We start from the raw sequence: 57,671 nt of genomic DNA, 5'->3' as shown, positions 1-57,671 counted from the left end.
GCTGCGGCGACAAATCTCTCACCGGCCCACATGGTGCGCCAGTACAGCCGGCTCTGCGGCGAATCGCCAATGCAGACACTACGCCGGCTACGCCTGCAACGCGCTTTCGATCTGATCGGCAAAGGCCCCTACGGCCGTTTCACCGCCATTGGTTTTGCCGCGGGCTACGGCTCCAGTGCAGCCTTTACCCATGCCTTCCGCAAGCAATTCGGCATCGCGCCAAGCGACGTGCCTTCTCTCATCCGGCCCGCCTCTCCCCCGCAGCCGATAGGGCTGATCTATCTGCCCGAGCGCACAGTGTGGAAATTCGACTATGAAGGGTCCTATGCCCAGAACGGTTGGCACAAGGCCCATCTCGTCTGGCAGTGCACGCTCGCAGGGCGGGATGACCTGTTCTCCTGCCGCATCAACGACCGCGACCATCCCTTCTCCGAGCACGGCGCCAACCGCGTGAAGCTCACTCACTTCGTACCGGCCAACGCGCTCCCCACGCCCCTGGACGCTGACCGGCTCACGCTGCCAGCGGGTCACTATGTGATGACCGAGACCGTCTTCAACGAGCGCGTCGGCTTTGTCGAGGCACTGGCAGACAGGATCCGCGACGAACTGGATTGCCGGCTCATTGACCGTCCAAGCCTTGAACACGAACCTCACGAACGCTGCTGGCGAGTGCCGCAGGAACGCCGGGTCGTGATGTATCTGCCGGTGGAGCCGATCAATTCACGCGGCCGGCAACACTGCCAGCGGGCAGAGGCTGGCGCAAAACGCAAATCCTGATCAAAACCTCGCCCTCCATATGCGCAAAAGTCAGGGCGCAGGCAGCCACCGATCTGGTGCTGCCACGGAGAGGAGAGAGATTCATGCGCAAGTCGTTCGTCGGGACGCCACAGGCCGAACTGGAACTGTTTTCCCTGTCCTGGCCGATATTCGTCGAAATGGCCTTGTTTATGGCCATCGGCACCCTTGGCCTGTGGATGGCCGGGCAGATATCCGCCGCCGCCGTGGCCGTGTTCGGCATGGCCAACCAGTTGCGCATCGTGTTTGACCGGATCTTCCGCGTGGTGAGCATGGGCAGCAGCGTGGTGGTCACGCAGAGCCGAGGCGCGAAGGATGTCCCTGGCGCGCAAGCGCTGGCCCGTGCCGGCTTCTCGACGGCACTGTGGCTTGGTTTGCTCGCTGCCCTGCTGGTAGGCGCCATGCCGGCCTGGCTGCTGCACGTACTGCAGCTGCCCGCCGAGTTGATGGAAATGGCGGTGCCCTTCATGCGCATCATCGCACTCGCGATGGGTATCGAAGCGGTCAACATCACCATGTTCGCAGTGCTGCGCGCCTTCACTTTCACCAAGGTATCGATGCGCCTGGTGCTGGCGATGAACCTGCTACATGTGCTGGTCAGCGCACCGCTGGTCTTCGGCATTGGCCCTCTGCCGGCACTGGGCGTGATGGGCCTGGCCTGGGGTCAGCTGGCCTCGCGTGCGCTGGTCTTTCTGTTGCTGGTATGGGTGTGGGCCCGTCATCTGGGGATCCGTTTGTGCCTGCGTGATGCCGTCCACGTGCCGCGCGAACCGCTACGTGCCATCTTGCGCATCGGCCTGCCGAGCGCCGGCGAAAAGATCGGCTTCCGCGTGTGCTTCATGGCGACCGTGGCGATGGCCGGCAACCTCGGCACGGCGGCGCTGGCCGTGCACGCCTACGCCATGCAGATCAACGGCATCGTCAACATGGTCGTAAATGCAGTAGCCAGCGGCGTGGAGATCATCATCGGCCACAAGGTCGGCGCGGGTGATCTACGCAGCGCGAATGCGCTGATGCAGCGCACGTTGCGCATCAGCCTCGTGGCAAGCGGATTGGGCAGCCTGCTGGCCTGGCTGTTGATGCCCCAGGCCATTGCACTGTTTTCCGACAACCCCGCAGTCCCGGTGCTGCTTGCCAGCATTCTCGCGATAGAGCTGCTGGCCGGGCAGGGGCGGGCACTCAATGTACTGGTGACAGGGGGATTGCGCGCCGCAGGCGACGTGATGTTCATCGCCAAGACAAGCATCTATATCAATGTGCTGGCCGGCACCGTACTGGCCTGGCTGCTGGGTATTCACTTCGGCTTCGGCCTGCCGGGCATCTGGCTAGGCTACATGGCGGACGAATGCCTGCGCGGTCTGGTGGCGCTGCTGCGTTGGCAATGGCGCTTGTGGGCACCATCGGCGCGCAGCACGCCGGCGTGCACGCCATCGTCAGAAGCTGCTTGCGCAGACGCCCTAGCGCGCGACGAAATACAGAACCGTTTTTCTTTAGCGGCCCAAACCGTGTAACGACGCGTAATGGAAAATTATTTCTTGAAAATGGAAAAATTTTTCCATATCTTGAAAGCACCCTGTTTCCACATGCCGCCCCATGTTTTCCAGCCCTGCCAGCGCACGCCGGGCCTCCGGCGATGAAACCCGCCTGCGCCTGATCGCCGCCGCCACCGATGCCTTCCTCGAAGCGGGCTTCCACGCCGCGCGCGTGCAGAAGATCGCACAACGTGCCGGCGTGCGGCTATCGGCGATCAATTACCACTTCGAGAGCAAGGAAGGTCTCTATCTCGCAGTATTGCAGCAGCATGCCGAAAAGGCCCTGGCCGCCTCCCCATTGCTGCCGCCGGGCGATGACCAGCCGCTGCGTGCGCGTTTCGATTTCGCGGTTGCAGCGCTGGTCAGCCGCATGCTGGACGAGGGAAACCATTCCCGCATCGGCCAGTTGCTGCTGCGCGAACTGGTGAATCCCACGCCGGCGCTGACGCGGCTGGTCGAAAACTTCAGCCTGCCTCAGGCGCAGACCTTCCTGCAGTTGCTGACCGAAGCGGCAGGCCCCGCAGTGCCACGCGAGGCGTTGGCCCGTTGCCTGATCTCGATCTTCGGCCAGTGCATGGTCTACGTGGCCGGGCGCCCGGTGATCACGCGCGTGGCGCCGGAAGTCCTGGCCGCTGAGGATGTGCTGCCACGCATCACGCAGCATGTCGCCGAATTCAGTTGGGCCGGCCTGCAGGCCGTACGCCGGCAATGGGAGGGCACCGATGCGCCGGCCTGAAATCCTTCCCGTCCTGGCCTGCCTGTTGCTGGCGGGCTGCGGACCGCGCGACGACGCCGGCCTGCCCGGCTACATCGAGGCGGACTACACGCGCGTCGCCGCGCCGCTGGCCGGCCGGCTGGTGGCGCTGCAGGTCCGCAAAGGCGAGGAAGTCGCGCAGGATGCACCACTCTTCGTGCTCGACCAAGCGCAGGAAGACGCTGTCGTGGCCGAGGCGGACGCCCGCCTGCGGCGCCAAGATGCCACCGCGGCGGATCTCGCCAAAGGCAAGCGGCGCGAGGAGATCGCGGTGCTGCAGGCGCAGGAACGCCAAGCTGCGGCCCAGCTCGCACTGAGCGAAGCGGATCTGCGGCGGCAGCGGCAACTGGCCGCGCAAGGCTTCATCAGCGGCGCCGGCCTGGATAGCCTGCAGACCCGCGTACAGGCGGATTCCGGCAAGCTCGCGGAGGTACGTGCCAGCCTGCAGGTGGCGCGTCTCGCTTCACGCCGTGATGCGCAGGACGCCGCACAGGCCGACATCGCCGCAGCGCGCGCGGCACTCCGCGCAGACGCAATGGCTGCGCGATCAGAAGGCGGTGCGCGCGCCAGTGGCCGCACGCGTGGATGACACGCTCTACCGCATCGGCGAATGGGTGCCGGCGGGCAGCCCGGTGGTGAGCCTGCTGGCGCCGGAGGCGCTGAAGGTGCGCTTCTTCGTGGCGCAGGCGGCGCTGCCGCACTATGCGCCCGGCACACGCCTGCGGGTGGGCTGCGATGGCTGCGGCGAGCCCTTCGCGGCCACGGTGGATTTCGTGGCCAACAGCCCGGAATTCACCCCGCCGGTGATCTACAGCCAGAAAAACCGCGCCCGTCTGGTCTTCCTCGTCGAGGCGCGCCCCGATCAAGCGCAGGTCCTGCGCCCTGGCCAGCCGGTGGATGTCCGCCCGGAGACCACACGATGAACGACGGCGCACTCGCCATCGACTTGCGTGGGCTGACCAAGCGCTTCGGCGCCAGGACGGTGGTTGACGCGCTCTCGATGCAGGTGCGGCGCGGCGAAGTGTTCGGCTTCCTCGGCCCCAACGGCAGCGGCAAGACCACCAGCATCCGCATGATGTGCGGCCTGCTTACCGCCGATGGCGGCGAGGGCCACACGCTGGGCTGGGACATCCGCCGCGAAGCTGCGCAGATCAAGCGCGAGGTCGGCTACATGACGCAGCGTTTCGGCCTCTACGAGGATCTCTCGATCCGCGAGAACCTCGCCTTCGTGGCCAGCATCTACGGCATGGACCGCACACGCCAGCGCGTGGATACCGCCCTCGAACGGCTGGGGCTGCAAAGCCGCCAGCACCAGCTTGCGGGCAGCCTTTCCGGCGGCTGGAAGCAGCGCCTCACGCTGGCCGCCTGCATGCTGCACGAACCACGGCTGTTGCTGCTCGACGAACCCACGGCCGGCGTCGATCCCAAGGCACGCCGCGATTTCTGGGAAGAGATCCACAGGCTGGCCTCCCAGGGCATCACGGTGCTGGTATCCACCCATTACATGGACGAAGCCGAACGCTGCCACCGCCTCGGCTACATCGCCTATGGCCGCCTGATGGCCTGCGGTACGCCGCAGGAGCTTGTCGAACGCAGTGCGCTGCACACCTGGCAGGTCGGTGGCGAGGGCATCACCGCACTGGCAGAGGCCTTGCAGGGCGCACCGGGCGTGGAGATGGTGACGCACTTTGGCAACAGCCTGCACGTGAGCGGCAGCGACGCGGCTGCGCTGGAAGCCGCCACCGCGGCCCATCGCGCCGATCCACGTCAGCACTGGCAGCTCACCCGCCCGGCACTGGAAGATCTGTTCATCCACCTGATGGGGCAGGCGCATGACAACTTCACCGGCAACCGCGCCTCATGAACGCGCTCAACCGCTACTTCAGCCTGCATCGGCTGCTGGCGATCATCGTCAAGGAATTCATCCAGATGCGGCGCGACAAGCTCACCTTCGCCATGATGGTGGGCATCCCGCTGCTGCAGCTCACGCTCTTTGGCTATGCCATCAACAGCGACCCCAAGCACCTTCCTGCCGTGGTGGTGGCGCACGAACAGAGCGAATTCACCCGCAGCATCGTCGCCGCGCTGCGCAACACCGACTACCTCGACATCCGTTCGGCCACGGTTTCCGAGCGCGACGCCAGCGAGATGCTGGCGCGCGGCGAGGTGCAGTTCGTGCTCACCATTCCGCCGGACTTCTCGCGCCGCCTGATCCGTGGCGAACGCGCGCAACTGCTGCTGGAAGCCGACGCCACCGACCCTTCCGCCACCGGCAACGCCATCGCTGCCCTGCAACAGATCAGCGGCAGCCTGCTGCGGCACGACCTGCGCGGCCCGCTGGCGGCGCGGCAGACCGCCGAGGCACCGTTCGAGCTGGTGATCCACCGCCGCTACAACCCCGATGCGCTTGCCAGCTACAACGTGATTCCGGGCCTTGTCGGCGTGATCCTCACCATGACCATGATCATGTCGACCGCGCTGGGGCTCACGCGCGAAGTCGAGCGCGGCACCATGGAGAACCTGCTGGCCACGCCGGTACGGCCGCTGGAGGTGATGATCGGCAAGATCATGCCCTACGTCATCGTCGGGCTGGTTTCCATGGCCTTCGTGCTGACGGCCGCGCGCTGGCTGTTCCATGTGCCCTTCATCGGCAGCCTGCCGCTGCTGTGCGCGGTGATCCTGCTCTTCATCGCGGCGAACCTGGTCGTCGGCATCACCGTTTCCAGCCTCGCACGCAACCAAATGCAGGCGCTGCAGATGACCTTCTTCTTCTTCCTGCCCTCCATCCTGCTCTCGGGCTTCATGTTTCCCTTCCGCGGCATGCCGGTGTGGGCACAGTGGATCGGCGAGGCGCTGCCGCTCACGCATTTCATGCGCATCACGCGCGGCGTGATGCTCAAGGGCAACGGGCTGGCCGAGATCTGGCCGGATCTGTGGCCGCTGCTGTTGTTCATGCTGGTAATGATGGCGCTGGGGCTGGGGCGCTTCCGGCGCACGCTGGATTGAGGGCCGGATGAAAAAAAGCCTCCCGCGGCCCATCGATGGACCGGGGAGGCTGGGGGAGGAGACGGATCGGGATTATTCAGCGTGCGCCGAACTTGTCGACGGCTTCCCACAGGCCGTTGAGATACACGGCACCGAGCGCGCGGTCGTAAAGGCCGTAGCCGGGCTTGCCGGTCTCGCCCCAGATCATGCGACCGTGGTCCGGACGCACGTAGCCGGTGAAACCGACGTCGTGGTAGGCCTTGACGATGGCTGCCATGTCCAGCGAGCCGCAGTCGGAGCGGTGGGCCGTTTCCTCAAAGTCGCCCTGCGGGGTGATCTTCACGTTGCGCAGGTGGGCGAAGTGGATACGGCCCTCACCACCGAATTCGCGCACCAGCGCTTCGACGTTGTTCTCGGGGCCGGCGCCCAGCGAGCCGGAGCACAGCGTGAGGCCGTTGGCCGGCGTGTCGACGATCTTCAGCAGGCGCGCGAGGTCGTCGCGATTCTTCACGATGCGCGGCAGGCCGAAGATCGGGCGAGGCGGATCGTCCGGGTGGATCGCCATCTTGATGCCCACTTCCTCGGCGACCGGAATGATGGCCTTGAGGAAATAGTCGAGGTGGCTCCACAGTTTCTCGGCATCCACGCTGGCGTATTCCGCGAGCAGCGCCTTGAGTTTCTCGGGCTTGTAGCTCGAATCCCAGCCCGGCAGCGAGATGCCCTTGGAGATGTCGATCTCTTCGACTTCCTTGACGGAGAAGGCCAACGTGGTCGAGCCGTCTGCCAGCTTCTTGGCCAGCGTGGTGCGGGTCCAGTCGAATACCGGCATGAAGTTGTAGCAGATCACCTTCAGGCCACAGGCCGCGAGATTGCGGATGGTCTGCTGATAGTTGGCGATCAGGCGGTCACGCGTCGGCTTGCCAAGCTTGATGTCTTCATGTACGGGCACGGATTCGATGACGTCGAAGGCCAGGCCGTGGGCTTCGATCTTCGCCTTCAGCGCCTGGATCTTCTCCACAGGCCAGACCTCGCCCACCGGCACGTCGTAGACGGCGGAAACGATGCCGCCTTCCAGGCCGGGAATCTGGCGGATGTATTCGAGGGTGACGGGGTCGCTGTCGCCATACCAGCGGAAAGACATTTTCATGGGATTGCTCCTCTCGGTGTATTCAGTGCCTGGCTTCCAGGCAATCGGTTTGTGATTCCTGCGGCACGGAAACCATGGCTTCCGTCAGCGCTTCGGGGTTGAGACGGGCCGCGCAGCAGCTCCAGACCTGTTCCGCGCCATGATGCGCGATGAAGGCCCGTGCCCGCTGCTCGGAGGAAAACACCGCCAGCGGCTGCGTGCTCCAGACGATCCACACCAGCATCATGGCCGCCTCCTAGACTCCAGAATAGGCGGAGAAACCGCCATCGACCGGCACCACGACACCGGTGACGAAGCCCGAAGCCTCGGTGCTGGCCAGCCACAGCAAGGTACCCGTGAGTTCGCTGGCCTCACCGAAGCGGTTCATCGGCGTGTTGCGCAAGATCTTGCCGGCACGCGCGGTGGGTTCGCCAGTCGGGGAAAACAGCAGGGCATGGTTCTGATGGGTGACGAAGAAGCCCGGTGCGATGGCATTCACGCGGATGCCGGCCGGCGCCAGATGCACCGCCAGCCATTGCGTGAAGTTGCTCACCGCGGCCTTGGCCGCGCTGTAGGCGGGAATCTTGGTAAGCGGGCGGAAGGCGTTCATCGACGAGATGTTGAGGATGCCGCAGCCTTCGCGCCCCACCATCTGCCTGGCGAATACCTGCGAGGGCAGCAGGGTGCCAAGGAAGTTGAGGTCGAAGACGAAACGCATGCCTTCCGGGTCCAGCGTAAAGAAGGTGGTCACATCCGGATCGGTTTCCTGCAGATCGGCGGGCGAGAAAGTCTCGCGGCTGGTGGTGCCTTTCGGATGATTGCCGCCGGCGCCATTGATCAGCAGATCGCAGGGGCCAAGCTGCTTCTCGACTTCAGCAGCAGCCCCCTCCAGCGAAGCGCGGTCGAGCACGTTGGCGGCCAGCCCGATGGCCTCGAAGCCTGCCGTACGGATCTGCGCGGCCACCGCCTCGGCGGCCTCCTGCTTCAGATCGAGAATGGCGACGCGCGCACCGCAATGCGCCAGCGCCCGTGCTATCTCGGCACAGAGCACACCGCCGCCGCCCGTGACGACGGCGACCTTGCCGCCCAGATCGACCTTGTAAGTCTGCAACATGACTGTCTCCTCGGTTATGAATCCGCTTCGCACCTGCCGACAATCACCGGGATGCGGTATGGAAGTCAGCATCGGCCAGGACGGCCATACCGTCCAATGCCAAATTTGTCTTGCTGCATACCTGATGGGTATGGACATGACCATGAAGCACTACCTCAGATCCGGGCCGTTCAGACCACCTTCAGCGTCGGGTAATCGAAGCGCCTGCCCTCGAGGACGAGCTGGCGGGCAAGCCGGGCCAGTTTTTCATTGCCGACGATCTCCGCGAAGCCGCCGCCAGCGCAAAGCGCGGCGAGTCGTTCATCGAGAAGCCGGCTGAGCGGAAAAGGGTCACCCGGCAGCACCGCGATGCGCTTGCGGCGCAATGCGCCACGCTCGCGCCGCAGCCAGTCGCCATAGGCTGCCGTGGCGGCCCTGAGCGGCCGGGTATCCACCCCGCGCAGCGGGTAAAGCTCCTGCATGTGGCAGAACAGCACGAAAAGGCTGTCTGCACGGCTGAGCAGCTCGCGATGGATGTCGAAGGGCGGCATGGCGGGCATGCCCCGCGCCTCCGCCTGACGTGCGGCCCGCAGCGCCAGCGCGCCGGACCAGGCTGCGCGCGGCATGCCGGATGCGCGGTTTTCTCCGAAGACATGGTCGTAGCGCCCACCGAGCGCGGGCCAGTGCTCGCCCACCAGATGACGGAACAACGCCTTCTGCCGTCCGGGCCGCAGGGTCAGCCCGCCCGGCCAGACGAATTCCGCCCCCGCCCGCTCTGCTGCATCGAGCAGGGCATCGAAGTCAGCCTCGCCATCGCTGATGCCCGGGCACAAGGGCATCGCCATGATGCCGGCGCGAAAGCCCGCCGCGCGGGCACGGCGGACCACCTCCAGCCGCTCGGCCGGCGCCGGAGCGCCCGGCTCGATGACTGCCGCGACAGCCGGATCCAGCGTGGTGAGCGTAACCATCACCAGCACCTTGGGAAAACGCGCCAGCAGGTCGAAATCCCGCAGCACCAGCGTGCCCTTGGTCAGCACGCTGATGGGATTGCCTGCCGGCAGCAGGGCTTCGAGCGTCTGCCGGGTCAGGCCCAGCGTCTGCTCCAGCGGCTGATAGACGTCGGTGACGCCCGATCCCAGGCCGATCGCGCCGAATTCGGCCGAGAGGGCGCCGGCGGCCACATCGCGGGCCACCAGTCCGGGCAGATTCATGCGGACAGCGATGTCCCGCTCGAAATCGCCCGCCACGAAGTACTTCTCCGCCCTGCCATCGCAATAGCGGCAACCGTGCCCACAGCCCCGGTACGGCGCCAGCGCGCGGCGCAACGCGATGAGAAAGGAATCGGCGAGTGCCGCACGGGAAACGCCGGTCTTCGCCTCGATGCGGTTGACGATGGGAATGACCATGGCACCGAGTATAGCCACGTCATCGCAACGCCCGGCGCACGCGCTTCCCCAGCGGCACCGGGGAAGCGCGGCGCATCATGCCGCGCCTGACCGCGCCCGCTTACGGCCTGCCGGGATGCAGCAGCGAGCGCTTGCGCGCGTAGCCGAAATAGATCGCCAGACCGATCAGCGTCCAGGCACCGAAGGCGATCCAGGTCACCTTCTGCAGGAAGGCCATCAGGAACAGGCAGAACGCCACGGAAAGCATCGGCACCACCGGTGCGCCAGGGCAACGGAAAGCACGCGGCAGGTCCGGCCGGGTCTTGCGCAGCACCAGCACGGCGATCGAAATCAGCGAAAAGGCGGCCAGCGTGCCGATGTTGATCAGCTCGGCGAGCACGTTCAACGGCACCAGCGCGGCGATGGCGGAGAACACGATGCCGACCAGCCAGGTGGTGTTGAAGGGCGTGGAGAAGCGCGGGTGGATCTTCGCCAGCCGAGCGGGCAGCAGACCGTCGCGCGACATGGCGAACAGGATGCGCGTCTGACCGTAGGCCATGACCAGAATCACGGTGGTCATGCCGATGATCGCGCCCATGTCGATGAAACCGGCCACCCAGTTCTGGCCCGCGTATTGCAGAGCCAGCGAGACCGGATGATCGACACCGGCGAAATTGGCGAAAGGCACGATGCCGGTCATGATCCCGGCCACCAGCACGTAGAGCAGGGTGCACACCAGCAGCGAGCCGATGATGCCGACGGGCAGATCGCGGCGCGGGTTGCGCACTTCTTCGGCGGCGGAGGTGACGGCGTCGAAACCGATGTAGGCAGAACATCACGGCGGCGGCATTGAACACGCCGGAGAAGCCGAAAGGCATGAAGGGCTGCCAGTTTTCCGGCTTCACATGCCAGACGCCCACGGCGATGAACAGGCAGATCACGGCGAGCTTCACGGCCACCATCACGTTGTTGAGCCTTGCCGATTCACGCACCCCGCGCGACAGCACGAAGGTGACGGCCAGCATGATCAGGGCGGCCGGCAGGTTGATCACCGTGCTCACGCCGGGGATGGAGCCGGGTGCCGCGCTCAGCGCCACCGGCAGCTTGATGCCGAAACCGGCCAGCAGCGACTGACAATAGCCTGACCAGCCCACCGAAACGGCCGAAGTCGCCAGGCCGTATTCGAGGATCAGATCCCAGCCGATGATCCAGGCCACCAGCTCGCCCAGCGTGCTGTAGGCATAGGTATAGATCGAGCCGGAGACCGGCACGGTAGACGCGAATTCGGCATAGCACAGGGCAGCGAAACCGCAGGCCAGGCCGGCCAGGACGAAGGACAGCGTCAGCGCGGGGCCGGCGGTCAGGGCGCCGGTGCCGGTCAGGACGAAGATGCCGGTGCCGATGATGGCGCCGATGCCCAGCAAGACCAGATCCAGCGGCCCGAGCACTTTCTTCAGGCCTTCTCCGCTGGTCTGGCCAGCGATCATTGCGTCAATATCCTTGGTGCGAAACAGGCTCATCTCCAGTCCCCTCGTTATGTCCGCCGATGGCGGTTTGTATGCAAAAAGGGGCGCATTATCCGTCAGTTCGGCACTGGCGGTAAGGCGGTGGCGAAGGGCTCCGGCGAGCGGGTGAAAGGACGCGGTCGGGCCGAGCTCAGGCGGCTTGCGGGCGGAATGCCACACGCACCAGGCGCGGCCCGCGTTGCGGGGATTCCACCTCGCCGAAAGGCTGCATGCCGAGGCGCTCCAGCGCTTTGAGCGAGGCCTGGTTGTGCGGCGAGGCGAGCGCCAGCACGCGGGATTTTCCGAACGCCGAGAAAGCGTGGTCGATCTGGGCTCGGCCGATCTCCTGCGCATAGCCCCGGCCTTGTGCGGCGGTGGCGAGCACGAAGCCGAGTTCGACATCGTCTTCACCGAGCGCATCGCAGGGCAGCAGACCGGCCACGCCGAGCAGGCTCCCGGTGTCGCGTGCCACGATCACGCCGATGCCATGCGCTTCGTCAGGCCTGGCGCCGTACGCGTCGAGAAAGGCCCGCGTCTCGGCCTCCGTGAAAGGGTGTCCGGCAAAGGCATGCCGCATCACCGCCGGATCGGCGAACAGGTGCTGCAGCCAGGGATGATCCTGCACGCCGTGGCGCCGCAGGATCAGACGGGGGGTTTCGAGGATCATCGTCGGCTTCATCGGGTCCGTGCCTGAAAGTTGCCCTTTACGCAGGAAGGATCAGCTTTGCAAGCATCGCACAACCGGCAGCAGGACGGCTGCAGAGGATGCTCAGCGCCGGTTCAAAGACTGTCGCGAGAGGCCGTCGGCGGGATGAAAAGCAGCGCATGCGCCCCGCTCACAGCCTTGCAGCAGACCATCAACAGGCGCTCAGATCGCCCGCCCATGCCACCATAGCGAAAGTGCTGCCGCAATGGAGATCAGCGCGGCGGCAAGGGCGGCAATCAGGCCGCTGATCTCGGTCTGCTTCTTCTCGAAGGCAATGCGCGAGTTCAGGGCTTCGTAGACCTTGGTGAGGTCCGGCGCCGTGCTGGCATGGAAGTATTCTCCCAGCGTCATCTCTGCCATCTTGCGCAGAGTGTTTTCATCGAGCTGGACACGCATCGACCAGCCCTCGAAACCGATGGTTTCGCCTTCGCGGGTTCCGATGCCGACGGTATAGACGCGAACGCCGCGCTCGGCAGCCATCTTCGCCGCATCGAGCGAATCAGGCCCGGTGGTGCGCTGGCCATCGGTGAGCAGGATGATCGCGCTGGAGGTATTGGAGCCCGGCGGCACCGGCTCGAACGGCTCGCGAACCTTATCCTGACCGATCGGTTGATTGTCGCCACGCCGCGCGTCGTCACCATAGAGCATCTGCGCGATGTCGATGCCGCTGTCCGGCAACAGGGTGGCGAGCGACAGCAGCAGACCGCTGCCGATGGCAGTACCGCGCTGGAGCTGAAAGCGGTCGATGGCAGCAATCAGATCTTCATGGTTGCGCGTGGGCGGCTGCACGACCGACGCGGTGCCGGCAAAGGCGATGATGCCGACCTTGGTACTTGCCGGCTGCGCCTTGATGAAGGCCTTGGCGGCCGCCTGCGAGGCCTCGATACGGTTCGGCTGCACATCGGTGGCGCGCATGCTGCCGGACACATCCATGGCCAGAATCACGGTCTGCTGCTGTATGGGCAGCGTGAGAGTCATGACCGGCCGCGAGGCGGCAAGGAGCATCAGGGCCAACGCCAGCAGCATCAACAATGGCGGCACATGGCGACGCAGCGCATTGCCCGGGCCCAGGGCCTCGCGCACCAGCGCCAGATTCGCGTAGCGCACGGCAACGCGCTTGCGCCGCCGCAGGATCAGCACATACAACCCGATGAAGGCCGGAACGAGCAGCAAGGCCCACAAGGCCAGAGGCCACTGGAATGTCATCGTCTGCCCTCCTTCGCGCCAGCGGCCGAAACAAGATGGGACGGCACGCCGCTACCGCTCATGCGGCTGCGCAGGGCACGCAGATCGGCAAAGCGCAGCAGGGCATCCATCAGATCCCCTTCGGTGGAGAGTTCCAGCGCGTCGACGCCTGCCTCGGCAAAAGCAGTGCGCAAGGCAGCTTCACGCTCGGCGGCCAGCCCGGCGAAACGGTGGCGGAAGCTTTTGTCATGGGTGTCGACGAAGAGCTGTTCGCCGCTTTCCGGATCTTCGAGCAACAGCATGCCGATATCGGGCAATTCGTGCTCCAGTGGATCCGAAAGGCGCACGGCGATCACCTCGTGGCGCATGGCCAGCCGCCCCAGTACGCGCTCCCAGCCCGGCGTGCTGATGAAATCCGAAACCACGAAGACCAGCGCCCGGCGCGGCAGGATCCGCGCGGCATGCGCCAGCAGCGCGGCAAGCTGGGTCGGCGCGGGCCGGGTCACCGGCCGGGCCAGCAACACGCGCAGCAGGTGGAGCACCTGCAGACGGCCGCTGCGCGCGGGGATCACCGTATCCACCTGGCTGCCGTAGCACAGCGCCCCGATGCGGTTGCCGTGGCGGGTCAGCAGACGCGCCAGCACGCCGACGAATTCGGCCGATACGGCCTGCTTCTTGATACGGGTGCCGAAGTCCAGCGAGGCAGAGAGATCCAGCAGGAACCAGGCGGTGAGGTCGCGATCCTCGTTGTACTCGCGCACATGGGGCGTCTGCATGCGCGCGGTGACGTTCCAGTCGATATGGCGCACATCGTCGTGATGCTGGTATTCACGCAGATCTGCAAGATCCAGCCCGGGGCCACGGAAGAAACTGCGGTAGTCGCCATGCAGCAATCCGTCCAGACGGCGGATCACGGTCCATTCGAGGCGCAGCAGCAGCGCTTCGGCGTCAGGCAGGGGCGACATGGCCGGGCTCCAGGGCTTTCTGCGGCGCAGGAATGTGCTGCATCAACCTGACGATCAGCGCATCCGCATCGAGACCTTCGGCCAGCGCCTGATAACTCAGCACCAGGCGATGGCGCAGCACATCGGGCACCAGTTCGGTCATGTCTTCCGGCAGCACGTAATCGCGCCCGCGCAGGAAGGCCAGCGCCCGCGCCCCTTCGACCAGGCTGATGCTTGCCCGCGGGCTGGCACCGAAGGTGAGCAAGGGCGCGAAATCCGGCAAGCCGTAACGCCCCGGCTCGCGCGTGGCGCACACCAGACGCACCGCATACTGCATCAGCGCGGGCTCGACGAAACCCTTGCGGCATTCCGCCTGCAACGCGGCAAGCTGATCGGTGGTGGCGATGGCGCTGATGACGGGAGGCTCGGTCGTCACGCGCTGGACGATCACCAGCTCTTCCTCGGGCGTGGGGTAGTCGACCAGCACCTTCATCATGAAACGGTCCACCTGCGCCTCCGGCAGCGGATAGGTGCCTTCGGTCTCGATCGGGTTCTGTGTGGCCATCACCAGGAAGGGCGCCGGCAGGCGGTGCGTTTCGCCGGCAATCGTCACCTGCCGCTCCTGCATCACTTCGAGCAGCGCGCTCTGCACCTTGGCAGGCGCGCGGTTGATTTCATCGGCCAGCAGCAGATGGGTGAATACCGGCCCCAGCGTGGTCGAGAATTCGCCGGTCTTCTGGTTGTAGATGCGATTGCCGATGAGATCGGCCGGCACCAGATCGGGCGTGAACTGGATGCGCCGGAAGCCGCCACTGAGCGTGGCCGCCAGCGTCTTCACGGTCAGCGTCTTGGCCAGCCCCGGCACGCCTTCGACGAGCAGGTGCCCCTGCGCCAGAATGGCCACCATCACCCGTTCGAGAAACTGATCCTGCCCCACGATCAGCTTCTTCACCTCGTAGAGGATGCGCTCCATCAGGGCGGCCACTTCGGCATGTCTGGCTTGTGATGTGCTCATGGTCGGATCCTGGTTGTGGTGGAAAACACGCGGAAACGGCTCAGAACCTGTTCATAGTCTTACTGCGAGGCCGTGATCGGGGCTCATGTGCTGCTCGGAATCCTCATGTATCCACATACACTCCGGTTCCTGCGCTGCTCTTTTCCACGGTTTGCTTTGCATAGCAAACCGGCTGCGGCAGCGCAGAGCTACGCTCGGCTGTTTGCTGCCTACGCCCCCGCTGACGCCCTCTCGCTACAGACTTTGAACAGGTTCTCAGAAAGGCGACATGCCGACCGCCGCCGCCGCATTCTCGATCGGCACGGCAAAGCCGAGCCCGACGAAGAAACGCTGCTGCACCGGGTTGAGCAGCGCAGTGACGATGCCCACCACCTCGCCTTTCATGTTCACCAGCGGCCCGCCGGAGTTCCCGGGGTTGGCAGCCGCATCGAACTGGATCAGGTTGCTCAGCATCCGTTCGCCGTCTGCCGAACGGAACTCCCGCTTCAGGCCGGAGACCACGCCGGAAGACACCGAAGGGCCAAATCCGAAGGGAAAGCCGACGGCTGCCACCATGTCACCCGGGCGCAGGCCGGCTGTGGAAACCAGGGTGGCCGGCTGCAGGTCGTCCGGCACCCTGGCCGCCCGCAATACGGCCAGATCGTTCGCTGGATCGACACCGGCGAGAAATGCGGGCGACTCCGAACCATCGGCGAAGCTCACCCTGAGCTGCCGGGCGCCGCTGACGACATGCAGGTTGGTCAGGATCGCGCCCGTTTCGGTGATCACCACACCCGTGCCGATGGCAAGGTCGGCCGCCCCGGCTTCGCTTTCGGGTTTGGCCTTCCCCGCACGCCCCGGCGTGGCCGGCGTCATGGTGGGCTCCGGATGACCCAGCCCGACGACACGCACGATGGAGGGCCCAATCAGCGCAGAGGCTTTTGCCACCTGGGACGGGAGGGATTCCTTTTCAAGCGTACGCAGTACGGCGCGGTCGATGTCCGCTTGCGTCGGCAAAGGCGATGCGGAAGACAGATGGCGCTGGATCGCTCCACCGGCCAGCACTGCCAGCGCCAGCAACGCGATGCCTGCAAGGCTGCGCCGGACTGCTGGCAACGGCCAACGCCTGCGCCAGGGCGGTGGCCTCACCTGCGTTTCTTCCGCGATGGGCCGGACAGGTTCCGCGCGCGCCGTGCTGTACAAGACGGTTCGTTTCATGGGCCACCTCGCGCTCAACATGGAACGCAGGCGACACCGCTCGTTCCGCTATCAGCAAGCTGCCGGCAGAGCCCGGCCAGACTTCATGCTGGTACGCGGAATGCGCTTCTTCAAGCCCGGATATTGCGGATGAGGCACCGGCCGGCACCCCATCCCGGCTCAACCCGCATGCTGCGTGGCCTGAAAGGCACGCACCGCATGCAGCAACGCCAGCAGCAGCGGGCTCTGCTCGTCGCCGCGCCAGGCGCAATGCAGCAGCACACGCACCTCGCCCGCCAGCGGCCGGTAGACGACGTTGGGCAGTTGCAGGGCACGCACCGAGGCAGGCACCAGCGCCGTGCCGAAGCCTCCGGCGACCATCACCGTGGCGGAAATCATGTCGGTGGCGCGCTGGCGCACGCGCGGCTCGAATCCGGCCTGGCGGAAGAGGTCGCGCGTGGCGGTGAATACCGCATTGTCCTGCTCGCCGATGAAGGCCTCATGGCGCAGCGAGGCAATGGCGATCTCGGACTGCGCGGCCAGCGGATGGCGGGCGTTCAGCGCCACCAGCACCGGCTCGGCACACACGGGCTCGATGCGCAGCCCGGGCGACTCGGGCAGGTAGCGGTCGAAGGCAACGAGGATGCGCCCCCGGTGCAAGGCTTCGATCTGCGCGCCCTTGGGCGCGTTGTGCAGCACCAGCTCGACCTCGGGCCGACTGGCGGAAAAACCGTTGAGGATCTGCGGCACGATACCCAGCATGGCCGAGCCATACACACCGACATCCAGCCGGCCGGCCTCGCCCCGCCCGGCACGCCGGGTGAGCTCGTCGGCCAGCGCCACCTGAGCCAGTATCTGGCGCGCATGGGTGAGCAAAAGCTCGCCGGCATCGGTCAGCTCCACGCCCCAGTGCGTACGGCGGAACAACTGCGCGCCGGTGTATTCCTCCAGTTGCTGGATCTGCCGCGTGAGCGGCGGCTGCGAGATGTGCAGCCGCTCGGCCGCACGGCTGATGTTGCGCTCCTCGGCCACCGCCACGAAGTACTTGAGTTGTCGCACGTCCATGCGGCTGGCTCCCGTTCTGGCCCGACCGGACAGCCCGGCGGACGGATGACTTGCAGCGGCGTAGCTTACCTGCCTGGATATTGGGCGTGGAGAATCGGGCGTCGTACCCCGACGCGGCGCGTAGCCCGACAAGCCAATGACCAGGGTCGGCAGCGAAATCCGCCCGCACTTCGATACCTCAGTGCGAACGGATTTCGGTTCGGGTGCGAGCGCTGCCGCAACTCCGTTCGTGCCGAGGTATCAAAGCATGAACGGACGCCGATCGACCCTGGCGCGTCGCCCGGATGCTAGCCTCAGGCCGGAATTCGGAGCGGATGGGTGTGGAACGCTCAGGCGCCGAGAATGCGGATCTCCTCGCCCTGGACGCTGACGAGGTCACCCGCGCGCAGCTTGCGGCCACGCCGCAACTCGGGCTCGCCATTCACGCACACCAGCCCCTCCTGCACCATCATCTTGGCGACACCGCCCGAGGAGGCGATGGCCAGCAACTTGAGCAGGGCGTCGAGGGCGATGTGATCGCGGGTCAGGGTGAATTCGGTCATGGCATCAAGGAAGAGATCGTCTGCTGGACTTCGAGCGCCATGCTCTGACCTTTTTCCAGCAGGCGCAAGCCCGGCATGCCCTCACGATTGAACGCGTCGGTCAGGTGGGTGACGGGTTCGTAGCACCACCAGTCGCCATGTTCGGGCCGATAGACGATGACCAGATCCAGCCCTTCGGGCTCGGCGGTGAGCCAGTCGATGGCGATGCCAAGATCGCGCCTTTCCATGCGCATGGGCGCATCGCAGCCGGTGAACTGATGATCGATCAATCCCTGACCGAGCGTGCGCAGCTGGCGGAAATCCCAGTCCGCCGGCAGCTCGGCGTGATGCGTGCTGGGTATGCCACGCTCGATGCACTCCCAGTAGCCGCTGGCGCCATAGCGCACGCGCAGATCCTCTTCGCGCGCCGGACGCATGATGTACGGGTGAAACCCCAGGCCATAGGGCAGGCGATCCTCGCCGAGATGGGTGATCTCCAGGCGCATGCACATCCCGTCGTCTTCTAGCCGGTAAGTCTGGCGGGCACGGTAATGCCAGGGGTAGCCAAGCGGATGTTCGGCCTCCACGCCGAGCACGATTTCCGTGGCTTCGTGGCTCAGTACTTCCCACTCGTGCATCCAGCCCGTGCCGTGCATGGGATAGGGCGAATCGTCGCGATTGGAGGGAACAGCATGAAAACGGCCGTCCAGATGGAAGCCGCCGCCGGTGAGGCGGTTGGACCAGGGCAGCAGCGGAAAATTGGCCACCACGCGGCGCTCCGGATTGGGCGCATAGGGACGCCAGAGCGGTACCCAGGCGTCCTAATGGCGGAATTCCCAGCCGGCGGCGCTGCCGCCCAGTGCGGGAATCACGCCGAGACGCTGGTGTGCATTTTCGATTTGAAGGATGATCGGGGAATTCATGTCGGACAACCTGCTTTTTGTCAGACATCATTCTACGCGCCGGTAGACGCCTGTCCGCCGCGCCACACTTTGTTGCAAGTGGCATCCCCGCCGTTAGTCCACGCGGGCTGACAATCCATATCGCTGATGACACAAGAGGCCCGCACGCTTCCGTTGCACGGGCACGCGACTCAGACGGGTATCCCGTTGCCCTGGGATGACCCGGCCACAAAACACTGCCGGCAGCAGTCTGGATGATAAAACCACTGCCCCGGGATTCAGGAGTACGCGACTGCGGCCGATAAAACCCGACTGGCGTGTACCGATTGAACGCAGAGAAGCGAGGAGGCCATCGTGGCGCAGACGCAAGATCAGGACGAACTGGAGTTCGCTGGCGATGCGGTCGAGGAAGACAGACGCGGCAACCGTCGTCCATGGCGCATATTGATCGTGGATGACGATCCCGATGTGCATACCACCACCACCTTCGCCCTGCGCAACGCAGAGATCCTCGGTTGCCCCCTGGCTTTCCTGCATGCCGATTCCGCCAGCCAGGCGCGCGAGCTGCTCAAGCGTGACCAGGAAATCGCGGTGATCCTGCTTGACGTGGTCATGGAGCAGGAAGATTCCGGCCTGCAACTGGTGCGCTTCATCCGCGACGAACTGGGCATGAGCGAGACACGCATCATCCTGCGCACCGGCCAGCCCGGCTATGCGCCCGAGATGGATGCCATCCGCGACTATGACATCAACGATTACAAGACCAAGTCCGAACTCACGCGCAACCGGCTCTACACCGCGCTGACCGCCGCCGTCCGTTCCTATCACCAGATCCGCACCATCAACCAGAGCCGGCGCGGCCTGGACCTGATCGTGCGCGCCAGCGGCGAATTGCTGGCGCTCTCCGGCATCCGCAGCTTCGCTGCCGGCGTGATAACGCAGATGTCATCTCTGCTGGGCGTCGCCCCCGAAGGCCTGATCTGCGTGCAGCGCCCGCAGGAGGGCAGCAGAGGAGAGGATGCTCTGGTCATTGCCGCTGCCGGGCGTTACACCCCGCTGATCAACCAGTCGCTGGGCGAGATCGGTGATACCGGGGTGCGCGCCAGCATCGAGCGCTGCCTCGACGAAGGCCGCCACATCTTCACACCCGACCATTCGGTACTGTTCTTCGGCAGCCGCAGCCAGCGCAACATGGCCGCCTACCTGGACGCGCCGCTGCAGCTGGACGCGGACTGGCAGCAACTGCTCGAAGTGTTCTGCGCCAACATCGCCATCGGGCTGGAGAACACCCTGCTGTTCTCCCGGCTGCAGGACTTCGCCTATCTCGACACGCTGACCGGCCTGCCCAACCGCCGCAGCCTGATCAACAGCCTCGACGATATCCTGCTGGGCAGCGAGCGCGGCCGCTACACGCTGGTACTGATGGATCTGGATGGCTTCGCCGAAACCAACGATGCCATCGGCCACAAGTTCGGCGATGCCCTGCTCCGCGCCGTGGCGCAGCGCCTGCGCAACCTTTTCGGCAATCACTGCACCATCGCCCACCTCTCGGCCGACACCTTCGCCGTACTGGGCTACATCGAACTGCTGCTGCCGGCCAGCCTGCAGGCGGCATTCCGCGATGCCTTCGTGATCGACGGCCAGGAGCTGATGGTCGGTGCCAGCATGGGAATCGCACATCTCATCGATGTGGAAGGCAACGGCGCCGAAGCACTCAAGGATGCCTACCTGGCGTTGCGCCGCGCCAAGCTCCACGCCCGCGGCGAATATATGTTCTTCACGCGCGACATGGGGGCCGAAACCCGTGAGCGCTCGCGCCTGCTGCAGGCTCTGCGCCTGGCCACCGAACGCCAGCGCCTGTTCCTCTGCTACCAGCCGCAGATCAACCTGCAGAACGGCAAGGTCATCGGCATCGAGGCCCTGCTGCGCTGGCGCGCCGAGGATGGCCGCCTGATCGAGCCTGCCCGCTTCATTCCCATCGCCGAACACTCCGGCATGATCGTCGGCATCGGCGAATGGGTGATGCGCACCGCCTGCTTCCAGCAGGCCGAGCTCGCCCGCCAGGGATTCACGGGGCTGTCGATGGCGATCAACATCTCGGTCGGCCAGCTGCGCCACCCGCATTTCCTGGCCTCGCTGCAATCGGCGCTGCACGACAGCGGCGTCGATCCCACGCTGATCGAGCTGGAGGTCACGGAATCCATCGCCATGGGCGAAGCCGATTTCCTCGCCCGGCCACTCGAAGCAGTCAGGGCTCTGGGCGTCAAGGTCGCCGTGGATGACTTCGGCACCGGCTTCTCTTCCCTCTCCTACCTGCAGCGCCTGCAGGTCGACCGCCTGAAGATCGATCGCAGCTTCATCGCCGATCTCGAGCATGACGAGCGCGCGCAGCGCATCCCGGAGCTCGTGATCCAGCTGGCGCACCGCCTGGGCCTGCACGTGCTGGCCGAAGGCGTCGAGACTCCGGAGCAGGCACGCCTGCTTACCGATCTGGCCTGCGACGAAGCCCAGGGCTATCTCTACGCACGGCCGATGGAATCCCATCTGCTGGTCAACTGGCTGCATCAGCATCAACAAGGGAACCGACATGGCGAAAGGCGCTAGGCCGCCGCGCCGCCGCATCCGCCTGACCGTGCGGCGCGCGGTGATGCTCGCAGTGCTGTTGGGCGTATTGCTGCCGGCGCTGCTGGTGGGGGCCTATCTGGCCCGGGTGTTCTACAGCGACAAGCTCGAGAGCGAGGTGCGCAACACGCTCGCCAACAACGCCGAACTGCTCTCCGTGGGGGTCAGCGAAAGCCTGTGGTCGCTGGACTACGAGTCGGTGGGCGCGATGGTCGAGGCGGCGATGAAGGATCCCTCGCTGGTCCGCGTGGAAGTGCGCGACCCCAAGCTGGGCCGTCTGGTAGCCCGCGAGCGCCCGGAGCGTCGCGTGGGGCAGAGCTTCCAGACCGAGCAGAAGGTGTCGCGACGTGGCGAGGAAATCGGCAGCGTGCATATCGAGCTGACCGATGCGCCACTGCGCGAGGCACTGGGCCAGCAGACGCTGACGCTGGCGAGCATGCTCAGCCTGCAGATGGCGGGCAGCGTGCTGCTGATCCTCTTCGTGCTGCAGCGGCGCGTGGGTGATCCATTGCTGCGGCTGGGCCTGGAAGCGGAACGACTATCGCGCGGCGAGCTGGAGCGCCCCATCGTGCCGAAGCATGACGACGAGATCGGCGACGTGGAAAAGCGGCTGGAAATCACCCGTCACGCACTCAAGGAACTGATCGGTTCGCTGGCACAACAGAACGAGGCGCTGGAATCCGACCTGGCCGAACGCCGCCGCGTGGAGGCCGCCCTGCGCGACCGCGAACAGCGCCTGCGCGCCCTGGTGGCACAAAGCCCGCTGGCGGTGATCGAGTTCGACCTGAGCTGGCACGTGCTGGACTGGAACGAGGCCGCCGAGCGCATCTTCGGCTGGCGGCGCGAGGAGATCATCGGCCAGCACGCCTCGCGCCTCGTCGAAGCCGAAGGCGAAGACACGCTTTCCGCGCACCTCGAGGCCAGCATCGCGCGCGGCCGCGTGCGCTTCCACTGCCTGCGCGCCGGTGCGCACGAACACATCGTCTGCCAGTGGTACAACAACCTCATCCGCGATGCCAGCGGCAATGCGCAGCGCATCGTCGCGCTGGTCGAAGACATCACCGAGCGTCAGCGCAATGACGAGGAAATCCGCCGTCTGGCCGCCGTCGTACGGCTGACCACCAATCTGGTCGCCCTGACCGACCGCCAGGGTCGCGTGGAATGGCTCAACCCGGCTTTCGGGAACCGCCTCGGCCCGGGCGCCTCGGCCATGCTCGGCCAGCCGCTGACCCAGCTGATCATCCAGCCCGACGGGGAAGACAGCATCACTGCAGTCAGTCATGCCCTGCAGGCTGGACGCATGCTGACCCTGTCCGAGCTGGCCTGCCGGACGCAGGACGGCACGGATTTCTGGGTCACCATGGAACTGCAGCCGATCCGCGACGAACAGGGCCGCATCCTGCAATGGCTGGCGCTGCTGACCGACATCAGTGAACGCCGCCACATGGTGGAAGGCCTGCGCAGCATCGCCCGCATCGGCAGCGAAAACGTGCCTGGCCGCTTCTTCAACCACCTGCTGTCCGCACTGGCCAGCGCCACCGGCGCCAGCGCCGCCTACCTCGCCTCGCATCACGAGCAGGGGATCCATGTCGAGGCCAGCTAGGCCGCGCCTGGCTGGACGGTGGAGCCTCATCCAGCCCGGGCACACAACGAACTCGCCCGCCACGCCGGCCTGCTGGGTGCGCTGCTGATGGAGCGCAATGCGGCCAAGGTCGTGGCCGAGGATGCGGTGTTCGCGCGCTGTGATCTGGCCGAGGCGCTGGTGATAGAGCCGATCGTGGAAGGCAACGATCACGTGATCGGCCACCTCGCCCTGGTCTTCGACCACATGCTGGATGCCGCTCCCAGTGTGCAGTCCCTCGTCGCGCTCGGCGCAGCCCGCGCCAACGCCGAATTCCTGCGCCAGCGTGCACTTGAGGCACTGCGCCAGAGCGAACAGAAATTCTTTTCCCTGTTCGTGTATTCGCCGATCCCCGTGGCGGTACTGCGCAGCACCGATGGCCGCTGCCTGGATGCGAACCCCAGCTTCCTCAAGACCTTCGGCTATCGCCGCGAGGACATCGTCGGTCGCACCAGCGACGAGGTTCCCATCCACGCCCAGGGCGATGCGCAGCGCCACTGGGTGCGCGAACTGATGCAGCAGCAGAGGGAAGTCTCGGGCGTGGACCTGCAATTGCGCACACGTCTGGGGGCGTTGCTCGACTGCCACGTCTACATCCGCCCGATTCCGATGAACGACGAGGAATGCCATCTGGTGGCGATCACCGACGTGACGCAACTGCGCGCCGCCCAGCGCCAGGTGGAGGAGCTCAATCAGTCACTGGAGAAGCGCGTCGAGGCGCGTACCCACGATCTTGCACAGAGCAATGCCGAGCTGGAAACCGCGCTGGTGCGGCTCAAGCGCACACTGGATGAACTCGTGCGCGCCGAGAAGCTCGCCGCGCTGGGTTCGCTGGTGGCCGGTGTGGCACACGAGCTGAACACGCCGATCGGCAACGCACTGATGGTGGCCAGCACCCTGCACGACCTCAACGTCACCTTCCAGGACCAGATCGAAGCCGGCCTCAAGCGCTCCACGCTGGATGCCTACGTCGGGGAATCCGCTTCGGCGGCCGACAGCCTGCTGCGCAACCTGCAACGCGCCGCCGAACTGATCAGCAGTTTCAAACAGGTGGCAGTAGACCAGACCAGTTCGCAGCGCCGCCGTTTCGATCTCGCCGAGGTGGTGGGCGAGATCGTCGTCACGCTGCAGCCGGTGTTCCGCAAGACGCCCTTCCAGGTGAGCGCCGACATCCCGCGCGGGCTGCTGCTGGACAGCTACCCCGGCCCCTTCGGCCAGGTGGTGACCAACCTGCTCAACAACACCATCCTGCACGCCTTCGAAGGCAGGAATCACGGGCTGGTCAGCCTGCAGGCCTGCCACGACCCGGAAGACGGTTGGATCCGTTTCAGTTGCCGCGACGATGGCGTGGGTATCTCCCCCGCCAACCTGCGCCGCATCTTCGACCCCTTCTTCACCACGCGGCTGGGGCGTGAAGGCACCGGGCTGGGGCTGAACATCGTGCACAACATCGTCAGCAGCGTGCTCGGCGGCGAGATCACGGTGGAAAGCGAGGAAGGCCGGGGCAGCTGCTTCATCCTGCGTCTGCCCGTGCAGGCGCCGCTGAACCCGGAACTGGTGCCGGACCTTCCCCTTCCCCCCTCGCTGCTGGCCTAGGGTCACGCCCTCTGCAGGGCCAGCAGCACATCCTTGAGCGAATCCGCGCAGGCCACGCCCAGCCGGCAGATGTCGGCATCCGGGCGCAGCAGGTCCAGCAGCATCACCACCGGCATGCTGGCTGACACCGCCGAACGCACGCCTGCATTGGAATCTTCCAGCGCCAGGCAATGGCGCGGCTCCACGCCGAGATGGCGCGCGGCCAGCTCGAAGATGTCGGGCGCCGGCTTGCCGTGCCGCACCTCGTCGCCACAGGCCAGCGCCCTGAAGCGCGGCAGCAGGCCGGCGCGTGCAAGCTTGGTCTCGGCACGCGTGCGCCGCGTGGACGTCGCCACAGCGCACGGAATACGCCGCGCATCGAGATAGTCGAACAGTTCGCGCACATACGGCTTGAGCGGAATCGCGCCACGCACGATGGCATCTTCGTAGCGCTCATCGAACGCGTGGCGCAGCGCGGCAATGGGAAAATCCTCGCCGAAGGCCGCGAGGATGCGCCGATCCGAATCGCGCGCGTTCAGGCCCACCAGCGACAGCCCGACCTCCTCCCGCCAGGGCGCGCCGATCGCCTGCGCCGCCTGCGCGAAGCAATCCAGCGCCACGCGCTCGGAATCGAGCAAGGTGCCATCCATGTCGAAGATCACGGCACGGGGAAGAGAGAGGGTGAACATCGGGAGTCGGGAGTCGGGAGTCGGGAGTCGGGAGTCGGGAGTCGGGAGTCGGCAAAAGTGTAGGCAGGGCATACGCCTATGCAAGGCCATTGCCACCTCTTTCGTACGGGCTGCACGCCGCCGCCGGTACGACTCCCCACTCCCGGCTCTCCACTCCCTACAGCAGAACGATGTCGAACTGCTCCGGCGTGTAGCTGGTCTCGGCGTGGAAGGAGATCGGCTTGCCGATGAAGTCCTGCAGGTTGGCGATGGCCTGCGCTTCTTCGTCGTGAAACAGATTCACCACGCCAGGACTGGCGAGTACGCGGAATTCGCGCGCCGTGAACTGGCGTGCCTCGCGCACCACTTCGCGCATCACTTCGTAGGCCACGGTGCGCGCGGTTTTCACCTGACCGCGGCCGCCGCAGGTCGGGCAGGATTCGCACAGCACGTGCGCCAGCGATTCACGCGTGCGTTTGCGCGTCATCTCCACCAGGCCCAGCGAGGTGAAGCCACCCACCGACACCTTGGTGTGATCGCGTGCCAGTGCCTTGGTCAGCTCGGCCAGCACGGAGAGACGGTGTTCTTCGTTCTCCATGTCGATGAAGTCGAGCAGGATGATGCCGCCAAGGTTGCGCAGGCGCAGCTGGCGTGCGATGGCCTGCGCAGCCTCCAGGTTGGTCTTGAAGATGGTGTCGTCGAAGGTTCGCGCGCCGACGAAGCCGCCGGTATTCACGTCGATGGTGGTCAGCGCCTCGGTCTGGTCGATGATCAGGTAGCCGCCACTCTTGAGGTCCACGCGGCGCGCCAGCGCCTTCTGGATTTCCTCTTCCACGCCGTGCAGGTCGAATAGCGGGCGGTCTCCCTGGTAATGCTTCAGCAGGTGCGCCACGCGCGGCATGTAGTCCTGCGCGAAAGTGCTGAGCTTCTGGAAATTCTCGCGCGAGTCGATCACCACCTGCGCGGTGTCGGCCCCCACCAGGTCGCGCAATACACGCTGGGCGAGATTGAGATCGCGATAGAGCAGTTGCGGCGCCGGGCCGCCGCCGCGCTGCTGCTGGATCTCGGCCCACAGCTTGCGCAGATAGGCGATGTCCGCCGAAAGCTCTTCGTCGCTGGCCTGCTCGGCCTGGGTCCGCACGATGAAGCCGCCCTTCTCCTCGGCGGGCAACAGCCCCTGCAGACGCGCGCGCAGCGCCTCGCGGCCCTCCTCGTTCTCGATACGCTGGGAGATGCCGATGTGATGATCCTGGGGCAGGTAGACCAGCAACCAGCCGGCGATCGAAAGCTGGGTGGACAGCCGCGCGCCCTTGGTGCCGATGGGATCCTTGAGCACCTGCACCATCAGCGTCTGGCCTTCGCTGAGGATGCGCTCGATGGGGCGCTGCACCTCGCCAGCGGAGCGGTCGAACCAGATGTCCGCCACATGCAGGAAGGCGGTGCGCTCCAGGCCGATGTCGATGAACGCCGACTGCATGCCCGGCAGCACGCGCACCACACGCCCCAGATAGACGTTGCCGACAAAGCCGCGCGCATGCTCGCGCTCGATGTGCAGTTCCTGCACCACACCGTTGTAGAGGAGCGCGACGCGCGTCTCCTGCGGCGTGAAGTTGATCAGATAGGCCTCGCTCATGGGGCTCCCCGGAATTCTGTATTACCCGGCATTCTACTGACTCGCTGCCCGCCCGGCGGGATTGACGAGGCAAAAGGGTGGCAAGGAGAATCGCGGCCGGGCACACTTTCGGGTACATCCACAGTCACATCGGAAAGCTCTAGATCAGAAAGGAAATGCCATGGCGCAGGACAACGACATCATCGACGCGGGTGCACCATCCGCCCCCTCGCAGGACGCCCGCAACATCGCGCTGCTGATATGGCTCGGCTCCATCCTGTTCGGCTTCATTCCCTCGCTGATCCTGTATCTGGTCAAGAAGGACGACCCCTACCTGCAGGATCAGGCCAAGGAATGCCTGAACTGGAACATCACCGCGCTGATCGGCTATGTCGGCGGTGTGATCCTCACCTTCATCCTCATCGGCGTGCTGGTGCTGCTCGTCGTGGGCATCGCACACCTGGTGTTCTGCATCCTGGGTGCAATGGCCGCCTCCAGCGGCAAGCCCTTCCGCGTGCCTTTCGCACTGCGGCTGATCAAGTAAGAACGTTGCGACCGGAGACTGGCAGCAGCCGGCGCCCGTTCATGCTTCGATACCTCAGCACGAACGGGGTTGGAAGGATGCACACATGCTCATCGAAATCCGTTCGCACTGAAGGTTCGAAGTGCGGGCGGATTTCGCCGCCGATCCTGGTCACCAGGCCGAAGGGCCCCCTTCAACCGGAATGGCGTTTGAGGAAGGCTGCCAGTGCGCGGCCGGTATGGGTGTCGGCGCCGAGCACGCCGGCCAGCGGCCCCTGATACACCACACGGCCCCCCTCCACGCCGCCTTCAGGGCCCATGTCGATCAGCCAGTCGGCCTCGGCCATCACGTCCAGATCGTGTTCGATCACCAAGGCCGTGTTGCCCGCCTCGACGAGTCGGTGCAGCACCGTGATCAGCTTTGCCACGTCGGCCATGTGCAGGCCCACGGTGGGCTCGTCCAGCACGTAGAGCGTGTGCGGGCTCTTGAAGCGCGAGGCGCGTGCCGCCGGATCGGTCTTCACCTTGGCAAGCTCCGTAACCAGCTTGATGCGCTGCGCCTCGCCCCCGGAAAGCGTCGGCGAGGCCTGGCCCAGCGTGAGGTAACCGAGGCCAACATCCTGCAGCAACTTGAGGGGATGGCTCACCTTGGGATGCGCGGCGAAGAATTCGACGGCTTCGTCCACCTCCATCGCCAGTACCTCGGCGATGTGTTTGTCACGCCAGGTGGCGGTGAGTGTGTCGGCATTGAAACGCGCGCCGTCGCAGACCTCGCAGCGCACCTTCACGTCGGGCAGGAAGTTCATCGCCACGGTCTGCACGCCCGCACCCTCGCAGGCCGGGCAGCGGCCGTCGCCGGTGTTGAAGGAGAAACGCGCCGCCGTCCAGCCGCGCAGCTTGGCGACCTCGGTATTGGCGAAGAGCTTGCGGATCTCGTCCCAGAACCCGACGTAGGTGGCCGGGCAAGAGCGCGGCGTCTTGCCGATCGGTGTCTGGTCGACCTCCAGCACGCGGCCGACGGCCTGCCAGCCCTCGATGGCCGAGCAGCCTTGCAGCCCCGTGACTTTCTTCTGCGTCTTCGGCATCAGCTTGGCCGTCTTGCGGCCGGTCTTCGCGGGCGCACCGTCTTCGTCACCGCCGACCAGGCGCTTGAGATTCGCGTGCAGTACATCGCGCGCCAGGGTCGATTTGCCCGAGCCGGAGACGCCGGTGACCACCGTCAGGCGGTTCAGCGGCACCTGCACGGAAACGTTTTGCAGGTTGTGCAGCGTGCCACCCGCAAGGCGGATGGCGGCGTCATCGGCGGATGGCGCAGTGCGACCATGCAAGGGATGCTGCAAGGGTTCGCGCAGGCTCTTGCCGGTCACCGAATCGGGTGCGGCGATCAGTTCGGCCGCCGTGCCCTGGGCGATCAGGCGCCCGCCACGTGTGCCGGCGCCGGGGCCGAGGTCCAGCACTTCGTCGGCACGGCGGATGGTTTCTTCGTCGTGCTCCACTACCACCACCGTGTTGCCCTTGGCACGGAGTGCCGTGAGCATGTCCAGCAGTACGCCGTTGTCGCGCGGATGCAGGCCGATGGAAGGCTCGTCGAGCACGTAGCAGACACCGCGCAGATTGCTGCCGAGCTGCGCGGCAAGCCGAATGCGCTGCGCCTCGCCGCCTGAGAGCGTGGGTGCGGCGCGATCCAGCGCGAGATAGCCCAGGCCTACGTCACGCAGGAAGGCGAGGCGGTGGCGGAGCTCGCTAACGATGTCGCGGCCGATGCCGGCTTCGCGGCCTTCGAGTTGCAACGCGTCGACCCACTCGGCCAGCGCATTTACCGAGCGGCGGCTCATCTGCGTGATCGATTCATTGCGATATTTCACCGCGCGCGCCACCGGATTCAGCCGTTCGCCATGGCAGGTACGGCATTCCACTTCCTCGCCGTCGGCATCGTCCAGCCCGGCGAACTCCATTTCGGCGACGTCGACCTCGGGATCCTTCATCCACTTCGGGATCTCGACGCCGGTGCCGCAGCAGCTCTCGCACCAGCCATGCTTGGAGTTGTAGGAGAACAGGCGCGGATCGAGCTCTGGGAAGCTGGTGCCGCAGGAAGGGCAGGCGCGCAGGGTGGACAGCACCACATCGTCGCCTTCCGGCGTGATCAGCCGGATCGTGCCCTTGCCGAACTGCAGCGCGGCGCCAAGCTTTTCGCGCAGTTCGCCTTCGTTGTCGGCACGCACCTCGACGTCCGCCACCGGCAGCTCGATGTTGTGCTCCTTGAAGCGGTCCAGCCGCGGCCAGGGCGCTACCGCCAGGAATTCACCGTCGACGCGCAGATGCGTGTAACCCTTGCCCTTGGCCCATTTGGCGAGATCGGTGTACAGGCCCTTGCGGTTGACTACCAGCGGCGCCAGCAGCCCGACCTTGCGGCCCTTGTATTCCCGCAGGATGCGCGCGGCGATGACGTCTTCCGATTGCGGCTCGATCCTGCAACCGCAATCCGGGCAGTGCTGGGTACCGAGCTTCACGTAGAGCAGGCGCAGGAAGTGGTGCACTTCGGTGAGCGTGCCCACCGTGCTCTTGCGTCCGCCCCGGCTGGTGCGTTGCTCGATCGCCACGGTGGGTGGAATGCCGTGGATGGCATCCACATCGGGCTTCGCTGCAGGCTGCACGAACTGGCGCGCATAGGCATTCAGCGATTCGAGATAGCGACGCTGCCCCTCGGCGAAGACGATGTCGAAGGCCAGCGTGGATTTGCCCGAGCCGGAAACGCCGGTGACCACGGTGAATGTGTTGTGCTGGATTGCCAGCGAGATGTTCTTCAGATTGTGCTCGCGCGCATGCACGACCTCGATGGCATCGAGGTGCTTCGGGCGTGGCGAGTGGGGCGCGGGGAGTCGGTAAACGGCGGCGGGCTCGGCGGCTCGCAGCACCCCACCGCCCAGGTGGTATTCCACCAGCGCCCGTCCGGTATGCGAGCGCTCGCAGGCGATGAGGTCTTCGACCGTGCCTTCGACGAGAATCTCGCCACCGCCGTCACCGCCTTCGGGGCCAAGGTCGATAAGCCAGTCCGCCGCGCGCATGACGTCCAGGTTGTGTTCGACGACGAGCACCGTGTTGCCGGCGTCGACCAGCGCACGCAGTGCCCACAGCAGTTTTTCGATGTCGCCGAAATGCAGGCCGGTGGTGGGTTCGTCGAAAAGGAACAGGCTGCTCTTGCTCGTGGCTTTCTTCTTCGAGGATTTTGCGGCGTATTCGGCCAGATGCCCGGCAAGCTTCAGGCGCTGCGCTTCGCCACCCGACAGCGTCGGTACCGGCTGGCCAAGCGTGAGGTAATCGAGGCCGACATCGACCAGCGGCTGGATGGCGCGCGTGAGTTCGCGGTCTCCCTCGAAGAAGGCCAATGCATCGGCACAGGTGAGCTCCAGCACCTCGGCGATGCTTTTGTCTTGTAGACGGAGCTCCAGCACCTCGGGCCGATAGCGCTTGCCATCGCAATCCGGGCAACGCAGATACACGTCGGAGAGAAACTGCATCTCCACATGTTCGAAGCCGTTGCCGCCGCAGGTGGGGCAACGGCCATCCCCCGAGTTGAAGGAAAAGGTGCCGGCGGTGTAGCCGCGCTGCTGCGCTTCGGGCAGGGCTGCGAAACGCTTGCGGATCACGTCGAAGGCGCCGACATAACTGGCGGGATTGGAGCGCGTGGTCTTGCCGATGGCGCTCTGGTCCACCATCACCACGGCTTCGATCAGCGCATCGCCCACGAGCCTGTCGAACGCGCCGGGCGTTTCGGTGGCCTCGCCCTTGGCCTTTTTGAGCGCTGGCCACAGCACATCCTGGATCAGCGTGGATTTGCCCGAACCGGAAACACCGGTGACGCAGACCAGGCGGCCGAGCGGGATGGCCAGATCGACGTTCTTCAGATTGTTGGCGCTGGCGCCAAGCAGCGCGAGGCGCGGTGTTTTCGCATCGACCGGCTGGCGTACCAGACCGGCATCCACCTGCTTGTGCCCGCCCAGGAATTGCGCTGTCAGGGTATCGGTACGGGCACGCAATTCGTCCGGTGTGCCGTTGAACACGATGTTGCCGCCCGCAGCACCCGGCCCGGGGCCGACGTCGATGATGCGGTCGGCATTGAGCATCACGGCCGGGTCGTGCTCGACGACCACCAGCGAGTTGCCGGCGTCACGCAGCCGGCGCATCACGCCGTTGATGCGGTCGATGTCACGCGGGTGCAGGCCGATCGAGGGCTCGTCGAGCACGAACAGCGTGTTCACCAGCGAGGTGCCGAGCGCGGTGGTCAGATTGATGCGCTGCACCTCGCCACCGGAGAGCGTACGGCTCTGGCGATCCAGCGTGAGATAGCCGAGGCCGACGGCGCAGAGATAATCGAGGCGGCTGCGGATCTCCTGCATGACCAGATCGACCGCATCGCCGGCACTGCCTTCCACCACGAGTCGCGCAAAGAAGTCCCGCGCCCGTTCGACCGGCAGGCGCATCGCGTCATGGATGGAGAGACCGGGCAGCGCCTGCAATCGATCGTCGCTCAGGCGGATGCCGCGCGGGCGGAAACGCTGGCGTGCAGCACCGAGCGCGAGATCGGCTTCCGCTTTCGTGCCCACCCGCCACAGCAGCGAATCGGTCTTCAGGCGCGCGCCCTCGCAGACCGGGCAATCGGTATAGGCGCGGTAGTGGGAAAGCAGCACGCGGATGTGCATCTTGTAGGCCTTGGTTTCCAGCCAGTCGAAGAAGCGTCGCACGCCGTACCAGTACTTCGGCCAGGAACGCTCCCAGCTCTTGAATTCGGGCTCGCCTTCCATCACCCACTGGCGATGCTCCTCGGGCAGATCGCGCCAGGCGACATCCGTGGCCACGCCCCGCCGCTTGGCCATCATGATCAGCTCACGCTGGGCTTCGTTGTAGCTCTCGGATTGCCAGGGCTTCACCGCACCCTGCGCCAGCGTTTTGGATTCATCCGGCACGATCAGGCCGGGATCGATGCCGATCACGCGGCCAAAACCGCGGCAGGTGTCGCAGGCGCCCACGGCCGAGTTGAAGGAGAAATGCGAGGGCGTAGGCTCGGCGTAATGGATGTCGCAGTCGGCGCAATGCAGATCGGCGGAGAATTTCCACACCCCCGGCAGCGCCTCATGGCGCTGCCCGCCCCCTGATGAGGCGGGAATTGCCTCCCCGCCCAGATGCATTTCCACCTTCCCGTTGCCGAGTCGCAGGGCGCTTTCCAGCGCTTCGCTGACGCGGGCGGTTTCCGCATTCGCGAAGCGGAAGCGGTCGACGGTGACCAGCAAGCGCTTGCCGTCTTCGGTGATGCGGGTGAAGCCCTGGCGTTCGAGGTGGCCGCGCATCTCCTCGACGCTGAAATTCTCGGGCACCGGGATCGGCGCAACGATGGCTAGGCGAGGGTCGTCGTGCTGCGGGCAGCGCGTGGCGAGTGCGGCGAGGATGGTCTGCGGCGTCTCGCGCTCCACCTTCTGTCCGCAGCCCTTGCAGTAGAGATGGCCGGCACGCGCCCACAGCAGTTTCAGATAGTCCGCCAGCTCGGTCATGGTGCCGACCGTGGAGCGCGAGGTGCGCACCTGATTGGTCTGATCGATGGCGATGGCCGGCGGCACGCCTTCGATGGCGTCGACCTGCGGCTTGTCCATACGGTCGAGGAACTGCCGCGCGTAGGGCGAAAAGGTTTCGACATACTGACGCTGGCCTTCGGCGTAGAGCGTGTCGAAGACCAGCGAGCTCTTGCCCGACCCCGAGGGGCCGGTCACCACGACCAGTTCGCCGGTCGGAATGTCGAGCGAGACGTTCTTGAGATTGTTCTGGCGTGCGCCGCGGATGCGGATCGCGGGACGGACGTAGGGATGCTGACTCATGATGCCGGGGCGCGGAGGGAGCTGGGGAAAATCAGCCGCCAGAACGACGGATGATCGGGAACAGACCCGGAATTGTAGCGCCGCCCCGGAAAGCCGGCGTTACTCGCCGCCGAAGGTTTCCCTGGCCTTCTTGCCGGTGGCGCGACCGACCTCCGCAGCTTCGCGTCCGATCTCGCGCCCCACTTCGCCCGCGCCGTGGTAGACCTCGACGGCCGTATCCTTGACACCCTTGCCGAGCTCCACGGCACCGCCAGCCACCGCCTTGGCGCCAGTGGCAACGTCGTGCGCGGCGGACTTGGCGCCATCCTTGGTTTCCTGCACGGAGCAGGCAGCCAGCAAAAGACAGATCAGGATCGATGGTATGCGGTTCATTTCACTCTCCATTGCCACGGTTCAGCGGCCCAAGTCTTCACCGTTGCTTTCAGGCTGCCATAGTAGCTCCGTCACGCGCAGACGCACGGATTTGCCGCTGGGCACGGTCCAGTCGATGGTGTCACCCACACGCAGGCCCAGCAAGGCCGCACCGATGGGCGTGAATACCGACAGGCGGGGGCCATCGTCGAGTCCGGCATCCCGCGGCCACGACAGCGTGTATTCATACACCTCGGGCTCAGGATCGAAGACGAAACGCAGCCTGGAATTCATGCTCACCACGTCTGCGGGGAGCTCGGAGGGTTCGAGCAACTCGGCGCGATCGAGTTCCTCCGCCAGGACATCGGCCACCGCGACACCGCGCGCGGCCGGCGAATCGAGCAAGGCATGCAGTCGTTCGTAGTCGAAGGTAGTCAGCGTGATCTGAGGCAGCATGGCGGGTCTCCCGAAAGTGACGCACAAAAGAAAAGGGGCTGTTGCCAGCCCCTTGGTTCTGCAGTTGCAGGCTGTGTTTATTTGACGCGGTTGCGGTACTCGTCGGTGCGGGTGTCGATTTCGATCTTGTCACCGATTTCGACGAAAGCCGGCACCGGCAGTTCAAAACCCGTCACCAGGCGGGCGGGCTTCATGACCTTGCCGGAGGTGTCACCCTTGACGGCAGGCTCGGTGTACTCGACCACGCGCACCACGGAGGTCGGCAGTTCGACGGAGATGGCCTTTTCGTTGTAGAACACCACTTCGCACTTCAGCCCGTCTTCCAGGTACTTCAGTGCGTCGGTCATGTTCTCGGCTTCGATCTCGTACTGGTTGTACTCCTCGTCCATGAACACGTACATCGGATCGGCAAAGTAGGAGTAGCTCACTTCCTTGCGCTCAAGCTGGACGACTTCGAACTTGTCATCTGCCTTGTACACGAATTCGGAACCGGCGCCGGTGAGCAGGTTCTTGAATTTCATCTTCACCTGAGCGGCGTTGCGGCCACCCTTGGAGTATTCGGCTTTCTGCACGACGAGGGCGTCGGCGCCGACCATCACGACGTTACCGGAGCGGAGTTCTTGAGCTGTTTTCATGAGGACACCTGGATGTGGCGCCCAAACGATGTGCGCCTGACGAGATTTACAAAGCCGGGCATTCTAGCAAGTTTTTGCTGAAAATCAGCAAGTTGGAGGCGAGGTCCGGTTTTTCCGCCAGGACTGCGCGCCAATGCGCCGCGTGGTGCTGCAACGCAGGCAGGGCTGCCTGCAGCCGCTGCCAGGCGCCGGCCAGATCGGCCTCCGCCTCCCAGGCCTGCCAGAAGGCCCTCAACGCAGCGCCGGTGCCATCATCCAGCCCCGCCATGTAGCGGTCGAGAAAGGCTTCCAGCTTGAGCAGATGGGCCCCCTCTTCGTGGCGGTAGATGTGCCAGACCAAAGGCCGGCCTGCCCACTGCGCACGCACGAAGGAATCCTCGCCGCGCACGATGTTGAGATCGCAGGCAGCCAGCAGACAGTCGTAGTCGGCCTGAGGCAGGAACGGCAGAAACGCCAGCGTGAGGTTGCCGACCCGGCCGCCCTCTTCCACCGCCTGTGTGGCCAGCCAGGCCCGCACACCGGGCAGATGGCGCCCGGCAGTCACGGCGCAGAACACCGGCAGCGCCCCCGTGGCCCAGGCCGTAAGCAGGCTGCCCAGCCCTTCGTTCTCGTAGCTGAACAGCGAAACCGCCAACGCCCCGGCAGGTGGCATCAGGCCCAATGTCCGCCAGAAAACTGCCGGCTGCACGCGTACCTCGTCCAGCGCCTCGCACAGCCCGGCCTCGCGCAGCAGGCCGCCCGTCCTGTCGGTGAAGCCGGGATAGAAGAAATGGCGGACCAATGGCAGACGCGGATGCGGCGAAGGCATGGCATGGCAGCCCTCCACCCAGTCCTCGGCACTCAGGTACTCGACGTCCACCCACAGCGGACGCTGCTGTCTGCCGGCCATCGCCGCGAGATATTCCGGCGGCGGCTCGGCACCGAAAGCCTCGATCACCAGATCCGCCGGCACGGCCTGCGCGGCGGCGGCATCCCAGCGACGGATCTCTACGCCATCCAGCACCTGGCAGCGCCGCTCCGGAGCCAGCGCAGGCGCAAGCAGATGGAAGACGGCGGGTTGATCCACCCACAGGCGCACGGCCAGCCCATGCTCGCGCACGAGCTGGCGCGCCAGGCGCCAGCTCACGCCGATGTCACCGTAATTGTCGATGACCCTGCAGAAGATGTCGCAGCTTTGCAGCATCACGATGGAAGAAAACCGTCACCTTGGGGCGGCCCAACAGCAAAACACGGGCCGGTTCGATCCCGACTCCCCGCCTCAGACAGCCAGATTCTCGTACAGCGGCGTGGAGAGATAACGCTCGCCGTAACTCGGAATGATGATCACGGTGGTCTTGCCCGCGTTCTCCGGGCGACGCGCCACCTGCAGACCGGCATACAGTGCAGCCCCCGAAGAAATGCCGATCAGCAGGCCTTCCTCGGCTGCCGCCCGGCGGGCGTATTCGAAGGCGTCGGCATTCGCCACGCGCAGCACCTCGTCGTAGATGGTGGTGTTGAGTACGCCCGGCACGAAGCCAGCGCCGATGCCCTGGATGGGGTGCGGGCCGCGCTGGCCACCAGACAGCACCGGGCTGGCTTCGGGCTCCACGGCATAGACCTTCACACCGGGCTTGAGGGTTTTGAGCGTCTCACCCACACCGGTCACCGTACCGCCGGTACCCACGCCCGCCACGAAGAGATCCACCTTGCCCTCGGTGTCGCGCCAGATTTCCTCGGCCGTGGTGCGGCGATGCACGGCAGGGTTGGCGGGGTTATCGAACTGCTGAAGAATGAAATAGCGCGAATCGGCGGCGGCCAGTTCCTGCGCCTTGCGGATCGCCCCCGGCATGCCCTCCGGCCCCGGCGTCAGGATCAACTCGGCACCGTAGGCCTTGAGCAGCAGACGGCGCTCGCGGCTCATCGTCTCGGGCATCACGAAGGCGCACTTGTAACCCTTGGCGGCACAGACCATCGCAAGGCCGATACCGGTGTTGCCGGAGGTGGGTTCGAGGATGATGCTGTCCGGCCCGATCAGGCCGTCGGCCTCGGCAGCCTCAATCATCGCGGCGGCAATGCGGTCCTTTACGCTGTGGCCGGGATTGAAATACTCCAGCTTGGCCAGCACGGTGCCGGTGATGCCTGCAGCGAGACGATTGATGCGGACCAGCGGAGTATTGCCGATCAGATCGATGACGTTGTTGGCGATACGCATGGAAACCTCCTTTTGGGAATATGGGCCGATTTTAGACACGAGTCTCTGGAACAAGAAATCCACAGGCAAATGAAAGATAGCCCCTCGTTCCATCGCGATGCGATGGCCCGGTCCCCCAGGGGGACGCTTTTTCATCTTGGAGCGGTCCGGCGATGAAAAAAAAGGCGCTGTCGGAGTTAGCTGTTGAGTCTCCATCGCCCGGCCGCCTCGTTGAGGCAAAGTGCGGGGGAAATGGCGTTCCGATAGCGCTCAAGGAGGCGGCGCCAGCCCAGATAGTTGTCGAGGTACTTGGTTGCTACGCCATTAAAGCGGCGCATCCACGTCTTCAGGCGACTGTCATAGGCATTGACGTTTTGGATGTGGAATACGCCGTCGATGACACGAATGCCTTGCTGTACGTTCAAGGCACGATGGGCCACGCCAGTCAGGCGCGCGAAGGTTTTGTAGACGCTAGCTCCGTCGGTACAGAGCACGGCATCAGGTGCGATCAGCGGGTGCAAGGCGGCGATCACATGGGGTGCATCCAGCTTGGTCAGACGGAAGTTGGCAGTCTCTCCACTACGGTCGCGCACGACCAGAACCGCGATCTGATCCGCACTGATGCCCCGGGTTCGCCCGACCCCACCGCGCCGACGAGCTGTTCGGGGTAGGTGGCGCTGTCCCTTGAAGGACTCCAGGAAGAAGGTTTCATCGGCCTCGATAATGCCGTTTTCATGAGTAGCCTGATGCCGGGCGACCTGCTGCAGAAACCGGTGACGCCAGAGAAAGGCCGTGTTTTTGTCGATCTGACACTGCTTGGCCGCCGCTCGCACGCTCACGCCGTCAATCATCTCCTGAGCATAGCGCGGCCACTGTTCGCGCCTGCGCAGATGCGCCAAAGGCGTTCCGGTGAGCGGGTTGCATGTCTTGCCGCAGCCTTGGCATCGATAGCGAGGCAAGCCGTGACTTTGCCCCCAAGGGTGAAGCCGCTCGGCGCTTGCACCACAGCGCGGACAGCTCGCCGGGCGGGTGCCGAGCTCGCCCAAAGGCGCCTTCACCTGTCCCGACAAGGCCCGTGCCAACCTGGTGCGTTGTCGATCTGTCAGCAAGTTCAGCTGCTGTAGATATTCCGAAAAAGCTTGTTCAAGCATGATGGACCTCCTGCTGTCCCATTCATGCTTTCAGTTTAGAACCTGCAACAGCTAACTCCGACAGCGCCAAAAAAAAGGGGGCCTGAGCCCCCTTTCCTGTCACCCTGCAACCTGCTTGACGCTCATTTGAGCGTGCTGTTCCGGTACTCGAAGTGGCGGTTCACCGGGAAGGTCGTCGCGGCCTTGGGGTTGCCGAACTGGATGGTCTGCGGCGTGGTGGAGCTGTAGGGACGCTTGGTGCCCGCGCCGGGAGCCCAGGGCTCCGTGACGCTGATGTGCGCGCCGATCACGGAATCGCGCACCACCACCAGACCGTTGGGCAGATGCTTGCTGCCATCCTTGGCGGTGTAGGTGCCGCTGCTGTCATCCCAGGGACGGCCAAGATAGCTGCCACCTGCAGGCAGTTTGCCATCCGAGGTGAACTTGCTGTTCACCGCCAGGAAACCGACCGGGAAGATCTGCGCATGGCTGGGCGCGAACACATAGCCGCCTTCGGAACCTTCACGGGCCAGGCTCTTGAATTCCGCCTGATCGAACACGGCGATGCCACGGCCGAACACGTAGTCGGTATCGCCTTCGATATAAACCTTGCTGAAGTAGGCACGCGCCAGCAGGCTCAGGTTGGAGGAGCTGACCTGCAGCGTGTCCTGGTTGCCGAGGAAGCGCACGTTCTCATAGATCTGCTTGTCGCCACGCGTGGTCACCGCCACGGCCTGCAGGCCGCGCGAGGCGCTGCTCTCGTCGAAATCGTTGGAGAAGGTCAGGTTCTTGGCCTGGAAACCATCGGCGTAGGCCATGAAGGTGGTACTGCCGCTAGTGCCGTAGCTGTCGGCGCCGGAACGACCCTCACAGGCGTTGAGTACCAGTTCCTTGGGCTTGGGCGTCCCGTTGGATTTGTTGTCGACGATCACGACCTTGCTCGCATCGCCATCCAGGCCATACAGCGTGACCGGCGGACCGCCCTTGAGGCAGGTCTGGCCACGGTAGATGCCCGGCTTGACGAGGATGTAGACGCGATCGCTGCCACCCTTGGCAACGGCAGCATCCAGTGCGCTCTGCAGTGTCTTGTGCGTGCCGCTGCCATCGGCAGCCACGGTGTAGGCGGGCTTGAAGCCCGTCACATCGCCAATTTCATTTCTTGACCAATCCCAGCTGAAAAACCGCCGCAGAAAATCAGTTACGCCATTTCGCTCCACGGGATCCCAAGGATCGGTCTTCAACTCTTCGACCGAGCCCATTTGGGCGAAATACACAGCCGGCGTAGCCAGGGCGGCCTGCCCCGCAGTGAGTTGCGGACGGGTTGCCGTGCCGGGGACTTCAGGGGCCTGGCCAACGCTGGCGCAAGCGCCGAGCAGAGCGGCAGCCAGCAGGCCACCACCAAGATGCAGTGTATTCACGCGACTCCTCCTCGAATGTGATTTCTTATACAGGTCCAGATTGGGACCGGAAACATCACTCTACCCGGGAGAAACCCCGGCTGCCAAGCAAGCTATCTGACGCCGCTCAAGCCCGGGGGAAATCGTGGCGGGGCCGGAAACAGCCCCGCCCGTGGCCTCAGAAGGGCAGCTGAATACCCGGCCAGACGGCCTCCAGCGCCTTGCGGAACCCGGCCTGGATGCGTGCGATGGCGGCCTCGGAATCGGCTTCGAAGCGCAGCACCACCACCGGCGTGGTATTGGAGGAGCGTGCCAGACCGAAGCCATCGGCGAACTCGACACGCAGGCCGTCGATGGTGATGCGCTCGACTTCACCTGCGAACTTGCCGCCGGCCTTGAGCTTCTCGACCAACTGCACCGGCTCGCCTTCCTTCATCTTGATGTTCAGCTCGGGCGTGCTGATGGCGTCCGGCAGAGCCTTCAGCACGGCATTGGCGTCCGGACTGCGGGAGAGGATTTCCAGCAGGCGCACACCGGTGTAGAGGCCGTCATCGAAGCCATACCAGCGTTCCTTGAAGAACATGTGACCGCTCATCTCGCCGGCCAGCGGTGCGCCGGTTTCCTTGAGCTTGGCCTTCACCAGCGCGTGGCCGGTATTCCACATCACCGGCTCACCGCCATGCTTGCGGACCCAGGCAGCCAGATTGCGGGTGCATTTCACGTCGTAGATGATCTGGCCGCCCGGCACGCGCGACAGCACATCGGCGGCGAACAGCATCAGCTGGCGGTCGGGGTAGATGATCTCGCCATCCTTGGTGACCACGCCAAGGCGGTCGCCATCCCCATCAAAGGCCAGGCCGATCTCGGCATCACCATTCTTCAGCGCATGGATCACGTCTTCCAGGTTTTCGGGCTTGGAAGGATCGGGGTGATGATTGGGGAAGTTGCCATCGACCTCCGAAAACAGTTCGGTCAGCTCGCAGCCCAGGCGCTTGTAGAGCTCCGGCGCGGTGTTGCCGGCCACGCCATTGCCGGAATCGAGCACGATCTTCATCGGCCGGGCCAGCTTCACGTCGCTCAGGATGCGCTCGATATAGGCTTGGCGCACATCGCTGTGCGTCACCTTGCCGGGTGCCACAGCCTGCACCAGACGGCCTTCGACGATACGGCGGCGCAGATCCTGGATCAGCTCGCCGAACAGCGTCTGTCCGCCCAGCACCATCTTCAGACCGTTGTATTCGGGCGGATTGTGGCTGCCTGTGATCGACACGCAGGACTGCGTATCGAGGTGCCAGGCGGCGAAATAGGTGATCGGCGTCGCCACACAGCCGACATCGATCACGTCGATGCCGGTGCTGGTGATGCCTGCGGCCAGCGCACTGGCGAAATCCGGCCCGGAAAGACGGCCATCACGACCGATCACAATGGCCTTCAGGCCCCGCTCCACGGCCTCGGAACCCAGCGCCTGGCCGATGGCCTGCACGGTCTCGACCGTGAGGGATTTGCCGACGATGCCACGAATGTCATAAGCCTTGAAGATCTCGGGTGCCGGGGAAGACATGAAGCGCTGCTCCAGGGTGATTGTGCGAGGCGGGAATTATACGCACGCCCTCTTCCGGGCCGCTTCAGACTTGCACGGCCGGGCCGATATCAAAAAAGCCCCCTCGCTTGTCGCGGATACGACGGCGTAGCCCCCTGGGAGGCATTTTTTGCCTTGGGACGGCCCAGCGACAAAAAAGAAATACCTGGTTCGTGCAGCGGCTATCGCGGCGATCACGGGACGGCCCTTTAATGAGAGGAAAACCCATGGACTGGTTGGACAAACTGCAGGTCCGCACCCGGCTGGCGCTGGTCATCAACACCGCGCTGCTGGGCTTGCTGGCCCTGGCAATCTTCGCCGTGATCGAATCAACGGCCACGCTCAACCGCGGCCATGAGGAACGCATCCGCCACCTCGTCGAAGTTGCCGACGACATCATCGGCAACTACCGCAAGCTGGAAGCCGACGGCAAGCTGAGCACGGCCGAAGCCCAGACACAGGCCAAGGAAGCGCTGCGCACGCTGCGCTTCGGCACCGACGACGACTTCTTCATCTACGACTTCGACGGCAAGGGCGTGATGGTGGCCGGCAGTCCCCAGATCGAAGGACAGGCCATGCTCGGCAAGACCGACGCCAAGGGCTTCAAGCTCTGGGATGCGCTGGTAGCCACGGCCACCACCGGTTCCGGCTCGGGTTATGTGCATTACGACTTTCCACGTGCCGGACAGACCGCATCGGCACCCAAGCTCGCCTATGTGGCCGCCGTGCCGGCCTGGAAATGAATCCTCGGCACCGGCGTGTATATCGATGACGTCGCCGTGGTCCGCAACCAGCTGGCCCTGTATTTCGGCCTCGTCGGCCTCGTCGCGATCCTGCTCACGGGCCTGATCGGCGGCCTGGTGGCACGCCACATCGTGCGTCAGCTCGGCGGCGAGCCCACGCAGCTGATGACCATCATGCAGCGCGCCGCCGCAGGCGACCTCAGTACCCGCTTCGAAGTCCACAACCGCGCCAGCGACAGTGTGCTGGCACAGCTACGCCAGATGCTGCAGGGCATCGGCACACTGGTGCGCGAGATCCACACCACCTGTGCCGAGCTCAACACCAGCGCACGCACCGTATCGCAGACCGCCAGGGATGTTTCTTCGGCGGCCCAGCAGCAATCGGAGGCCACCGGTGCCATGGCGGCCGGCATCGAGGAGCTGACCGTCTCGGTCAATCACATCGCGGACAACGCCCATCAGACCGAACTGGAATCCCGCAGGGCCAGCGAGCTGGGGGCCGAAGGCGAGGCGCGCGCGAGCAGCGCCGTGGGCGTGATCAGCGACATCTCCACCACCGTGGGTCAGGCTGGCGAACGCATCGTCAGCCTGCTGCACCGTGCCGACGAGATCAGCTCGATTGCCGACGTGATCAAGGAAATCGCCGCGCAGACCAACCTACTTGCGCTCAACGCCGCCATCGAGGCCGCGCGTGCCGGCGAGCAGGGCCGGGGGTTCGCCGTGGTGGCCGACGAAGTGCGCAAGCTGGCCGAGCGCACCACCCAGGCCACCAGCGAGATTGCCGGCATGGTTGGCTCCATCCAGAGCGAAACGCGCGACGCTGTCGGCGTGATGGAATCCGCCGTGCCGAAGGCCCAGGCCGGCGTGGCCTCGGCGGAATCCGCCGCGCAATCGCTACGCCAGATGCGCGAAAGCGCCGAAGCCACGCTGACACGCATCCGCGACGTGGCCGACGCCACCCGCGAGCAGAGCCAGGCCAGCAACAGCGTGGCCCAGCAGGTGGAGCGCATCGCCCATATGGTGGAAGAAAGCAGCCAGGCTGTGGCCTCCTCCGCCGAGACGGCGCATCAGCTAGAACGTCTGGCGGCCACGCTGCATGCCTCGGTGAGCCGCTTCCGCGTCTGACCCGGCCTTTCACGCGCCAAAGCCCGCCCCTGTGTAGCCTCTCGCAAGTGCGGGCCTTCTGACGCACACGGCCATCGGCACCCGAGCGGTGCCGGCATCAATACTTCTTGTAGGGCAGGAACTTGCCGCTCATGGTGATGCTCACGCGGTCGCCGGCCGGATCGGGCTCGCGTTTGAGGTCCATGCGGAAGTCGATGGCGCTCATGATGCCGTCACCGAATTCCTCGTGGATCAGCTCCTTGAAGATGGTGCCATACACGCTCACCAGTTCGTAGAAGCGGTAGATCAGCGGATCGGTGGGCACGGCGGTGGGCAGCGAGCCCTTGTAGGGCACCACCTGCAGCAGGGCCACGGCTTCTTCGGGCAGCCCGAAGAGCTTGCCGACCTTCACCGCCTGCTCTTCGTTCAGCGTCATCTGCCCGAGCAGCGCGGCCGTGGTCCATTCCTTGGACTGGCCGACCGTCTCGGCGATCTGGCTCCACTTGAGCTTCTTGGCGATCTTGCTGGCGACGATCATTTCGGTCACGTCTTCACGTTTCATTTTCAGGCTCCTTGAGCGGTCAGGTGAGGGGTTGGGATTTCTTCGGCCAGGCCCGGGCACACCCGGGGCGGATGACGGGGGTCGTAGCCGGCCAGCTGCGCGGCATCGGCATAGTCCTTCGAGCGGTTCACCAGGAAGTCGACCAGGTGGTTGCGGATGCGGTAGTACTGCGGGTCGTGATGGATGCTGGCGCGCGTACGGCTGCGCGGCAGGGTGATCTCGACGATCTCGGCGATCTTCGCCCGCGGCCCGTTGCTCATCAGCAGGATCTTGTCGGCGAGCAGAATGGCCTCGTCCACGTCGTGGGTGATCATGAACACGGTCTGCTGCGTGGCCTGCACGATCTTCAGCAGCTCATCCTGGATGGTGCCGCGGGTGAGCGCGTCCAGCGCACCGAAGGGCTCGTCGAGCAGCAGCATTTTCGGCTCCACGGCGAAGGCCCGCGCGATGCCCACGCGCTGTTTCATGCCGCCGGAAAGCTCGGCCGGCTTCTTGTGCAGAGCCTGGCCCAGGCCGACCATCTCCAGATATTTCGTGCCGTGCGCCTCAATCTGCGCGCGCGACCATTCCGGATGCCGCGAGCGCACGCCGAAGGTCACGTTGGCCAAGGCCGTCATCCACGGCATCAGCGCATGGCTCTGGAACACCACGCCGCGATCCAGCGCCGGGCCGCGCACTTCGCGGCCATCCATGATGACGTGGCCGCCGCTGGCTTCCTCCAGCCCCGCCAGTACGTTGAGGATGCTGGTCTTGCCACAGCCGGAGTGGCCGATGATGCAGGCAAACTCGCCGCGCTCGATGCCGAAATGCATGCCGACCAGGCCGATCACGAGGATGGCGGTGAAGATGTTGGTGATGGAGAGGTTGTTCCACTCGTTCCACACGAAATAGCCGATGCCGGTGCCGCCGACGAGCATCTCGGCGGCCACGATCACCAGCCAGGCGATGCCGATGGAGATGCGCATGCCGGTCATGATCGTCGGCGCAGCGGCCGGCAGGATCACCTGGAAGGCGGTGCGCAGGCGACTCACCTCCAGCGTGCGTGCCACGTTGAGCCAGTCACGCCGCACGCTGGCGACGCCGAAGGCGGTGTTGAGCAGCATCGGCCAGATCGAGCAGATGAAGATCACGAAGATCGCCGAGATGCCTGAATCCTTGATCGTGTAGAGCGCCAGCGGCATCCAGGCCAGCGGCGAGATCGGCTTGAGGATCTGGATGTAGGGATCCAGCGCGTGATGGAGCAGCGGCGACATGCCGATCACGAAGCCGAGCGGAATCGCGATCAGCGCAGCGAGCAGGTAGCCCACCAGCACGCGGGCGATGGAATGGCCGATCTGGATACCGATGCCCTTGTCGTTAGTGCCGCGGTCATAGAACGGATCCTTCAGATGCTCCCAGAGCTTGGCACCCACCTCGCCCGGGCCGGGGAAACTGCTTTTCTGCCCGGTGGTGGCGGCCGCGCCCACCAGCGCGGCATATTCAGGGTCGACAGCCAGCTCGCCGCTTTCGCCAGCGTGCGTGGCCAGATGCCACACCGCCAGCCCGAGCAGCAGCAACAACAAGGAAAGCAGGGGCGCCAGCCAGGGTTTGGGTTTATTCATGTGCATGAGATGAATCAGGATGCGTCGTCATTCCGATGGAGGCCGGGTGCAGGATCGATACCGCCAGGTCAGGCGCCAGAGCCGTCGGTTGGCGTCATCCCGGCAAAAGCCGGGATCCAGAAAGCGCCTCGAAACCCCTGGATTCCGGCTTTTGCCGGAATGACGACATAGGTGGCTGCAGTACGCCGCGACAACCCGGCCACTCAGCTCCGCTTGATGGCAAAGCCCTTCAGGTAGGCCTCGGGCTGGGCCGGGTCGAATTCCTTGCCCATCACCGTGAACTTCTTCGAGCCGCTGGGCGGTGGCGTGAAGCCGGCCTCCTTCATCAGCCGCGTGGCGTCGGTGGCCAGATAGACCTCGCGCGCGATCTTCTGGTAGTCGATGTCGCCCTTCACCTGCCCCCAGCGCTTCATCTGGGTGAGGATCCACACCGCGAAGGAGTCGTAGGGGAAGGGATCAAAATCGATGCGCGCCGGATCGCGCTTCACGCCACCCAGGCCGTCGGGGTAGGTCCCGGTGAGGATCTGCTCGACCACGGTGAGCGGCTGGTTGAGATAGTTCGCCGGCGCGATGGCCGCCGCGATTTCCTTGCGGTGCTCGGCCTTGCTAGCATAGGCGGTGGCTTCGAGAATGGCCTTGAGCAGCGCCTGGTAGGTGTTGGGCATGCTGCTGATGAATTCCTTGCTGGCGGTGAAGGCGCAACAGGGATGGTTGTTCCAGATCTCCTTGGAGAGCAGGTGGATGAAGCCAACGCCGTCATACACGGCACGCTGGTTCATCGGGTCCGGTCCGAGGAAGCCGTCGATGTTGTCGGCGCGCAGGTTGGCCACCATCTCCGGCGGCGGTACGGCACGGATCTGCACGTCGGTATCCGGGTCCACGCCATGCTCGGCGAGGTAATAGCGCAGCAGGTAGTTGTGCATCGAGTAGTCGAAGGGCACGGCGAAGCGGAAGCCCTTCCACTGCTTGGGGTCGCGCTTGTCCTTGTGCTTGATCGACAGCGTGATGGCCTGGCCGTTGATGTTCTCGATAGCCGGCGCGGTCATCGGCACGGGGCTCGCACCCACGCCCATGGCGATCGCCAGCGGCATCGGCGTGAGCATCTGGGCGGCGTCGTATTCCTTGTTCAGGGTCTTGTCGCGGATCACCGCCCAGCCGGCGGTTTTCACCACTTCCACGTCCAGGCCCTGCTTGGCATAGAAGCCCATCGGCGCGGCCATGATGATCGGCGTGGCACAGGTTATGGGAATGAAGCCGACCTTCAGCTTCTGTTTCTCCAGCTTGCCACCGCTCTGCGCGAAGGCTTCCTTGGCCGCCCCCAGCGGGAAGAAGGTGGAGATCGCCGCCAGCGCGGTGCCGGCACCCACGGCACGCAGGAAATTGCGCCGCTGGCTGTCGTCCGGAAAGATCGCGCGCATCACCGCGCCTTCCACCGCGCGGTCCTGGGCGGCCTGGAGCGCGATATCGTGCTCGGCCTGGCTGGCGTGGCGGCCGCAGGAGCAGCCGCGATGCAGCGCTTGATCCGGGTCGAAGGGGTTGCGGAAGATCGACATGGCGGTTTCCTTTCTGGTTGGCGAGCCCCCGGGAAAGTCCCGGGACGGCCCGGCGACTTGCTCAAACGACGGGTTCCGGGCTGGTGGCCGGGGCAGAGGCGAATTCGATGTCATCGCGGTACAGGCTCCAGGCGCGCTGGTATTCTATGATCCGCGCCACCTCGCTGATGAAGCCTTCGTCGTAGCCGGCGCGGGCGAGCAGGTGGAAGCCCAGTTCCATGCCCGAGCTGATGCCACCGGCGGTGACGATGCGGCCAGCGTCCACCACCCGCGCGCGGCTCACGCGGCAGGCAGGGGCAAGCTCGGCGAGGCGGTCGATGGGCGTCTTGCCCAGGTGCGAGGCTTCGAGCCGGTCCGGCTCCTTGCGGGTGGTGGCGGGCAGGCCGTCGAGCAGACGCATGCGGGCGTAGATCCACGAGCCGGTGCACACGCTGGTGAGCAGGCAGGCTTGCGGCAGCGCGCGGATGTAGTCGTGCAAGCGGCGGTTGTACATTTCCTGCCGCGTGCCGAAGCCGCCGGGAATCAGGAAAGCATCGATGGCCGGCTGGTCCGCCAGACCGTAGTTGGGCAGCACCGTAAAACCGGCCTGCGTCTGCACCGGACGCAATGTCTCGGCGATCAGGCAGATGTCGATCTCGGGATCCAGCCGACGGGCCACCGACAGCACCCCGGCGGGTGCGGCGTAGTCGATGACTTCGGCGTCCTTGAAGACGTAGATCCCGAGGCGGAAACCGGCGATGCGTGGCATGTGGCGCTCCCTGTGTGTGAGGCACAGATTAGGGAGGTTGGCCGCAGGCCGGTATGAAGGGAACGATGATTGTGTTGTAGCGGAATCGCTACAACGGCCGGGCAGGGTACCCGGCACGGCAGGCGGAAAGCCCCGGCACGCCGGGGCTCTCGTATCAGGTCAGGCGGCGAGCGGCAGGGATGCCTTTTCCATGTTCGCGTAACGCCAGGCTGCGGTCAGCACGCGCGGGGTGCGCGCCTCTTCCGGCACCAGCAGCAACTGGCGTGCACGGATGCTGCGGCCCAGGCGCAGGTCGCCCGTGGTCACCGCCAGCGGGATCGCGCCCACCAGCGGCGCATACACCGGCGCCAACCACAGCGCGGCAGCCGGATGACTCAACTGCGCCAGCACGCCCCATTGCGCGGCCAGCAGGCTGTCACCGAAGAAACCGCGTGCGGCATCGCGCCAGCTCAGCGCATCGGCTTCACGCGGGGGCGACTTCGACTTCCATTCCAGCTTGACGCCAGTGATCGCTGCGATCACGAAACTGGTGTGCGCGAACATGCGGATCGGCGCCTGCAGCACGGAAAGCACGGCCTCGATCAGTGCGCTGGCGACCAGACGCAGCGTGCCGCCGAACTGGACCTGCTCGCCGCGCAGACAGATCGCGGCCACGCCGAGCACGCGGGGCAGCATCAGCAGCACCGCGGTGAACCACCACAGACCTTGCAGCGCGGTAGGCGTGGACGTGAGTTCGCCGTAATCGACGAAACCCCAGGCCAGTGTGCCGACCAGCAGATAGCACAGCCACAGCGGCGCCGAGGCATAGGCCAGCACGCCCGTCAGCAGCATGGCGCGGTGAGCGGGCGTGAGGCCTGGCTCGACGATCAGGCGGGCATTGAGCATGTTGCCCAGGCACCAGCGGCGATCACGCTGCAACTCGTCGAGCAGATTGCACGGCACCTGCTCGAAACTGCCGGGCAGATCGGGCACCACCCAGACGTGGTAGCCAGCGCGACGGATCAACGCGGCCTCGATGAAATCGTGCGACAGCACGTCGCCAGAGAGGCGACCCTCGCCTTCCAGACGGGCCAGGCCGCAGTGACGCATGAAGGCTTCGATGCGGATGATCGCGTTGTGGCCCCAGTAATGCGAATCGCCCAACTGCCAGAACTGCATGCCGGCGGTGAACAAGCTGCCGGTAACGCGCGAGGCGAACTGCTGCGCGCGGGCATGCAGGGTGGTCTGGCCACAGGGGCGCGGCACGGTCTGGATGATGCCGGCACGCGGATTGGCCTCCATCAGCTTGACCAGGCCAGTGAGGCATTCACCGCTCATCACGCTGTCGGCATCGAGCACGACCATGTAACGGTACAGGCGGCCCCAGCGGCGGCAGAAGTCGGCCACGTTGCCGGCCTTGCGCTTGCCGGGGCGCTTGCGCACCCGGTAGAACACGCGCGGGCCGCCCTTGGCGTCGAGCTCGGCGCGCAAGGCCTGCCAGGCCGCGCGTTCTTCGGCCTGACGGGCCGGATCGCGGGTATCGGAAAGCATGAAAACGTCGAAATGCCCGGCCTGCCCGGTGGCGCTCAGCGACTCACAGGTGGCCTGCAGCCCGGCGATGACCGTGGGCACATGCTCATTGCAGATCGGCATGATGATGGCGCTGCGCGCATCCGTCGGGATCTCCACGCCTTCCGCCTGACGCGCGGAAAGCACATGGCGGTCGCCTTTCAGCATGACCACGAAACCCATCATGGCGGACCAGAAACCGGCCGAAACCCAGGCCACCAGCGGCACGAAAAGCAGCAGCTGCAACAGGGAAAGGATGGGCATGCCGCGCCAGTCCAGCACGCGCAGCAATACCAGGCTGGTGGCGATACAGGTGAGCGCCATCAGCAGCACCAGCAGCGAACGGCGGCGTGTGGCTACGGCCTGCCAGGGCAGGGCAGGCTGGGTATCGAATTGCGGCACGGCGCGATGCGATTGCCCCCGCAGCCGGCGCCAGGCTTCACGTGCGCCGAACCACGGGGATGCCGGTATCGAACCGCGCAGCAGCGGCGGCGTCTCGGCGGTAGTCGAAGCCATGACTGAAGCGGGGGAGGGATCGTGTTCCATGGTTTTTGTGTCCTGCTGAAGCTGAAGGCCGACGCGCAATGCTTGCGGCGCGCCATCCAGCCATCCGGCGCGTGCCAGTCAGACCCTGGCAAGGACCGCGACGTCCGGCTTTAAACCGTTTAACGCGGTAACCATGGATCCGATGACACAAAAGCCGGGATTTACCTTTTGATTTGAAAAATCCAGAAAAATCATCGAGATGAAACAGGCGAAAACCTCAATCCGCCTGAATTTCCGGGCTGGGAAGGCGCATGCGTCCACCGTATCGCCGGCTGGATGCCTGAGAACCTGTTCAAAGTCTGTCGCGAGAGGCCGTCAGCGGAGCGAAGAGCAGCACAGGAACTGGAGTGTATGTGGATACATGAGGATTCCGAGCAGCGCATGAGCCCCGATCACGGCCTCGCAGTAAGACTATGAACAGGTTCTGACGGCGGATTAAACGGCAGGATGCGCCATGAAGGCGAGTGAGCACGGCTGTCAGGCCTGCAGCAGCCGATGCCTGGCCGCGTAATGCGCGATTTCCAGGCTGTTGCGCAGCCTGAGCTTGTCGCAGATGCGTGCGCGGTAGGTGCTGATGGTATTGGCCGAAAGCGAGAGCTGGCGCGCGATATCGCTCACGGTCTGGCCCTGGGCAAGCAGTTGCAATACCTGGAATTCGCGATTGGAGAGCGTTTCGTGCGGGGCCTGCCCGTGATCGCGGCGGATATCCTGCGCCATCAGTTCGGCGATCTCCGGCGTCACGTAAGTCGCTCCTTCGGCCGCGCGGCAGATCGCGGCGAACAGGGTTTCGGGAGAGCAGCCCTTGTTGAGGTAACCGGCTGCACCGGAGCGGATGGCACGCAACGCGAACTGGGACTCCGGATACACCGACAGCATCAGCACGCCCACGCGTGGGAATTCCTGGCGGATGCCGCCGAGCAGGTCCAGGCCGTCGCGCTCGCCCAGGGCGATGTCGAGCAGCACCACATCGATGGGCTGGCCGCGCAGCAAACGCAGCGCGGAAGGGCCGTCCACCGCTTCGCTGATCTCGCCGATGCGCGCATCCTCGGCCAGGATCTGGCGCAGACCGCGGCGGATGATCATGTGATCGTCGACGAGCAGGATGCTGATCATGCGAAGACTCCCCTGAGTTGCACACGCACCGTGGTGCCTCCGCCGGGCGTGCTGTCGATGTCGAGGCTGCCGCCCAGCGCACGGGCACGCTCCTGCATGCCGAGCAGGCCGAAGCTGGTGGGCTGGGCCGGCGCCTGCATGCCACGCCCATCGTCGCGCACCGCGAGCAGCAAGCTGTCGCCCTCGGCGCGGGCCCGCAGTTGCACATGGCGGGCCTGGGCATGGCGGCTGATGTTGGTGAGCACTTCCTGCACGATGCGATAGAGCGCGATTTCGGCCTCACGCCCGAGCCGGCATTGCTCGATCTCCGGCGGACAATCGAAATGGCAGCCCAGGCCGCTGCGTTGCTGGAAATCCGTAAGCAAGGCCTCCAGCGCGGCCCAAAGACCGAGGTGGTCGAGCACGCCAGGGCGCAGGTCGTTGAGGATGCGACGCACCGCGCCCATGGCGGTACCGGCGATTTCCAGCATGCCGTCGAGCTTGGCCTGCAGCGCGGGCGCGGCCAGCTGGCCGCGCAGCCAGTTCATCTCCAGTTGCAGCGCGGTAAGCGAGGCGCCCAGATCATCGTGAATATCGCGCGCGATGTGGCGGAGCTCCTCCTCGCGCACCTGGTTGAGGTGGGCGGAAAGCCGTTGCAGCGCGAGGTGGGAAGCGCGCAGGCGCTCGCTGGTCGCCTGCAACTCGGCGGTACGCCGTGCCACGCGGCGCTCCAGTTCGTCATGCGCGGCCTGCAATGCCGCCTCGGTGCGCTTGCGCTCGGTGATGTCACTGAAGGTAACCACCGCACCCACCACCTTGTCGCCCTGCTCGCTGTCGCGGATCGGGTAGGACGCATATTCGGCGGCAAAGGCGCTGCCATCGCGCCGCCACAGCACCTCATCGTCCACCCGCGTGCCGCGCCCTTCCTGGAAGGCACGAAAGATTCGGCAATCGTGCACCGGCATCAGGGCCGCATCGGCGTGGGAATGGTGGATCAGGTAATGCATGTTGCGGCCCAGCACCTCGTCGGGCGTATAGCCCAGCATCTGCGCGCCGGCCGAATTGATGAAGATGCAGCGGCCGCGCAGGTCGATGCCATAGATGCCCTCGCCGGCCGACTCCAGCAGCATTTCGAGCTGCCGCCGCCAGGCATGGTGATGGGAGAGCTGATGCAGTTCGGCAAACATGGCACGGGCGGTGGCGGGCTGGAACGCAGTCCACAAGCAAGGCAGATGCCGACTGCCTGCAATGCCCGCCATGCGGTGGATGGCGACTCCGGAAGGCCGCCCGGCCTGCACCAGCCTGAAGCAGCAGGCACCCGGCTGTGGCAAGCTCGGCGCATGGAGCTCTTCTACGCCGACCACTTCGTGCTGCCGCTGCCGCCCGGCCATCGCTTCCCGATGGCGAAATACCGCCTGCTGCGCGAACGCCTGCTCACCAGCGGGCGCTTCGCGGCCGGAGATTTCCGCGTGCCGCCGGCGGCCACCGACGGGCAGCTAGCCCGCGCCCATGCGCCGGACTACATCCACCGCGTGATCACGGGTGGACTCTCGGCCACCGAGCAGCGCGAGATCGGCCTGCCCTGGAGCGAAGCCATGGTGGAACGCTCGCGACGTTCGTCCGGCGCCACGCTGGCTGCAGCACGCGCAGCGATGCGGCACGGCGGCTGCGCGGTGAACCTTGCCGGCGGCACCCATCACGCGGCGACGGATCATGGCAGCGGCTTCTGCGTGTTCAACGACGCCGCCGTGGCCGCCCGCGCCTTACAGGCCGAGGATGGCGTCGGCCACATCGCCATCGTCGATTGCGATGTGCACCAGGGAGATGGCACTGCCAGCATCCTTCAGGATGACGCGGCCATCTTCACCTTCAGCATCCATGCCGAGAAGAACTTCCCGGTGCGCAAGCAGCGCAGCGATCTGGACATCGGCCTGCCTGACGACACCGGCGACGAAGCCTATCTCACGGCCCTGGCCGGCGGGCTGGCACAGGTCTTCAACCGCGCGCGGCCCGAACTGGTGATCTATCTCGCGGGCGCCGATCCCTTCGTGGGTGACCGCCTGGGCCGTCTGGCTCTGAGCAAGGCTGGGTTGCTGGCACGCGACCACATGGTGCTCACGCGCTGCCGCGAGGCCGGCATCCCGGTGGCGATCGCCATGGCGGGCGGCTATGCGGACCGGATCGAGGACGTCGTCGACATCCACGCCGCCACCGTGTTGCTCGCCGCCAGCCTGTTCGCGGAGGCTGCATGCTGATCCTCGGCGTGGATTTCACCTCGGCGCCCAGGCCGCGCAAGCGCATTACGGTGGCGGAAGGCTGGCTCGACGACGCCGGTCTGCATGCGCTGCGCCTGCGCGAATGCAGAGACTGGGCGGCCTTTGAAGCCTGCCTGCATCAGCCCGGTCCCTGGTGTGGCGGATTCGATTTCCCGTTCGGCCTGCCACGCGCACTGATCACGCAACTGGGCTGGCCGGCGGAATGGGCGGCATTGGTAAAGCATCTGGCGGCGCTGGGAAAACCGGCCTTCCGCGCCGCGCTGGATGAAGTACGCAGCGCACGGCCGATGGGCCAGCGCTATCTGCATCGCGCCGCAGACCTGCCGGCACGCTCGCACAGCCCGATGAAACTCGTGAATCCGCCCGTGGGCCTGATGTTCCTTGCGGGCGCACCACGCCTGCTGGCAGCCAACGTCAGTATTCCCGGCATGCACCGGGGCGACCCCGGGCGCATCGCGCTGGAAGCCTATCCAGCCCTGCTGGCACGTGAATTCACGCGTGAATCCTACAAACGCGATGGCAAGAACGGCAGCACGCCGGCGCGCCTGGCTACGCGTGAATGCATCCTCACCGGCCTGTGCGCCGGTTCACACCGCCTCGCACTGCCGCCGCCATTACGCGAAACGGCACTCCTGGATGGCAGCGGGGACAACCTGGATGCCCTGCTGGCGATGCTCGCCGCAGCCTGGTGCTGGCAGCGGCGAGCACAGAACTACGGCCTGCCGCCGGATTTCGATCCAGTCGAAGGCTGGATCGCCACCTGCGCACCGGAGCCGTGATTCAAGCCTTGCGGCGATAAGCCCAGATCATCATCGCCACACCGGCCAGCACCATCGGCAGGGACAGCCACTGCCCCATCGAGAGCTGCCCGGCGAGCAGGCCGAGGAAATCGTCCGGCTCGCGCGCGAATTCGGCAATGAAGCGGAAGCTGCCATAGCCGATCAGAAACAGGCCGGAGACTGCGCCCATCGGCCTGGGTTTGCGCGAGAACAGCCACAGGATGGTGAACAGCGTCAGCCCTTCGAGCGCGAACTGGTAAAGCTGCGAGGCATGGCGCGGCAGGCCGGTGAGCACCTGCTGGCTGACCGGGTCCACGTATTGCACCAGCGAGGCACCGAGTGCCGGCTGCGCCTTCACCAGCGCCGCATCGGCATGCCAGGCCTGCGGGAAGAGCATGGCCCAGGGCGCATCCGGCGAAGTCACACGCCCCCACAGCTCGCCATTGATGAAATTACCCATGCGCCCGGCCGCCAGGCCCGTGGGCACCAGCGGCGCGACGAAATCGCCGACCTGCAGGAAGTGGCGCCGGGTCTTGCGCGCAAAGAACCACAAGGCGAACAGCACGCCGAGCAAACCGCCATGGAAGGCCATGCCGCCTTCCCAGACCTTGAGGATGTCCAGCGGATGCGTGAGATAGAAACCGGCCTTGTAGAACAGCACGTAACCCAGCCGCCCGCCGAGGATCACGCCGAGCATGCCGTAAAACAGCAGGTCATCCAGCTCGTTGCGGCTCCAGCCCAGATCCGGACGATTCCTGATGCGCCAGCGCCCAAGGAGGACGAACAGTGCGAAGGCCAGCACATACATCAACCCGTACCAGCGCACATGCAGCGGGCCGAGCGAGAAGAACACCGGATCGAACTGAGGATGCAGCAAGGGGGAGGCGGGCATGATACGTGGCGGCAGGCTAGAATTTAGGGCTCATATTGAACCACATTGGCGCGCCAGACTCCTCTTCCCCTGGTCCGCTCCCGGAGACCCAGCCATGCCCGAATACCGTTCCCGCACCTCCACCCACGGCCGCAACATGGCCGGCGCCCGCTCGCTGTGGCGCGCCACCGGCATGAAGGATGGAGACTTCGGCAAGCCAATCATCGCAGTGGTCAACAGCTTCACGCAGTTCGTGCCCGGCCACGTACACCTCAAGGACATGGGCCAGCTCGTCGCCCGCGAAATCGAAGCGGCCGGTGGCATCGCCAAGGAATTCAACACCATCGCCGTGGATGACGGCATCGCCATGGGCCACGGCGGCATGCTGTATTCGCTGCCCTCGCGCGAACTGATCGCCGACAGCGTGGAATACATGGCCAATGCCCACTGCGCGGATGCGCTGGTGTGCATCTCCAACTGCGACAAGATCACCCCAGGGATGCTGATGGCCGCACTGCGCCTGAACATTCCGGCCGTGTTCGTCTCCGGCGGCCCGATGGAAGCCGGCAAGGTGATCGCCAGCACGCCGGGCGCCGAGAAGGTGATCAAGCTGGATCTGGTCGACGCCATGGTGAAGGCTGCGGACAAGAACGTATCCGACGCAGAGGTGGACGAGATCGAGCGCTCCGCCTGCCCCACCTGCGGCTCCTGCTCCGGCATGTTCACCGCCAACTCGATGAACTGCCTGACCGAGGCACTGGGCCTCTCGCTGCCGGGCAACGGCACCGTGGTCGCCACCCACGCCGATCGCAAACAGCTCTTCCTGCGTGCCGGCCGCCTCATCGTCGAGCTCGCCAAGCGCTACTACGAGAAGGACGACGAAAGCGTGCTGCCGCGCGCCATCGCCAGCTTCGCCGCCTTCGAGAACGCGATGAGCCTGGACGTGGCCATGGGCGGCTCCACCAACACCGTGCTGCACCTGCTGGCAGCCGCACGCGAGGCGGGCATCGATTTCACCATGGACCACATCGACCGCATCTCGCGCAAGGTGCCCTGCCTATGCAAGGTCGCGCCGGCCACCGACAAGTACCACATCGAAGACGTGCACCGCGCGGGCGGCGTGATGGGCATCCTCGGCGAACTCGCCCGCGCCGGCCTCATCAACACCAGCACCTTCACCGTGCACAGCCACACTCTGAAGGGCGCACTGGAACAGTGGGACGTGATGCACAGCGCAGACCCCAAGGTGCACGATTTCTACCGCGCGGCACCGGGCGGCGTGCCCACTCAGGTCGCCTTCAGCCAAGACAAGCGCTATTCCGAGCTGGACCTGGACCGCACCAAGGGCTGCATCCGCGACAAGGCAAATGCCTACTCGCAGGATGGCGGCCTGGCCGTGCTCACCGGCAACATCGCACGCAACGGCTGCATCGTGAAGACTGCCGGTGTGGACGAATCGATCTGGCAATTCACCGGCAAGGCCCGCGTGTATGAAAGCCAGGAAGACGCGGTGAAGGGCATCCTGGACGAAGAAGTGCAGGCGGGTGACGTGGTGGTGATCCGCTACGAAGGCCCCAAGGGCGGCCCCGGCATGCAGGAAATGCTCTACCCCACCAGCTACCTGAAGAGCCGTGGTCTGGGCAAGCAATGCGCGCTGCTCACCGATGGCCGTTTCTCCGGCGGCACCTCCGGCCTCTCCATTGGCCATACCTCACCTGAAGCGGCGATGGGGGGCGAGATCGCGCTGGTCGAGGATGGCGACACCATCGAAATCGATATCCCCAACCGCCGCATCCATCTCGCCATCGGCGATGCCGAGCTGGCCAGCCGACGTGCCGCAATGGAGGCCAGCCCGGACGCCTGGCGCCCGGTCAACCGCGTGCGCCCCGTTTCCGCCGCATTGCAGGCCTACGCTGCGCTGACCACCTCGGCCGACACAGGCGCGGTACGCGACGTGAGTTAGCTCAAGCGCTGAATCGCCCCTGCACCCCCTCCGCCTGGGAACGCCCCAGCAACAGAAACCCGGCTTTTGCCGGGTTTTTCATTGGTTCCTGCTCACATCACCGGAGAAGGAACGGGTGCTATCAGCTGGTTCCGTCGCAGGCGCTTGATCCGATACATCTGCGCATCGGCCAGACGGAATGCTTCCTCTGCATCGGCAATCTGCAAAGGATCGATCACCACCACGCCCACACTTGCCCCGGCGTAGGCAAAACTGACCTCCTTAAGCTGATAGTCACCCGTGGTGGCCGCCGTGATGCGCGCCTGCAGCGATTGCGCTGCCGCCTCACCATCGCAGGCCGGGCAGGGCACGACGATACCGAACTCATCCCCACCGAGCCGGCCAACCGCATCCATCGTCCGCAATCCACCGCGCAGGCGCCGGCCGATCTCCTGAAGGAACAGATCGCCCACCTGATGCCCATGGGTGTCGTTGATGCTCTTGAAGCCGTCCATATCGACCAGACCGACCAGCACCCGCGTACCGTCCCTCTGTGCCTTGCCAAGCGCACATGCCAGTGTGTCGGTGATCGCACGGCGGTTGGGCAGATCGGTCAATGCATCGATCAGTGCGAACGAGGCCAGGCGAGTATTCGCTTCGCTCAGCTCGGCGAGCAACATCCTTGCCGCGCACTGGAGTGCTGACGTAGGTGCGGATTCCCATCTCCCGGGCCGCCTGCGAATCGCCCCAGCATGCCGAAACATCCGGCGTGTAAGTGCGCCCTTCATTGAGCGAACGGCTGCACAGAGTGTCATTCCAGGGAACATCGATGCCTTCCGGGACCTGCACCGTGCCAGCGTTTCGCGCGAATTCCACATGCTGCACACCCTTCGCCAGGTCGATGGTGGTCAGATAGGTGGATTCCATGCCCGTGGCCGTGCTGAGAATCTCCAGCAACGGCCGGGTCAGCTGTTCGACCGATTCGGCGCGCGGCACCGCGGCAGATAGCTGCGAAAGAAGAAGATCCATCAGAAAAAAGCTTTATCCGTGCAAAACCAGGGGCAAGTCTAAATCGCCCCGGTGATCAGTTCCCTTGTCCTGGCGCAGGGATCCTGATGGAAGCGTTGGAAACAGCCGAAGGCCTTGTATCTTTAAGCCTCGGACCGGCTCGGGTAGCCCAAGCGGCCTCTGGGATGTTTGAAGCCCGTGACTGAGCACTGGGCGCCTGAGCCGGACCGTCCTTTCTTGCAGCCCGAACGGTTGTAGGAATCTTTAGTTCGCATAAACAAGGATGGGAGCGAGAGGACGTGTCCGACTCTGTTTTTATAGGTATCGACGTTTCCAGCCAGACGCTGGAGGTCGCCAGCAGCGATCAGGCCAAGACTTGGCAGGTCGCCAACGACGCAAGCGGC

General features: G+C 65.2%; 48 protein-coding genes and 2 pseudogenes (1 of these 50 running past the window's edge). 16 read left to right on the top strand and 34 right to left on the bottom strand.

Translation table 11 applies throughout. The features are described from left to right. The 7 genes from BGI27_RS07445 to BGI27_RS07415 form a co-directional block, all read left to right on the top strand. On the top strand, positions 1-777 hold the 3' portion of the coding sequence (locus BGI27_RS07445) for a helix-turn-helix transcriptional regulator (protein WP_095524257.1). Its footprint begins 12 nt before the window's first position; only the last 777 of its 789 coding nucleotides appear in the window; the start codon falls outside the window, past its left edge; the stop codon is at positions 775-777. An 83-nt stretch (positions 778-860) separates the two neighbouring features. Continuing rightward, a complete protein-coding gene (locus tag BGI27_RS07440; protein ID WP_095524256.1) occupies positions 861-2,306 on the top strand; it encodes an MATE family efflux transporter in 1,446 nt (481 codons plus the stop codon). Between the two features lie 82 nt (positions 2,307-2,388). Beyond that, positions 2,389-3,063: a TetR/AcrR family transcriptional regulator gene (locus BGI27_RS07435; RefSeq protein ID WP_095524255.1), complete on the top strand. Its 675-nt coding sequence runs from the start codon at positions 2,389-2,391 to the stop codon at positions 3,061-3,063. Next, a complete protein-coding gene (locus tag BGI27_RS07430) occupies positions 3,050-3,670 on the top strand; it encodes an HlyD family secretion protein (RefSeq protein ID WP_170942925.1) in 621 nt (206 codons plus the stop codon). Before BGI27_RS07435 ends, BGI27_RS07430 begins: the two co-directional genes overlap by 14 nt. Further along, entirely contained in the window at positions 3,639-4,004 is a 366-nt protein-coding gene (locus tag BGI27_RS07425) for an HlyD family secretion protein (protein ID WP_170942924.1), read from the top strand. Before BGI27_RS07430 ends, BGI27_RS07425 begins: the two co-directional genes overlap by 32 nt. Then, a complete protein-coding gene (locus BGI27_RS07420; protein ID WP_095524253.1) occupies positions 4,001-4,945 on the top strand; it encodes an ABC transporter ATP-binding protein in 945 nt (314 codons plus the stop codon). The genes BGI27_RS07425 and BGI27_RS07420 overlap by 4 nt, the downstream gene beginning before the upstream one ends. Beyond that, entirely contained in the window at positions 4,942-6,087 is a 1,146-nt protein-coding gene (locus tag BGI27_RS07415; RefSeq protein ID WP_095524252.1) for an ABC transporter permease, read from the top strand. Before BGI27_RS07420 ends, BGI27_RS07415 begins: the two co-directional genes overlap by 4 nt. Before the next feature lie 76 nt (positions 6,088-6,163). On the opposite strand, the gene uxuA is transcribed toward BGI27_RS07415, so the two are convergent. The 14 genes and pseudogenes from uxuA to BGI27_RS07350 form a co-directional block, all read right to left on the bottom strand. Continuing rightward, a complete protein-coding gene (uxuA, locus tag BGI27_RS07410) occupies positions 6,164-7,213 on the bottom strand; it encodes a mannonate dehydratase (protein WP_095524251.1) in 1,050 nt (349 codons plus the stop codon). 22 nt (positions 7,214-7,235) lie between these two features. Further along, positions 7,236-7,439: a hypothetical protein gene (locus BGI27_RS07405; RefSeq protein ID WP_095524250.1), complete on the bottom strand. Its 204-nt coding sequence runs from the start codon at positions 7,437-7,439 to the stop codon at positions 7,236-7,238. A gap of 9 nt (positions 7,440-7,448) precedes the next feature. Next, the gene (locus tag BGI27_RS07400; protein WP_095524249.1) at positions 7,449-8,306 is read right to left on the bottom strand and encodes an SDR family oxidoreductase; all 858 of its coding nucleotides are present in this window, start codon (positions 8,304-8,306) and stop codon (positions 7,449-7,451) included. 170 nt (positions 8,307-8,476) lie between these two features. Continuing rightward, a complete protein-coding gene (locus tag BGI27_RS07395) occupies positions 8,477-9,709 on the bottom strand; it encodes a radical SAM protein (RefSeq protein ID WP_141239704.1) in 1,233 nt (410 codons plus the stop codon). Positions 9,710-9,791: 82 nt separating this feature from the next. Then, complete coding sequence (locus BGI27_RS18660; RefSeq protein WP_317984283.1) at positions 9,792-10,493, bottom strand: amino acid permease; 702 nt, start codon at positions 10,491-10,493, stop codon at positions 9,792-9,794. A gap of 70 nt (positions 10,494-10,563) precedes the next feature. Continuing rightward, positions 10,564-11,157: pseudogene (locus BGI27_RS18855) on the bottom strand (amino acid permease); the annotation flags it as partial. 169 nt (positions 11,158-11,326) lie between these two features. Continuing rightward, positions 11,327-11,842 (bottom strand): GNAT family N-acetyltransferase, encoded by a 516-nt coding sequence (locus BGI27_RS07385; protein ID WP_170942923.1) that lies wholly within the window; start codon positions 11,840-11,842, stop codon positions 11,327-11,329. 201 nt (positions 11,843-12,043) lie between these two features. Beyond that, positions 12,044-13,087, bottom strand: a complete 1,044-nt coding sequence (locus tag BGI27_RS07380) for a VWA domain-containing protein (protein WP_095524246.1) — start codon at positions 13,085-13,087, stop codon at positions 12,044-12,046. After that, entirely contained in the window at positions 13,084-14,031 is a 948-nt protein-coding gene (locus BGI27_RS07375) for a DUF58 domain-containing protein (protein WP_095524245.1), read from the bottom strand. The genes BGI27_RS07380 and BGI27_RS07375 overlap by 4 nt, the downstream gene beginning before the upstream one ends. Beyond that, the gene (locus tag BGI27_RS07370; protein ID WP_095524244.1) at positions 14,015-15,025 is read right to left on the bottom strand and encodes an AAA family ATPase; all 1,011 of its coding nucleotides are present in this window, start codon (positions 15,023-15,025) and stop codon (positions 14,015-14,017) included. The genes BGI27_RS07375 and BGI27_RS07370 overlap by 17 nt, the downstream gene beginning before the upstream one ends. 255 nt (positions 15,026-15,280) lie before the next feature. Continuing rightward, positions 15,281-16,222, bottom strand: a complete 942-nt coding sequence (locus BGI27_RS07365; RefSeq protein WP_095524243.1) for a S1C family serine protease — start codon at positions 16,220-16,222, stop codon at positions 15,281-15,283. 159 nt (positions 16,223-16,381) lie between these two features. After that, on the bottom strand, positions 16,382-17,266 hold the full coding sequence (locus BGI27_RS07360) for a LysR substrate-binding domain-containing protein (RefSeq protein WP_095524242.1): 885 nt from the start codon (positions 17,264-17,266) through the stop codon (positions 16,382-16,384). 329 nt (positions 17,267-17,595) lie between these two features. Further along, positions 17,596-17,808, bottom strand: coding sequence for an RNA-binding S4 domain-containing protein (locus BGI27_RS07355; protein ID WP_095524241.1), 213 nt, complete (start codon positions 17,806-17,808; stop codon positions 17,596-17,598). After that, positions 17,805-18,557, bottom strand: a complete 753-nt coding sequence (locus tag BGI27_RS07350) for an aldose 1-epimerase (RefSeq protein ID WP_223871660.1) — start codon at positions 18,555-18,557, stop codon at positions 17,805-17,807. The genes BGI27_RS07355 and BGI27_RS07350 overlap by 4 nt, the downstream gene beginning before the upstream one ends. Positions 18,558-19,043: 486 nt before the next feature. Between BGI27_RS07350 and BGI27_RS07345 the strand changes: the two genes are divergently transcribed. The 3 genes from BGI27_RS07345 to BGI27_RS07335 are packed head-to-tail and all read left to right on the top strand — an operon-like array spanning position 19,044 to position 24,528. After that, positions 19,044-21,293, top strand: a complete 2,250-nt coding sequence (locus BGI27_RS07345; protein ID WP_223871659.1) for an EAL domain-containing response regulator — start codon at positions 19,044-19,046, stop codon at positions 21,291-21,293. After that, a complete protein-coding gene (locus BGI27_RS07340; RefSeq protein ID WP_095524239.1) occupies positions 21,277-22,914 on the top strand; it encodes a PAS domain S-box protein in 1,638 nt (545 codons plus the stop codon). The genes BGI27_RS07345 and BGI27_RS07340 overlap by 17 nt, the downstream gene beginning before the upstream one ends. An 18-nt stretch (positions 22,915-22,932) precedes the next feature. Continuing rightward, positions 22,933-24,528, top strand: coding sequence for a PAS domain-containing sensor histidine kinase (locus tag BGI27_RS07335; protein WP_095524238.1), 1,596 nt, complete (start codon positions 22,933-22,935; stop codon positions 24,526-24,528). Positions 24,529-24,530: 2 nt separating this feature from the next. Here the strand turns inward: BGI27_RS07335 and BGI27_RS07330 are convergent, their stop codons facing one another. Together BGI27_RS07330 and rng are read right to left on the bottom strand one after the other, a co-directional pair. Continuing rightward, complete coding sequence (locus BGI27_RS07330) at positions 24,531-25,196, bottom strand: HAD family hydrolase (protein ID WP_095529861.1); 666 nt, start codon at positions 25,194-25,196, stop codon at positions 24,531-24,533. Positions 25,197-25,353: 157 nt separating this feature from the next. Beyond that, the gene (gene rng / locus BGI27_RS07325; protein WP_095524236.1) at positions 25,354-26,808 is read right to left on the bottom strand and encodes a ribonuclease G; all 1,455 of its coding nucleotides are present in this window, start codon (positions 26,806-26,808) and stop codon (positions 25,354-25,356) included. 160 nt (positions 26,809-26,968) lie between these two features. On the opposite strand from rng, the gene BGI27_RS07320 reads away from it, so the two are divergent. Beyond that, positions 26,969-27,331, top strand: a complete 363-nt coding sequence (locus BGI27_RS07320; RefSeq protein WP_095524235.1) for a DUF4870 domain-containing protein — start codon at positions 26,969-26,971, stop codon at positions 27,329-27,331. A gap of 172 nt (positions 27,332-27,503) precedes the next feature. Here BGI27_RS07320 and uvrA read toward each other — a convergent pair whose 3' ends face one another. The 9 genes and pseudogenes from uvrA to BGI27_RS07275 all read right to left on the bottom strand — a co-directional run bounded on the left by uvrA (position 27,504) and on the right by BGI27_RS07275 (position 40,876). Continuing rightward, on the bottom strand, positions 27,504-33,176 hold the full coding sequence (gene uvrA / locus BGI27_RS07315; RefSeq protein WP_095524234.1) for an excinuclease ABC subunit UvrA: 5,673 nt from the start codon (positions 33,174-33,176) through the stop codon (positions 27,504-27,506). A gap of 99 nt (positions 33,177-33,275) precedes the next feature. Continuing rightward, entirely contained in the window at positions 33,276-33,548 is a 273-nt protein-coding gene (locus BGI27_RS07310) for a hypothetical protein (protein WP_095524233.1), read from the bottom strand. Positions 33,549-33,569: 21 nt separating this feature from the next. After that, the gene (gene rnk, locus BGI27_RS07305) at positions 33,570-33,983 is read right to left on the bottom strand and encodes a nucleoside diphosphate kinase regulator (RefSeq protein WP_095524232.1); all 414 of its coding nucleotides are present in this window, start codon (positions 33,981-33,983) and stop codon (positions 33,570-33,572) included. Between the two features lie 77 nt (positions 33,984-34,060). Beyond that, a complete protein-coding gene (gene efp, locus BGI27_RS07300) occupies positions 34,061-34,618 on the bottom strand; it encodes an elongation factor P (protein ID WP_095524231.1) in 558 nt (185 codons plus the stop codon). Positions 34,619-34,664: 46 nt separating this feature from the next. Further along, positions 34,665-35,801: an elongation factor P maturation arginine rhamnosyltransferase EarP gene (gene earP / locus BGI27_RS07295; RefSeq protein ID WP_095524230.1), complete on the bottom strand. Its 1,137-nt coding sequence runs from the start codon at positions 35,799-35,801 to the stop codon at positions 34,665-34,667. A 75-nt stretch (positions 35,802-35,876) separates the two neighbouring features. Further along, positions 35,877-36,809: a cysteine synthase A gene (gene cysK, locus BGI27_RS07290; RefSeq protein ID WP_095524229.1), complete on the bottom strand. Its 933-nt coding sequence runs from the start codon at positions 36,807-36,809 to the stop codon at positions 35,877-35,879. 194 nt (positions 36,810-37,003) lie between these two features. Beyond that, positions 37,004-37,939 (bottom strand): annotated as a pseudogene (locus BGI27_RS07285) (IS1595 family transposase); the annotation flags it as partial. A gap of 122 nt (positions 37,940-38,061) precedes the next feature. After that, on the bottom strand, positions 38,062-39,336 hold the full coding sequence (locus tag BGI27_RS07280) for a pectinesterase family protein (protein WP_095524227.1): 1,275 nt from the start codon (positions 39,334-39,336) through the stop codon (positions 38,062-38,064). 157 nt (positions 39,337-39,493) lie between these two features. Continuing rightward, the gene (locus tag BGI27_RS07275; RefSeq protein WP_095524226.1) at positions 39,494-40,876 is read right to left on the bottom strand and encodes a phosphomannomutase/phosphoglucomutase; all 1,383 of its coding nucleotides are present in this window, start codon (positions 40,874-40,876) and stop codon (positions 39,494-39,496) included. Positions 40,877-41,121: 245 nt separating this feature from the next. Here BGI27_RS07275 and BGI27_RS07270 point away from each other — a divergent pair, with 245 nt between their 5' ends. Further along, entirely contained in the window at positions 41,122-41,637 is a 516-nt protein-coding gene (locus BGI27_RS07270; RefSeq protein ID WP_170943067.1) for a cache domain-containing protein, read from the top strand. A 15-nt stretch (positions 41,638-41,652) separates the two neighbouring features. Further along, a complete protein-coding gene (locus BGI27_RS07265) occupies positions 41,653-42,762 on the top strand; it encodes a methyl-accepting chemotaxis protein (protein WP_095524224.1) in 1,110 nt (369 codons plus the stop codon). Positions 42,763-42,859: 97 nt separating this feature from the next. Here the strand turns inward: BGI27_RS07265 and cynS are convergent, their stop codons facing one another. The 7 genes from cynS to BGI27_RS07230 all read right to left on the bottom strand — a co-directional run bounded on the left by cynS (position 42,860) and on the right by BGI27_RS07230 (position 51,578). Then, complete coding sequence (gene cynS, locus BGI27_RS07260; protein ID WP_095524223.1) at positions 42,860-43,303, bottom strand: cyanase; 444 nt, start codon at positions 43,301-43,303, stop codon at positions 42,860-42,862. A gap of 2 nt (positions 43,304-43,305) precedes the next feature. Continuing rightward, positions 43,306-44,904 (bottom strand): nitrate ABC transporter permease, encoded by a 1,599-nt coding sequence (ntrB, locus tag BGI27_RS17965; protein ID WP_095524260.1) that lies wholly within the window; start codon positions 44,902-44,904, stop codon positions 43,306-43,308. A gap of 203 nt (positions 44,905-45,107) precedes the next feature. Beyond that, entirely contained in the window at positions 45,108-46,457 is a 1,350-nt protein-coding gene (locus BGI27_RS07250; protein ID WP_095524222.1) for a CmpA/NrtA family ABC transporter substrate-binding protein, read from the bottom strand. Positions 46,458-46,518: 61 nt separating this feature from the next. Beyond that, a complete protein-coding gene (locus tag BGI27_RS07245) occupies positions 46,519-47,205 on the bottom strand; it encodes a DJ-1/PfpI family protein (protein WP_095524221.1) in 687 nt (228 codons plus the stop codon). Between the two features lie 159 nt (positions 47,206-47,364). Further along, entirely contained in the window at positions 47,365-49,299 is a 1,935-nt protein-coding gene (gene mdoH / locus BGI27_RS07240) for a glucans biosynthesis glucosyltransferase MdoH (RefSeq protein WP_095524220.1), read from the bottom strand. Between the two features lie 477 nt (positions 49,300-49,776). After that, positions 49,777-50,412, bottom strand: a complete 636-nt coding sequence (locus BGI27_RS07235) for a response regulator (RefSeq protein WP_095524219.1) — start codon at positions 50,410-50,412, stop codon at positions 49,777-49,779. Beyond that, positions 50,409-51,578 carry a PAS domain-containing sensor histidine kinase gene (locus BGI27_RS07230; RefSeq protein ID WP_095524259.1) on the bottom strand — a complete coding sequence of 390 codons (1,170 nt, stop codon included), beginning with the start codon at positions 51,576-51,578 and terminating at the stop codon, positions 50,409-50,411. The genes BGI27_RS07235 and BGI27_RS07230 overlap by 4 nt, the downstream gene beginning before the upstream one ends. Positions 51,579-51,731: 153 nt before the next feature. On the opposite strand from BGI27_RS07230, the gene BGI27_RS07225 reads away from it, so the two are divergent. Together BGI27_RS07225 and BGI27_RS07220 are read left to right on the top strand one after the other, a co-directional pair. Then, positions 51,732-52,646, top strand: coding sequence for a histone deacetylase family protein (locus BGI27_RS07225; protein WP_095524258.1), 915 nt, complete (start codon positions 51,732-51,734; stop codon positions 52,644-52,646). Next, on the top strand, positions 52,640-53,446 hold the full coding sequence (locus tag BGI27_RS07220) for a DUF429 domain-containing protein (protein WP_095524218.1): 807 nt from the start codon (positions 52,640-52,642) through the stop codon (positions 53,444-53,446). Before BGI27_RS07225 ends, BGI27_RS07220 begins: the two co-directional genes overlap by 7 nt. A gap of 1 nt (position 53,447) precedes the next feature. Here BGI27_RS07220 and lgt read toward each other — a convergent pair whose 3' ends face one another. Beyond that, the gene (lgt, locus tag BGI27_RS07215; RefSeq protein ID WP_095524217.1) at positions 53,448-54,338 is read right to left on the bottom strand and encodes a prolipoprotein diacylglyceryl transferase; all 891 of its coding nucleotides are present in this window, start codon (positions 54,336-54,338) and stop codon (positions 53,448-53,450) included. A 94-nt stretch (positions 54,339-54,432) separates the two neighbouring features. Here lgt and ilvD point away from each other — a divergent pair, with 94 nt between their 5' ends. Beyond that, complete coding sequence (gene ilvD, locus BGI27_RS07210; protein WP_095524216.1) at positions 54,433-56,280, top strand: dihydroxy-acid dehydratase; 1,848 nt, start codon at positions 54,433-54,435, stop codon at positions 56,278-56,280. A 92-nt stretch (positions 56,281-56,372) separates the two neighbouring features. Here ilvD and BGI27_RS17960 read toward each other — a convergent pair whose 3' ends face one another. After that, positions 56,373-56,939, bottom strand: coding sequence for a GGDEF domain-containing protein (locus BGI27_RS17960; RefSeq protein ID WP_223871658.1), 567 nt, complete (start codon positions 56,937-56,939; stop codon positions 56,373-56,375). Between the last annotated feature and the right edge of the window lie 732 nt (positions 56,940-57,671).

Origin of the sequence: Candidatus Dactylopiibacterium carminicum (genome assembly GCF_014736495.1) — a bacterium.
In the GTDB taxonomy this organism is placed as follows: domain Bacteria; phylum Pseudomonadota; class Gammaproteobacteria; order Burkholderiales; family Rhodocyclaceae; genus Uliginosibacterium; species Uliginosibacterium carminicum.
Note: the sequence above shows the minus strand (reverse complement) of the source record. Positions and strands in the feature narration are given on the sequence as shown.

Excerpts from the sequence above, each read along its gene's own strand:
- BGI27_RS07440 (WP_095524256.1), top strand. The coding sequence starts at position 861 with ATGCGCAAGTCGTTCGTCGGGACGCCACAGGCCGAACTGGAACTGTTT.
- BGI27_RS07435 (WP_095524255.1), top strand. The coding sequence starts at position 2,389 with ATGTTTTCCAGCCCTGCCAGCGCACGCCGGGCCTCCGGCGATGAAACC.
- BGI27_RS07430 (WP_170942925.1), top strand. The coding sequence starts at position 3,050 with ATGCGCCGGCCTGAAATCCTTCCCGTCCTGGCCTGCCTGTTGCTGGCG.
- BGI27_RS07420 (WP_095524253.1), top strand. The coding sequence starts at position 4,001 with ATGAACGACGGCGCACTCGCCATCGACTTGCGTGGGCTGACCAAGCGC.
- BGI27_RS07415 (WP_095524252.1), top strand. The coding sequence starts at position 4,942 with ATGAACGCGCTCAACCGCTACTTCAGCCTGCATCGGCTGCTGGCGATC.
- uxuA (WP_095524251.1), bottom strand. The coding sequence starts at position 7,213 with ATGAAAATGTCTTTCCGCTGGTATGGCGACAGCGACCCCGTCACCCTC.
- BGI27_RS07405 (WP_095524250.1), bottom strand. The coding sequence starts at position 7,439 with ATGATGCTGGTGTGGATCGTCTGGAGCACGCAGCCGCTGGCGGTGTTT.
- BGI27_RS07400 (WP_095524249.1), bottom strand. The coding sequence starts at position 8,306 with ATGTTGCAGACTTACAAGGTCGATCTGGGCGGCAAGGTCGCCGTCGTC.
- BGI27_RS07385 (WP_170942923.1), bottom strand. The coding sequence starts at position 11,842 with ATGATCCTCGAAACCCCCCGTCTGATCCTGCGGCGCCACGGCGTGCAG.
- BGI27_RS07380 (WP_095524246.1), bottom strand. The coding sequence starts at position 13,087 with ATGACATTCCAGTGGCCTCTGGCCTTGTGGGCCTTGCTGCTCGTTCCG.
- BGI27_RS07375 (WP_095524245.1), bottom strand. The coding sequence starts at position 14,031 with ATGTCGCCCCTGCCTGACGCCGAAGCGCTGCTGCTGCGCCTCGAATGG.
- BGI27_RS07370 (WP_095524244.1), bottom strand. The coding sequence starts at position 15,025 with ATGAGCACATCACAAGCCAGACATGCCGAAGTGGCCGCCCTGATGGAG.
- BGI27_RS07365 (WP_095524243.1), bottom strand. The coding sequence starts at position 16,222 with ATGAAACGAACCGTCTTGTACAGCACGGCGCGCGCGGAACCTGTCCGG.
- BGI27_RS07360 (WP_095524242.1), bottom strand. The coding sequence starts at position 17,266 with ATGGACGTGCGACAACTCAAGTACTTCGTGGCGGTGGCCGAGGAGCGC.
- BGI27_RS07355 (WP_095524241.1), bottom strand. The coding sequence starts at position 17,808 with ATGACCGAATTCACCCTGACCCGCGATCACATCGCCCTCGACGCCCTG.
- BGI27_RS07340 (WP_095524239.1), top strand. The coding sequence starts at position 21,277 with ATGGCGAAAGGCGCTAGGCCGCCGCGCCGCCGCATCCGCCTGACCGTG.
- BGI27_RS07330 (WP_095529861.1), bottom strand. The coding sequence starts at position 25,196 with ATGTTCACCCTCTCTCTTCCCCGTGCCGTGATCTTCGACATGGATGGC.
- rng (WP_095524236.1), bottom strand. The coding sequence starts at position 26,808 with ATGAGCGAGGCCTATCTGATCAACTTCACGCCGCAGGAGACGCGCGTC.
- BGI27_RS07320 (WP_095524235.1), top strand. The coding sequence starts at position 26,969 with ATGGCGCAGGACAACGACATCATCGACGCGGGTGCACCATCCGCCCCC.
- uvrA (WP_095524234.1), bottom strand. The coding sequence starts at position 33,176 with ATGAGTCAGCATCCCTACGTCCGTCCCGCGATCCGCATCCGCGGCGCA.
- BGI27_RS07310 (WP_095524233.1), bottom strand. The coding sequence starts at position 33,548 with ATGAACCGCATACCATCGATCCTGATCTGTCTTTTGCTGGCTGCCTGC.
- rnk (WP_095524232.1), bottom strand. The coding sequence starts at position 33,983 with ATGCTGCCTCAGATCACGCTGACTACCTTCGACTACGAACGACTGCAT.
- efp (WP_095524231.1), bottom strand. The coding sequence starts at position 34,618 with ATGAAAACAGCTCAAGAACTCCGCTCCGGTAACGTCGTGATGGTCGGC.
- earP (WP_095524230.1), bottom strand. The coding sequence starts at position 35,801 with ATGCTGCAAAGCTGCGACATCTTCTGCAGGGTCATCGACAATTACGGT.
- cysK (WP_095524229.1), bottom strand. The coding sequence starts at position 36,809 with ATGCGTATCGCCAACAACGTCATCGATCTGATCGGCAATACTCCGCTG.
- BGI27_RS07275 (WP_095524226.1), bottom strand. The coding sequence starts at position 40,876 with ATGTCTTCCCCGGCACCCGAGATCTTCAAGGCTTATGACATTCGTGGC.
- BGI27_RS07270 (WP_170943067.1), top strand. The coding sequence starts at position 41,122 with ATGGACTGGTTGGACAAACTGCAGGTCCGCACCCGGCTGGCGCTGGTC.
- cynS (WP_095524223.1), bottom strand. The coding sequence starts at position 43,303 with ATGAAACGTGAAGACGTGACCGAAATGATCGTCGCCAGCAAGATCGCC.
- ntrB (WP_095524260.1), bottom strand. The coding sequence starts at position 44,904 with ATGAATAAACCCAAACCCTGGCTGGCGCCCCTGCTTTCCTTGTTGTTG.
- BGI27_RS07250 (WP_095524222.1), bottom strand. The coding sequence starts at position 46,457 with ATGTCGATCTTCCGCAACCCCTTCGACCCGGATCAAGCGCTGCATCGC.
- BGI27_RS07245 (WP_095524221.1), bottom strand. The coding sequence starts at position 47,205 with ATGCCACGCATCGCCGGTTTCCGCCTCGGGATCTACGTCTTCAAGGAC.
- mdoH (WP_095524220.1), bottom strand. The coding sequence starts at position 49,299 with ATGGAACACGATCCCTCCCCCGCTTCAGTCATGGCTTCGACTACCGCC.
- BGI27_RS07235 (WP_095524219.1), bottom strand. The coding sequence starts at position 50,412 with ATGATCAGCATCCTGCTCGTCGACGATCACATGATCATCCGCCGCGGT.
- BGI27_RS07230 (WP_095524259.1), bottom strand. The coding sequence starts at position 51,578 with ATGTTTGCCGAACTGCATCAGCTCTCCCATCACCATGCCTGGCGGCGG.
- BGI27_RS07225 (WP_095524258.1), top strand. The coding sequence starts at position 51,732 with ATGGAGCTCTTCTACGCCGACCACTTCGTGCTGCCGCTGCCGCCCGGC.
- BGI27_RS07220 (WP_095524218.1), top strand. The coding sequence starts at position 52,640 with ATGCTGATCCTCGGCGTGGATTTCACCTCGGCGCCCAGGCCGCGCAAG.
- lgt (WP_095524217.1), bottom strand. The coding sequence starts at position 54,338 with ATGCCCGCCTCCCCCTTGCTGCATCCTCAGTTCGATCCGGTGTTCTTC.
- ilvD (WP_095524216.1), top strand. The coding sequence starts at position 54,433 with ATGCCCGAATACCGTTCCCGCACCTCCACCCACGGCCGCAACATGGCC.
- BGI27_RS17960 (WP_223871658.1), bottom strand. The coding sequence starts at position 56,939 with ATGTTGCTCGCCGAGCTGAGCGAAGCGAATACTCGCCTGGCCTCGTTC.